Annotated in this window: 50 protein-coding genes and 1 pseudogene; 16 read left to right on the top strand and 35 right to left on the bottom strand. The window is 74.2% G+C overall.

Annotated elements, in window-relative coordinates:
* Window positions 1-243: 243 nt before the first annotated feature.
* The gene (locus ACFWXO_RS22690) at window positions 244-1,761 is read right to left on the bottom strand and encodes a M1 family metallopeptidase (protein WP_380525564.1); all 1,518 of its coding nucleotides are present in this window, start codon (window positions 1,759-1,761) and stop codon (window positions 244-246) included.
* Between the two features lie 359 nt (window positions 1,762-2,120).
* Between ACFWXO_RS22690 and ACFWXO_RS22685 the strand changes: the two genes are divergently transcribed.
* A complete protein-coding gene (locus tag ACFWXO_RS22685; protein ID WP_380525563.1) occupies window positions 2,121-3,026 on the top strand; it encodes a carbohydrate kinase in 906 nt (301 codons plus the stop codon).
* 36 nt (window positions 3,027-3,062) lie between these two features.
* On the opposite strand, the gene ACFWXO_RS22680 is transcribed toward ACFWXO_RS22685, so the two are convergent.
* Entirely contained in the window at window positions 3,063-3,584 is a 522-nt protein-coding gene (locus ACFWXO_RS22680) for a GNAT family N-acetyltransferase (RefSeq protein WP_380525562.1), read from the bottom strand.
* Window positions 3,585-3,765: 181 nt separating this feature from the next.
* Here ACFWXO_RS22680 and ACFWXO_RS22675 point away from each other — a divergent pair, with 181 nt between their 5' ends.
* A complete protein-coding gene (locus ACFWXO_RS22675; protein ID WP_380525561.1) occupies window positions 3,766-4,767 on the top strand; it encodes a polysaccharide deacetylase family protein in 1,002 nt (333 codons plus the stop codon).
* A gap of 25 nt (window positions 4,768-4,792) precedes the next feature.
* On the opposite strand, the gene ACFWXO_RS22670 is transcribed toward ACFWXO_RS22675, so the two are convergent.
* The 5 genes from ACFWXO_RS22670 to ACFWXO_RS22650 all read right to left on the bottom strand — a co-directional run bounded on the left by ACFWXO_RS22670 (window position 4,793) and on the right by ACFWXO_RS22650 (window position 8,814).
* Entirely contained in the window at window positions 4,793-5,224 is a 432-nt protein-coding gene (locus ACFWXO_RS22670) for a YchJ family protein (protein ID WP_380525560.1), read from the bottom strand.
* Window positions 5,225-5,301: 77 nt separating this feature from the next.
* A complete protein-coding gene (locus ACFWXO_RS22665; RefSeq protein WP_380525559.1) occupies window positions 5,302-5,955 on the bottom strand; it encodes an NADPH-dependent F420 reductase in 654 nt (217 codons plus the stop codon).
* Window positions 5,956-6,199: 244 nt separating this feature from the next.
* On the bottom strand, window positions 6,200-6,550 hold the full coding sequence (locus ACFWXO_RS22660; RefSeq protein WP_380525558.1) for a hypothetical protein: 351 nt from the start codon (window positions 6,548-6,550) through the stop codon (window positions 6,200-6,202).
* A gap of 71 nt (window positions 6,551-6,621) precedes the next feature.
* Window positions 6,622-8,172, bottom strand: coding sequence for an FAD-dependent monooxygenase (locus ACFWXO_RS22655; protein ID WP_380525557.1), 1,551 nt, complete (start codon window positions 8,170-8,172; stop codon window positions 6,622-6,624).
* A 27-nt stretch (window positions 8,173-8,199) separates the two neighbouring features.
* On the bottom strand, window positions 8,200-8,814 hold the full coding sequence (locus ACFWXO_RS22650; RefSeq protein WP_380525556.1) for a TetR family transcriptional regulator: 615 nt from the start codon (window positions 8,812-8,814) through the stop codon (window positions 8,200-8,202).
* Window positions 8,815-9,017: 203 nt separating this feature from the next.
* Here ACFWXO_RS22650 and ACFWXO_RS22645 point away from each other — a divergent pair, with 203 nt between their 5' ends.
* Complete coding sequence (locus ACFWXO_RS22645; RefSeq protein ID WP_380525555.1) at window positions 9,018-9,416, top strand: hypothetical protein; 399 nt, start codon at window positions 9,018-9,020, stop codon at window positions 9,414-9,416.
* Between the two features lie 103 nt (window positions 9,417-9,519).
* On the opposite strand, the gene ACFWXO_RS22640 is transcribed toward ACFWXO_RS22645, so the two are convergent.
* Window positions 9,520-11,142, bottom strand: coding sequence for a cytochrome bc complex cytochrome b subunit (locus ACFWXO_RS22640; protein ID WP_380525576.1), 1,623 nt, complete (start codon window positions 11,140-11,142; stop codon window positions 9,520-9,522).
* A gap of 411 nt (window positions 11,143-11,553) precedes the next feature.
* On the opposite strand from ACFWXO_RS22640, the gene ACFWXO_RS22635 reads away from it, so the two are divergent.
* From ACFWXO_RS22635 to efeB, 3 genes are all read left to right on the top strand, one after another.
* Window positions 11,554-11,880, top strand: coding sequence for a hypothetical protein (locus ACFWXO_RS22635; protein ID WP_380525554.1), 327 nt, complete (start codon window positions 11,554-11,556; stop codon window positions 11,878-11,880).
* Window positions 11,881-12,130: 250 nt separating this feature from the next.
* On the top strand, window positions 12,131-14,188 hold the full coding sequence (efeU, locus tag ACFWXO_RS22630) for an iron uptake transporter permease EfeU (RefSeq protein ID WP_380525553.1): 2,058 nt from the start codon (window positions 12,131-12,133) through the stop codon (window positions 14,186-14,188).
* A complete protein-coding gene (gene efeB, locus ACFWXO_RS22625) occupies window positions 14,188-15,534 on the top strand; it encodes an iron uptake transporter deferrochelatase/peroxidase subunit (protein ID WP_380525552.1) in 1,347 nt (448 codons plus the stop codon). The genes efeU and efeB overlap by 1 nt, the downstream gene beginning before the upstream one ends.
* 108 nt (window positions 15,535-15,642) lie before the next feature.
* On the opposite strand, the gene ACFWXO_RS22620 is transcribed toward efeB, so the two are convergent.
* Window positions 15,643-17,028, bottom strand: coding sequence for an ATP-binding protein (locus ACFWXO_RS22620; RefSeq protein ID WP_380525551.1), 1,386 nt, complete (start codon window positions 17,026-17,028; stop codon window positions 15,643-15,645).
* A complete protein-coding gene (locus ACFWXO_RS22615) occupies window positions 17,025-17,708 on the bottom strand; it encodes a response regulator transcription factor (protein ID WP_380525550.1) in 684 nt (227 codons plus the stop codon). Before ACFWXO_RS22615 ends, ACFWXO_RS22620 begins: the two co-directional genes overlap by 4 nt.
* A gap of 165 nt (window positions 17,709-17,873) precedes the next feature.
* Between ACFWXO_RS22615 and ACFWXO_RS22610 the strand changes: the two genes are divergently transcribed.
* Window positions 17,874-19,442: a glutamate synthase subunit beta gene (locus ACFWXO_RS22610; RefSeq protein ID WP_380525549.1), complete on the top strand. Its 1,569-nt coding sequence runs from the start codon at window positions 17,874-17,876 to the stop codon at window positions 19,440-19,442.
* 30 nt (window positions 19,443-19,472) lie between these two features.
* Here the strand turns inward: ACFWXO_RS22610 and ACFWXO_RS22605 are convergent, their stop codons facing one another.
* The gene (locus tag ACFWXO_RS22605; RefSeq protein WP_380525548.1) at window positions 19,473-20,048 is read right to left on the bottom strand and encodes a hypothetical protein; all 576 of its coding nucleotides are present in this window, start codon (window positions 20,046-20,048) and stop codon (window positions 19,473-19,475) included.
* 191 nt (window positions 20,049-20,239) lie between these two features.
* A complete protein-coding gene (locus ACFWXO_RS22600; RefSeq protein WP_380525547.1) occupies window positions 20,240-21,517 on the bottom strand; it encodes an MFS transporter in 1,278 nt (425 codons plus the stop codon).
* A gap of 159 nt (window positions 21,518-21,676) precedes the next feature.
* Here ACFWXO_RS22600 and ACFWXO_RS22595 point away from each other — a divergent pair, with 159 nt between their 5' ends.
* The 3 genes from ACFWXO_RS22595 (at window position 21,677) to ACFWXO_RS22585 (ending at window position 23,309) form a co-directional block, all read left to right on the top strand.
* Window positions 21,677-22,339, top strand: a complete 663-nt coding sequence (locus tag ACFWXO_RS22595) for a TetR/AcrR family transcriptional regulator C-terminal domain-containing protein (RefSeq protein WP_380525546.1) — start codon at window positions 21,677-21,679, stop codon at window positions 22,337-22,339.
* A gap of 5 nt (window positions 22,340-22,344) precedes the next feature.
* Window positions 22,345-22,857, top strand: coding sequence for an isochorismatase family protein (locus tag ACFWXO_RS22590; protein ID WP_380525545.1), 513 nt, complete (start codon window positions 22,345-22,347; stop codon window positions 22,855-22,857).
* Window positions 22,858-22,970: 113 nt separating this feature from the next.
* Entirely contained in the window at window positions 22,971-23,309 is a 339-nt protein-coding gene (locus tag ACFWXO_RS22585; RefSeq protein WP_380525544.1) for a hypothetical protein, read from the top strand.
* Between the two features lie 19 nt (window positions 23,310-23,328).
* On the opposite strand, the gene murQ is transcribed toward ACFWXO_RS22585, so the two are convergent.
* The 7 genes from murQ to ACFWXO_RS22550 all read right to left on the bottom strand — a co-directional run bounded on the left by murQ (window position 23,329) and on the right by ACFWXO_RS22550 (window position 30,540).
* Complete coding sequence (gene murQ / locus ACFWXO_RS22580; RefSeq protein WP_380525543.1) at window positions 23,329-24,279, bottom strand: N-acetylmuramic acid 6-phosphate etherase; 951 nt, start codon at window positions 24,277-24,279, stop codon at window positions 23,329-23,331.
* A 118-nt stretch (window positions 24,280-24,397) separates the two neighbouring features.
* The gene (locus ACFWXO_RS22575) at window positions 24,398-25,078 is read right to left on the bottom strand and encodes a DUF6445 family protein (protein WP_380402349.1); all 681 of its coding nucleotides are present in this window, start codon (window positions 25,076-25,078) and stop codon (window positions 24,398-24,400) included.
* Between the two features lie 127 nt (window positions 25,079-25,205).
* Window positions 25,206-26,216, bottom strand: coding sequence for a hypothetical protein (locus ACFWXO_RS22570; protein WP_380525542.1), 1,011 nt, complete (start codon window positions 26,214-26,216; stop codon window positions 25,206-25,208).
* Complete coding sequence (locus tag ACFWXO_RS22565; RefSeq protein WP_380525541.1) at window positions 26,213-27,157, bottom strand: ABC transporter ATP-binding protein; 945 nt, start codon at window positions 27,155-27,157, stop codon at window positions 26,213-26,215. Before ACFWXO_RS22565 ends, ACFWXO_RS22570 begins: the two co-directional genes overlap by 4 nt.
* Before the next feature lie 177 nt (window positions 27,158-27,334).
* Window positions 27,335-27,742, bottom strand: coding sequence for a GntR family transcriptional regulator (locus ACFWXO_RS22560; protein ID WP_380402340.1), 408 nt, complete (start codon window positions 27,740-27,742; stop codon window positions 27,335-27,337).
* A 116-nt stretch (window positions 27,743-27,858) separates the two neighbouring features.
* A complete protein-coding gene (locus ACFWXO_RS22555; protein ID WP_380525540.1) occupies window positions 27,859-28,854 on the bottom strand; it encodes a phosphotransferase family protein in 996 nt (331 codons plus the stop codon).
* Window positions 28,855-28,980: 126 nt separating this feature from the next.
* Window positions 28,981-30,540, bottom strand: coding sequence for a DUF2079 domain-containing protein (locus ACFWXO_RS22550; RefSeq protein ID WP_380525539.1), 1,560 nt, complete (start codon window positions 30,538-30,540; stop codon window positions 28,981-28,983).
* 408 nt (window positions 30,541-30,948) lie between these two features.
* Between ACFWXO_RS22550 and ACFWXO_RS22545 the strand changes: the two genes are divergently transcribed.
* Window positions 30,949-31,398 carry a hypothetical protein gene (locus ACFWXO_RS22545; RefSeq protein WP_380525575.1) on the top strand — a complete coding sequence of 150 codons (450 nt, stop codon included), beginning with the start codon at window positions 30,949-30,951 and terminating at the stop codon, window positions 31,396-31,398.
* A gap of 247 nt (window positions 31,399-31,645) precedes the next feature.
* Here the strand turns inward: ACFWXO_RS22545 and ACFWXO_RS22540 are convergent, their stop codons facing one another.
* On the bottom strand, window positions 31,646-32,512 hold the full coding sequence (locus ACFWXO_RS22540) for an AraC family transcriptional regulator (RefSeq protein ID WP_380525538.1): 867 nt from the start codon (window positions 32,510-32,512) through the stop codon (window positions 31,646-31,648).
* 108 nt (window positions 32,513-32,620) lie between these two features.
* Here ACFWXO_RS22540 and ACFWXO_RS22535 point away from each other — a divergent pair, with 108 nt between their 5' ends.
* On the top strand, window positions 32,621-33,409 hold the full coding sequence (locus ACFWXO_RS22535; RefSeq protein ID WP_380525537.1) for an alpha/beta fold hydrolase: 789 nt from the start codon (window positions 32,621-32,623) through the stop codon (window positions 33,407-33,409).
* A 15-nt stretch (window positions 33,410-33,424) separates the two neighbouring features.
* Here ACFWXO_RS22535 and ACFWXO_RS22530 read toward each other — a convergent pair whose 3' ends face one another.
* The 4 genes from ACFWXO_RS22530 to ACFWXO_RS22515 form a co-directional block, all read right to left on the bottom strand.
* The gene (locus ACFWXO_RS22530) at window positions 33,425-33,871 is read right to left on the bottom strand and encodes a nitroreductase family deazaflavin-dependent oxidoreductase (protein WP_380525536.1); all 447 of its coding nucleotides are present in this window, start codon (window positions 33,869-33,871) and stop codon (window positions 33,425-33,427) included.
* Window positions 33,872-33,957: 86 nt separating this feature from the next.
* The gene (locus tag ACFWXO_RS22525; RefSeq protein WP_380525535.1) at window positions 33,958-34,980 is read right to left on the bottom strand and encodes a hypothetical protein; all 1,023 of its coding nucleotides are present in this window, start codon (window positions 34,978-34,980) and stop codon (window positions 33,958-33,960) included.
* A gap of 164 nt (window positions 34,981-35,144) precedes the next feature.
* Window positions 35,145-35,834 (bottom strand): TetR/AcrR family transcriptional regulator, encoded by a 690-nt coding sequence (locus ACFWXO_RS22520; RefSeq protein WP_380525534.1) that lies wholly within the window; start codon window positions 35,832-35,834, stop codon window positions 35,145-35,147.
* A 70-nt stretch (window positions 35,835-35,904) separates the two neighbouring features.
* The gene (locus ACFWXO_RS22515; RefSeq protein WP_380525533.1) at window positions 35,905-36,114 is read right to left on the bottom strand and encodes a hypothetical protein; all 210 of its coding nucleotides are present in this window, start codon (window positions 36,112-36,114) and stop codon (window positions 35,905-35,907) included.
* On the opposite strand from ACFWXO_RS22515, the pseudogene ACFWXO_RS22510 reads away from it, so the two are divergent.
* The 3 genes and pseudogenes from ACFWXO_RS22510 to mca all read left to right on the top strand — a co-directional run.
* Window positions 36,041-36,553: pseudogene (locus tag ACFWXO_RS22510) on the top strand (MFS transporter); the annotation flags it as partial. The gene ACFWXO_RS22515 and the pseudogene ACFWXO_RS22510 overlap by 74 nt on opposite strands.
* A 133-nt stretch (window positions 36,554-36,686) precedes the next feature.
* Complete coding sequence (locus ACFWXO_RS22505; protein WP_380525532.1) at window positions 36,687-37,376, top strand: MFS transporter; 690 nt, start codon at window positions 36,687-36,689, stop codon at window positions 37,374-37,376.
* Between the two features lie 50 nt (window positions 37,377-37,426).
* Window positions 37,427-38,377: a mycothiol conjugate amidase Mca gene (gene mca / locus ACFWXO_RS22500; RefSeq protein WP_380525574.1), complete on the top strand. Its 951-nt coding sequence runs from the start codon at window positions 37,427-37,429 to the stop codon at window positions 38,375-38,377.
* 20 nt (window positions 38,378-38,397) lie between these two features.
* Here the strand turns inward: mca and ACFWXO_RS22495 are convergent, their stop codons facing one another.
* The 4 genes from ACFWXO_RS22495 to ACFWXO_RS22480 all read right to left on the bottom strand — a co-directional run bounded on the left by ACFWXO_RS22495 (window position 38,398) and on the right by ACFWXO_RS22480 (window position 41,822).
* Entirely contained in the window at window positions 38,398-39,396 is a 999-nt protein-coding gene (locus ACFWXO_RS22495; protein WP_380525531.1) for a YdcF family protein, read from the bottom strand.
* 35 nt (window positions 39,397-39,431) lie between these two features.
* Window positions 39,432-40,394, bottom strand: a complete 963-nt coding sequence (pip, locus tag ACFWXO_RS22490; RefSeq protein ID WP_380525530.1) for a prolyl aminopeptidase — start codon at window positions 40,392-40,394, stop codon at window positions 39,432-39,434.
* Window positions 40,395-40,554: 160 nt separating this feature from the next.
* Window positions 40,555-41,052 carry a hypothetical protein gene (locus ACFWXO_RS22485; RefSeq protein ID WP_380525529.1) on the bottom strand — a complete coding sequence of 166 codons (498 nt, stop codon included), beginning with the start codon at window positions 41,050-41,052 and terminating at the stop codon, window positions 40,555-40,557.
* Window positions 41,053-41,123: 71 nt separating this feature from the next.
* Complete coding sequence (locus ACFWXO_RS22480) at window positions 41,124-41,822, bottom strand: TetR/AcrR family transcriptional regulator (protein ID WP_380525528.1); 699 nt, start codon at window positions 41,820-41,822, stop codon at window positions 41,124-41,126.
* 125 nt (window positions 41,823-41,947) lie between these two features.
* Between ACFWXO_RS22480 and ACFWXO_RS22475 the strand changes: the two genes are divergently transcribed.
* Window positions 41,948-43,510: an MFS transporter gene (locus ACFWXO_RS22475; protein ID WP_380525527.1), complete on the top strand. Its 1,563-nt coding sequence runs from the start codon at window positions 41,948-41,950 to the stop codon at window positions 43,508-43,510.
* A gap of 114 nt (window positions 43,511-43,624) precedes the next feature.
* Here the strand turns inward: ACFWXO_RS22475 and ACFWXO_RS22470 are convergent, their stop codons facing one another.
* The 7 genes from ACFWXO_RS22470 to ACFWXO_RS22440 all read right to left on the bottom strand — a co-directional run bounded on the left by ACFWXO_RS22470 (window position 43,625) and on the right by ACFWXO_RS22440 (window position 54,366).
* The gene (locus tag ACFWXO_RS22470) at window positions 43,625-44,530 is read right to left on the bottom strand and encodes a lysophospholipid acyltransferase family protein (protein ID WP_380525526.1); all 906 of its coding nucleotides are present in this window, start codon (window positions 44,528-44,530) and stop codon (window positions 43,625-43,627) included.
* Entirely contained in the window at window positions 44,527-45,363 is an 837-nt protein-coding gene (locus tag ACFWXO_RS22465; RefSeq protein ID WP_380525525.1) for a GNAT family N-acetyltransferase, read from the bottom strand. Before ACFWXO_RS22465 ends, ACFWXO_RS22470 begins: the two co-directional genes overlap by 4 nt.
* 327 nt (window positions 45,364-45,690) lie before the next feature.
* A complete protein-coding gene (locus tag ACFWXO_RS22460) occupies window positions 45,691-47,085 on the bottom strand; it encodes a serine hydrolase domain-containing protein (RefSeq protein ID WP_380525524.1) in 1,395 nt (464 codons plus the stop codon).
* A gap of 123 nt (window positions 47,086-47,208) precedes the next feature.
* Window positions 47,209-48,534, bottom strand: a complete 1,326-nt coding sequence (locus ACFWXO_RS22455; protein WP_380525523.1) for a M1 family metallopeptidase — start codon at window positions 48,532-48,534, stop codon at window positions 47,209-47,211.
* 98 nt (window positions 48,535-48,632) lie between these two features.
* Window positions 48,633-52,619 carry a Pls/PosA family non-ribosomal peptide synthetase gene (locus tag ACFWXO_RS22450; protein WP_380525522.1) on the bottom strand — a complete coding sequence of 1,329 codons (3,987 nt, stop codon included), beginning with the start codon at window positions 52,617-52,619 and terminating at the stop codon, window positions 48,633-48,635.
* A gap of 368 nt (window positions 52,620-52,987) precedes the next feature.
* The gene (locus tag ACFWXO_RS22445; RefSeq protein WP_380525521.1) at window positions 52,988-53,854 is read right to left on the bottom strand and encodes an NmrA family NAD(P)-binding protein; all 867 of its coding nucleotides are present in this window, start codon (window positions 53,852-53,854) and stop codon (window positions 52,988-52,990) included.
* Window positions 53,851-54,366, bottom strand: coding sequence for a hypothetical protein (locus tag ACFWXO_RS22440; protein ID WP_380525520.1), 516 nt, complete (start codon window positions 54,364-54,366; stop codon window positions 53,851-53,853). The genes ACFWXO_RS22445 and ACFWXO_RS22440 overlap by 4 nt, the downstream gene beginning before the upstream one ends.
* Window positions 54,367-54,566 lie beyond the last annotated feature (200 nt).

Raw genomic sequence — 54,566 nt, 5'->3', positions numbered from 1 at the left:
TTTGCTCGCCCCGCCCCCCACCGAGATCTACACTTGGATTGTCGTCGGCTGCGTCAGAGGTGTATAAGCGACAGGGGCTAGGCCGGGCGGCAGGCGGGCCGTGGGGACCACCATGGCCCGTCCGTTCCCGGACGGCCAGGGGCGCACGGGGGCGCCCGGGCGTGCACGGTGGCGCGCCCGGGCGGGCGAACGGCGACGGAGCGTCCGAAAGCTCCGCAAGCCGCTCGGACGCCGCGAAGCGGGTCAGACCGTTCCCGAGTGCTCCGTCAGCCGTGGCGACCCGGCGGGGCGGGCGCCGGCGGGGTCCGGTGCGGTGGTCGCGGGCGCCACCGTCCAGTCCGGGTGGCCGGGCATCGGCGGGGTGCGCCGCCCGTACAGCCAATCGTCCAGGAAGCCGGTGAGGTCCTGCCCGGAGACCTCGGAGGCGGTGCGGACGTAGTCCCGGGTGGTGGCGGTGCCGTGGCGGTGCTCGCGCAGGAAGGTCCGCTCGATCCGGTCGAAGGCGGCGGCGCCGACCTTCTCCCGGAGGGCGAACAGCACCAGGGCGCCGCCGGTGTAGCGCTGGTCGTCGAAGAGCGTGTCGGCGGTGGGCGAGGCGACCGGGCCGGAGTCGTGCCGCCACTGGTCGCCGAGGCCGTACACCCGGCGCATCCGGGCGGTCAGGGTGGTGTCGCCCCAGGCGTCGGGCCAGCCGCGCTCGTAGCGGTAGGCGAGGCCGTAGTAGTCGGCGTGGCCCTCGTTGAGCCACAGGTCGGCCCAGGTGGCGGGGGTGACGCTGTCGCCGAACCAGGAGTGCACCAGCTCGTGCATCATGTGCGAGCCGATCGCCGGTTCGGCCTGGCGCAGGAAGCCCGGCTTGTAGAGGGTGAGGGTCTGGGTCTCCAGTCCGGTGAAGCCGAAGGCCGCCGGGTCGTCGCTGTCGACCGGCAGGATGCCGTAGGACTCGAACGGGAACGGTCCCAAGTGCTGCTCTGCCCAGCGGAGTTGGTCGGCGGTGAGGTCCAGGGCCGGGGCCAGCTCGGCGACCCGGGCGGTCGGTACGACGTCGCGCAGCGGCAGCCCGTGCGGGCCGGGGCGCTCGCGGACGGTGTAGTCGCCGACGGACACCTGGACGAGTTCGGTGGCCATCGGCTCGCGGGAGACGTACCGCCGGGTGGTGCGGCCGTCGCCGAGCGGCACGGTCTGCGCCAGCTCCCCGTTGGCGACGCCCAGCAGGGGATCCGGCGCGGTCACCGCGATGGTGAAGCGGGCCTTGTCGCTCGGGTGGTCGTTGCACGGGAAGACGGTGTGGGCACTGGCGGGCTGCCCGGCCACCGCGAAGCCGTTCGCGGTCGGCACCCAGCCGGTGTGCGGCAGGGCGGCGCGGGGGTCGGCGGTGTACTCGACGGTCAGCCGCGCGGTGCTGCCCCGGCGCAGCGGTTCCCCGGGGGTGACGGTCAGCTTCTCGTCGTGGACGGCGAACCGGGCCGCCCGCCCGTCGACCCGGACGGCGTGCACGTCCAGCCCGAGCGCGTCCAGCGACAGGGCGGCCGTGGTCCGGGTGGTCCGGGCGGTGATCACCGCGGTTCCGTCCACGGTCCGGGTGTCGGCCCGGTACTCGAAGGACAGGTCGTAGGCGAGCGCCCGGTACCCGGGGTTGCCGAGCGAGGGGAAGACCGGATCGCCCGGACCGTCCACGGCGGCGGCCGGCGGGGCGCTCGCGGACAGCAGCACCGCGCCGAGGGCGAGTGCCAGGGCGGAGGCGGCACGGGTCCTGGGCAAGGGGGATCACCACACTTCGGACGGGGCGGACGTGCGATGCGTGCGCGGCGCACCGGGCACGGACCCTACTGGACCGTCAGCCCCGCCGGGCGGGGACCGGCCGAGTCCCGCCGGATCCCGCCGGATCCGGCCACAACGGTGCCGACACGCGGGCGTCCCCCGGACGGACCACGGTGCTGGCGGCGCCCCCGGGCCGGGGCTAGCGTTCGTAGTGCTTCGTCCCCTGACGGACGGGGCCACGGCCGTCGGAGAACCTGGCCAGGTCCGGCGGCCGTACTCCTGTGCCCGGACGCCTTCCCGGACGCACCGCGTAGGGTGGCCCCCGGACGACGCCCGCGTACCGGATGCCAGGAGCCGCCGTGACCAGCCCCGCTTCACACCTTCTGGTGATCGGTGAGTGCGTCGCCGACATCGTCCGGACGGACGGCGCCCCCGACCGGGTCCACCCCGGCGGCAGCCCCGCGAACGTCGCGTACGGCCTGGCCCGGCTGGGCCGCCCGGCGGTGCTGCTCACCGAGCTGGGGCCGGACGCCGACGGGCGGCTGATCCGCCGCCACCTGGAGTCGGCCGGGGTGGTGGTCCGGGCGGCCGAGGTGGCCCGCACGCCCTCGGCGGTGGTGCGGCTGGACGGGCAGGGGCGGGCCGGGTACACCTTCGACATCGGCTGGACGCTGGCGCCGACCGAACTCCCCACCGCCCCCGCCGGGATCCACCTCGGCTCGATCGGCGCGGTCACCGAACCGGGCGCCGCCTCGGTGCTCGCCCTGGTGGAACGGTGGCGCGACCGGGCGCCGGTCAGTTACGACCCGAACGTGCGCCCCGCGCTGATGGGCGACCGGGCGGCGGCGGTGCGCCGGGTCGAGCGCTGCGTGGCGCTGAGCGGCCTGGTGAAGGCGAGCGACGAGGACCTCGCCTGGCTCTACCCGGGCGAGCCCGTGGAGGCGGTCGCCGAGCGCTGGCTCGCCCTGGGGCCCGACACGGTCGCGGTGACCCTCGGGGCGGAGGGCGCCCTGGCGCTCACCGCGGCGGGCCGCCGGGAGCGGGTGGCGGCCGTCCCGGTCGCGGTCGCGGACACCGTCGGCGCCGGTGACTCCTTCATGGCGGCCCTTCTGCACGCCCGCGCGGCCGGCACGGATCTGGCCGACTGCCTCGCCGAGGCCGTCACCGCCGCCGCGCTGACCGTCTCCCGCCCCGGCGCCAACCCGCCCTCGGCCGCCGAGCTGGCCGCGGCCCTGGCGGGCCGCCGGGCGGCCGGGGCGCGGTAGGGCGGGGCAGGGGCGCGGCAGGGCCGGTGCCGGTGGTCAACTCCCGTGGCGGCCCGGCTCGGTGAGGTCCTTGCCGTACCAGACCTCGGAGTACGGGCCGGTGTCGCCGTACGCCGGGATCTCCCGGTAGCCGTTGCGCAGGTAGAGGGCGCGGGCCTCGACCAGGTCGAGGCGGGTGTCCAGGACGATCCGCTCGGCGCCCATGGTGCGGGCAGCCCGGTCGACGGCGGCGAGCAGCTGGGCGCCGCCGCCGGTGCCGCGCAGGCCGGGGCGGACGAAGACCCGGGTGAGTTCGACGCTGGTGGCGTCGTGGCGGCGCAGGCCGGCGCAGGACTGGGGCGCGCCGTCGTAGCGGCCGAGCAGGAAGAGGCCGGTGGGGGCGGCCAGGTCGCCGCTGGGGGAGCCGGCGAGGCCGGACTCCAGTTCCTCCGGGGTGCCCTCGCGGCCCAGGTGCAGGCGGTAGTAGCGGTTGGCCACGTCGTAGTAGTACTCGCGCAGCAGGTCGGTGGCCTCGGGGGCGGTCACGTCGGCGGTGGTGACGGTCCAGCGGTCGGTCATGCGCGCATGATCCGTTTCCGGGTGCCGCGGGCGCAAAGGGTTTTCGTACCGGTTGTGGGGGATTCGGCAAAGGATCGGCAGGGCGGGCGGCGTGCCGTTGCCCCGGGCGGGTGACGGAGGGTTGGCGGGGGCGCCCGGCGGGGGAGCAGTAGCAGCTATGAACGGACCATCAGTTTGTCGCATGAGTGGGGATCTGAGGAAAGGTCAGAAGCGGAGCGGCGCACGCACCGGACTGCTGGCCGCCGTCTGCCTCACCGCCGTGGTCACCGGCTGCGCCGGTCCCGCCGCCCAGCCCAAGCCCGCCCCGGCCGCCGGGGCGCCCGCCGCCGGAGCCGCGGCAGCGCCCGCCGCCGGAGCCGACGCCGCCCCGACGAGCCCCGGGGCGGCCCAACCCGCTCCGCCGCTGCTCCCAGGCCTGGCCCGGGAGCAGGAGGAGACCAGCAGCGAGGCGGCCGCCCGCCAGGCCGACGTGGCCCGCACCGCCCTGGAGACCGCCCAGCGCTGGGGCCTGGACCACCCGCCGTTGAAGGCCCCGGCCCGCCCCGCCGCCAAGGCCACCCTCACCCCGGTGCAGGGCGTCAAACTGAAGGACGGCCGCCCGCCCGTGGTGTTCCGGGTGCCGACCGAGGACAAGGTGGTCTTCCTGACCATCGACGACGGCTTCGAGAAGGACCCGGAGTTCTCCCGGATGGCGGCGGAACTGGGGATCCCGCTCAGCGCCTTCCTCTCCGACTACCTCGTCCGCGACAACTACGGCTACTTCCGGGACCTGCACAAGCAGGGCGTGGAGATCAACAACCACACGATCAACCACCGCAACCTCAAGGTCCTCGACTACGAGACCCAGCGCCGGGAGATCTGCGACCAGCAGGACCAGCTGGAGCAGCAGATCGGCGTGCGCCCCCGGCTGTTCCGCCCCCCGTACGGCGAGTACAACGACGACACCCTGCGCGCCGCGGCCTCCTGCGGGGTGCAGGCCGTCCCGCTGTGGAACGAGGAGGCCTTCCCGGACCACATGGAGTGGCGCTACGACGACCGGAAGCTCCACCCGGGCGACATCATCCTCACCCACTTCCGCGGCACCTCCGACTGGAAGGCCACCATGCCGGACCTGCTGCGCAAGGTGCTCAACGAGGTCACCGCGGCCGGCTACTCGCTGGGCCGCCTGGACGACTACCTGTAGGGCGGCGGCCCCGGCCGGCGGGTCCTCAGCCGAGCGAGAGGGCGTCGAGGTACACCCAGGCGCCCTCGTACCGGACGAAGCGGCTGTGCTCGCTGAGCACGCCCTGCTCGCCGCCCTCCGTCCAGTGCGCGCGGAAGGCGACCGTGCCCTCGGCGTGGAAGGCGCCGCCCTCGCTGGTGGAGAGCACCTCCAGCCCGGTCCAGCGCAGGGCCGGGTCGAAGTCGACCTCGTCGGGCCGGGTGTCCGGGTGCCAGGTGCGCAGCAGGTAGGCCTCGTCCTGGGCGGCGAAGGCGCTGAACCGGGAGCGCATCAGCGACTCGGCGGTGGTGGCCTTCGCCTGGCCGCGGTGCAGCCGGCCGCAGCAGTCGCCGTAGGCGGCGGGCAGGCCGCACGGGCACGGGGAGGACGGCAGCAGCCGGGGAGCGGCGGGGCGGGGCGCGGAACGACGTCGGGACATGCCGACCATTGTCCCCCACGGCCGGTCGGCGACCGCCGGGCCCGCCCCACCACCGGGGGAGGGGCGGGCCCGGAGGGCTACGCGGGCCGCCGGAACGAGTAGTTGAACGAGGCGTCGCCGAAGTGGCCCATCATCCGGAGCCAGAACGGCATCATCATCTCGGTCGCCCGGGCGCCGGTGATGTCCCCGAGGTCGACGATCCACTCGGCCGGCCAGCCGAACTCGCCCAGCAGGGCGACCGCCTCGGCCTTGGCGACGGCGTCGTTCCCGGCGATGAACAGGTTGTGCTCGCCGGCCAGTCTGCCCGGTGCGACCATCAGCTCGCAGTTCAGCGTGTTGAGGGCCTTCACCACCCGGGCCTCGGGGAACTCGCGCTGGATCTGCTCGCCGATGCTGTCGGTGTTGACCGGGGCGAGGGTGACGCCCTCGGGGCCGAACACCAGCGGGTTGGACACGTCGATCAGCAGCTTCCCGGCGAGGCGCTCCGCCCCGGCCGCGCGCAGCGCCGCCAGCGAGACCGTCCCGCCGGTGGCGTTCAGCACCACCTCTCCGAAGGCCGCTGCCTCGGCGAAGGTCCCGCAGCTGCCCGCGGGGCCGGCCTTTCCGGCCCAGGCCAGCCCGTGCTCGTTGTCCTTGGTCCGGGAGCCCAGGGCCACCTGGTGGCCGAGCGAGACCAGCTTGTCCGCGAGGGTCTGCCCGACCACGCCGGTGCCGATGATTCCGATGCGCATGGTTCCCCGTTCGTCCGGTTCCCTCCGCCCGTCGAAGGGCGGCCGCGACGACCTTAAGGCCTGTCTCTTGGATTTTGTCGGATCAGGCCGCGGCGTCGGGGTGCGTGCATCGCAAGGCGGAGGAGGGAGCCACTGCGGAGCATTGGTGACCGACGACAACGCGGCGAGGTGCGTGCCCCGGCGTCGCGGACCCGGCAAGGATCCAAGAGACAGGCCTCAGTTGACCTGGGGGCGGGCGCCGGGGTCACGCGCCGGGGCCGATGCTCAGGATGGCGAAGAACTCGACCGCGAGTGCGGCCGGCGGGACCAGGGAGACGGCCACCCGGGCCGGTCGGAACAGCCGGGCCGCGGGCCATTGGAGGACGACCGCGATCACCGCCGCGACCACGGCGGCCGAGGCGACCGCCAGGTGCGGCACGGCGGGGCACGGGCCCGTGGACGTACAGGGGTCGGTGGCCATTTCGCCGAGGCCCCGGAGCATGACCGCGGGCGGCAGCAGTGCCAGGGTCAGCGCCGTCGAGATCGACGGGGCCCGCCACCAGCGGTCCGGTGCGGTCCTGGTCGGGGCGGCTGCGGTGGGCAGGGATTCGCTCATGTGCCCAGTCTTCCGGCGGCTCCCGCCGCCCCGGCAGGGGTGGAGTACTCAGTCCGCCCGGGTGCCGGTACTCAGATCCGCGGTGCGCCGAACCAGCCGCGCAGCGCCCGGTCCAGTCCCGCCCGGTCGGCGTCGCCGGGGGCGCAGGCCCAGGCGACGTAGCCGTCCGGGCGCAGCAGCAGGGCTCCGGCGGGCGGTGGTGCCTGGGGGCAGTCGGCGGCGAGGACGTCGACCCGGTCCTTCCAGCCGGCCGCCCGGTCGGCGAGGCCGAGCGCGCCGCCGGTCAGGTCGAGCAGCAACGGCCTTCCGCTGTGGGTGAGTTCGGCCAGGCGGGTGCTCCCGGTCGGGGTGTCGAGGGTGAGTTCCGGGGCGAAGCCCCCGGCGAGCGGGTGCGGGCAGTCGGTGTCGTAGCGGACGTCGCTGCCCGCCATCAGGGCGGCTATCCGGGCGAGGTTGTCCTGGTGGGCGATCAGCTCGCCGACCAGGGCGCGCAGCGCGGTGATCCCGGGGCCGGGGGCCATCAGGGCCATCTGGGCCTGGGAGTGCATGAAGACCCGCTCGCCGACCGGCCGGCGTTCGTCCTGGTAGCTGTCCAGCAGGCCGGGCGGGGCCCAGCCCCGGAGTTCGGCGGCGAGCTTCCAGCCCAGGTTGGCGGCGTCCTGGAGGCCGAGGTTGAGGCCGGGGCCGCCGGTCGCGGCGTGGACGTGCGCGGCGTCGCCGACCAGCAGGACGCGGCCCTCGCGGTACCGCTCGGCGAGCCGGGTGTTGTGGCCGACGGTGCGGCGCGGGGTGAACGGTCCCGCCGTCCGGGCCGGGGCGAGCGGCAGGTCGGCGCCGGTGACCCGGCGGATGCTGGCGCGCAGCTCGTCCAGGGTGAGCGGGCCGGCCTCGTCGACGGGCGGGCCGCCCCACTCCATGGTGGCGATCATGGCGGCGTCCGGGCCGAACGGGGAGATGACGAACACGCCGTGCTCGGTGCGGGTGTGGGTCCACGGCCCGAACGGGGTCGGGCAGCCGGGCAGCAGGAGCTTGCCGTCGTCGGTGGTGCGCAGGCCCTCGGGCGGCAGCACGTGGGCGATCCGGGAGACCGGGTCGGGCGAGGTGACGCCGGGGAAGCCGATGCCGGCGCGCTTGCGGACGGTGCTGCGGCCGCCGTCCGCGCCGACCAGGTAGCGGGTGCGCAACTGCCGTGCGCCGTCCGGGCCGTGGAGGTCCACGGTGACCCCGTCACGGTCCTGGGTGAAGCCGGTGACCTCGCACCGGCGCAGGACCGTGACGCCCAGCGCGAGGGCGTGTTCCTCCAGGACGGCCTCGATCCGGTGCTGCGGGATCGGCAGGGCGTGCAGCGGATTGCCGTCGAGCCGGTGCAGTTCCAGCGGGAAGGCCCCGAAGACGAACCGGGGTACGGGCCGCGGCGCACCCGCGGCGCCGCTGAGCGCCCGGTGGAGGCCGCGGTGGTCGAGCAGCCGGAGCACCTGCCCGACCAGTCCGTTGGCCTTCTGCTCGCCGGAGCGCTCGGGCAGCCGGTCCAGGACCACCGGCCGGACGCCTGCCAGGGTCAGTTCGCAGGCCAGGAACAGCCCGACCGGGCCGGCGCCGACGATGACGACCTCGTTGGTCATGTCAATTCCCCCAGGGGCGTGGTGGGTTCACCGGGCGGACGGATCGGGCAGCCCGGCCGCGAGCTGGCGCAGCGCCTCGGCGAACAGCGGCTTGAAGGGCACCGCCGGGTCGGCGACCAGGTAGTGCTCGTTGGTGACCTGCAGCGCGGAGAGCGCGGCCGCGGCCACCAGCTTCGGGTAGAGGTCCCGGTCCGGATCGGTGCCGGTGCGGGCGGCGATCGCGGCGGTGAGCCCGGCCCTGGTCTGCGCGCCGCCGCGGAACAGCTCGGCCTGGAGCGAGGGTTCGCGCAGGAGCCGTCGCACGGCGGCGACCCAGCCGGGGGCGGGTTCCTCCTCGGCGCCGTCGAAGGGTTCGACCAGGGCCTGGGACAGCGCCTCCCACAGCGGCTCCTCCGCCGGGCGGGTGGCCAGGGCCTCGGCGGCCCGCATGATCCGGTTGCGGTGCCGGAAGACGATCGCCTCGGCCTTGCTGGAGAAGTAGTTGTTGTAGGTGCGCGGGGACACCCCGGCCGCGGCCGCGATGTCCTCGACCCGGACGTTCTCCAGTCCCCGTTCCACCGCCAGGCTGAGCGCCGCCCAGCTGAGCGCCTCCCGCGTCGCGGCCTTCTTCCGTTCCCGCAGTCCGGGCTCTCCGTCCGTCATGGCACCACTGTCCCGCCAAAGGTGCGTGGTACGCAATAGTGCGTGCCACGCAAGTTTTCTCGGGCCCCCGGGGTCGTGGCGAGCCGCCCGCCACCTGCGGTTCGTCGCTGGTAGTAGTTGCGTGGTTGCGGAGCGACTCGGCGCCGGAGCCCGTCCGCGCAGGAATTCCGGCGGGACGACCCGACAGGACGTGAGGAGCGGTCATGAGCGGCAGACGGCGTCCACCGCGGGCGCGGACCCCGCGCCAGGGCGGGGCGGCCGGCGGCGGCCGGAGGAACTCCCGGGTGGGGATCGCCCGCATCGAGGGCTTCCTGGCCTGGGAGGCCGAGGTCGCGGCGGCCGAACGCGACGCCCGCGCCTTCGCCGCGCAGTTCCCCTGGCTGCCGGAGGCCGAACGGGAGGACCTGGAGCGGGCCTACGCCGCCGACCGCCTGCGCTACGCCGAGGAGGTCGTCGACCGCGCCGTCGACCGCTGCCGCCGGCTGGCCGCCCGCTACCGCGCGGAGTGCCGCCGGATCTGCACCCGCTGGGCGACGCTCTGCCTCTCCGTCACCCTGGCGGCGGCGCTGTTCGCCGTCGTCCCGGCCGCCCTGCGGGGCTGAACCGCCGGCCCGCCCGGGCGACTGCGCGGGGGGAGTCCGGCGACACCGAGGGCCCGCCGCACCGTTTCCGGTGCAGCGGGCCCTGGTCGTGCCGGGGGCGCCGTCAGTGGTGGCCGTGGCCGCTGGTGATCTCCTCGTGCTCCTCGACGGTGGGCTTGGCGATCTGGCTGCCCTCGCCGTAGAAGCCGCGGGACAGCTTGGCCCGGGTGCGGGTCCACAGGCCGGCCCGGCGGGCCACGCCGTTCTCGTCCACCTCGGGCGCCGGCTCGACCGGCTCGGGCTGCTCGTGCGAGGTGAGGGTGTACAGCCGGCCCTGCGGCAGCGGCGCGTGCACCTCGACGAACTCGCCGTGCTGCAGCCGGTTGATCACGCCGGTCTCCCGGCCGTGCAGCACCTTCTCCTTGTCCCGCCGCTGCAGGCCCAGGCACCAGCGCTTGGTGATCACGAACAGCGCCACCGGCAGGGCGAAGAAGCCGATCCGCACGGCGTAGGTGATCGCGTTGATCGACAGGTGGAAGTGGGTCGCCAGCAGGTCGTTGCCGCCGCCGGCCAGCAGGATCAGGTAGAGGCCCATCCAGGCCACGCCGAACGCGGTGCGGACCGGGTGGTTGCGCGGGCGGTCGGCGATGTGGTGCTCGCCGCGGTCCCCGGTGACCCAGGCCTCCAGGAACGGCCAGCACCAGATGGCCAGCAGCACGGTCGGGAAGACCATCAGCGGGATGAACACCCCGAGGTTCAGGGTGTGGCCGCCCCAGACGCTGATCTCCCAGCCCGGCATCACCCGGATCAGGCCCTCGGAGAAGCCCATGTACCAGTCCGGCTGGGCGTCGGTGGACACCTGGTCGGGCCGGTACGGGCCGTACGCCCAGATCGGGTTGATCGTGGCGATCGCCGACATGAACGAGATCACGCCGAAGACCAGGAAGAAGAAGCCGCCCGCCTTGCCCATGTAGACCGGCATCAGCGGCATGCCGACCACGTTCTCGTTGGTCCGGCCGGGCCCGGCGAACTGGGTGTGCTTGTGGTAGAAGACCAGGATCAGGTGCGCCGCGAGCAGGCCCACCATGATGCCCGGGATGAGCAGGATGTGGACGGTGAACAGCCGCGGGATGATGTCGGTGCCCGGGAACTCGCCGCCGTAAATGAAGAACTGCAGGTAGGTGCCGACGATCGGGACGGCCAGGACCGCGCCCTCCATGAAGCGGATGCCCGTGCCGGAGAGCAGGTCGTCCGGCAGCGAGTAGCCCATGAAGCCGTCGAACATGCCGAGGAACAGCAGCAGCGCGCCGAAGATCCAGTTGATCTCGCGGGGCTTGCGGAAGGCGCCGGTGAAGAACACCCGCAGCATGTGGGTCAGCATCGAGGCGATGAAGACGACGGCCGCCCAGTGGTGGATCTGGCGCATCAGCAGGCCGCCGCGGACCTCGAAGCTGATGTTGACGGTGGAGGCGTAGGCCTCGGACATCCGGATGCCCTTGAGCGGGACGTAGGAGCCGTCGTAGACGACCTCGCCCATGCTCGGGTTGAAGAAGAGGGTCAGCCAGACGCCGGTCAGGATGATGATGACGAAGGTGTAGAGCGCGATCTCGCCCAGCATGAAGGACCAGTGGTCCGGGAAGATCTTGCGCAGGTTGGCCTTGGCGAGGGAGTAGATGCCGAGTCGGCCGTCGGTCCAGTCGGCGAGGGCTTCGGCCTTGTTGGCCGGTTTGGCGCGGGTGCTGGTCACCGGTCCCGGCTGCGACTGCTGGTCGGTTCTCACGACGGGCTCCCCGGCGTTCTCGGCGTGCCGGCGTGGAGGCCCGTCGGCGAGGACGCCGGCCGGCGAGGTGTTGTGATCATGGGACCTCTCGATACGGGTCCGCCGGGCGGACCGGCGCGCGGACCTGGGCGGTTCACTGGACCCGTTGCTCAGGGTGATGGAGCGCTTACTCTGTCATGCTGTCGGCAGGGGGCCGACTGTGCACGTCCATCGGGCCGTCCGGCCGCTCGTGTCGGGCCGGACGGGGGTTCCTGACGCCCGATCGGGCTGGCCGCCGGTCGGGGCCGGGCGGGGGAGATGCTGCGCCCGGGTGCAGCTGAACCGTTTCGGCGCGTGCCGCGTCCGGGCGCCGCGCGGGGCCGGGCCTACGCTGCGCCAATGGTGGATCACCGTGAACTCCTCGCGTCCGTCACCGAGGCCCTGTCCCGCGCCGGGTTCGACACCGCACCGGGCACCTCGCCGCTGTCGATCGACCGTCACCCCGAGGGGGTGGCGGTCGGCTGGTCCCCGGGGGCGGAGGCGGACGGTCCGCCCTCCGGGTCGGCGCGGGCGGCGCTGAGCGGGGCGGCCGCGCTCGTCCTGCGGGAGCGGGGCTTCCTGGTCACCGGGACGGAGGAGGGGGAGCTGCTGGTGCGCTGCGCCGAACCGGTGACGGTCCCTCCGGAGCCCGGGCCCGAGGCGGCACCCGAGCAGTGGTGGGGGTGAACCGGCCCGCCCCTCGGCGGCCCCGATGGCTCCGACCTGCGGAGTTGCCCGGCGCATGGGTGTTCTCATACCGAACCCTTACCTGAACGGGGGGTGCAGTTGACCGCCGTCCCTCTAAGGTTTGCCTAAGCTAAGCGCAACGCCCTGGACCACGGTGTCCGGGGCGTTCGCCGTGCCGTGCCGCCGCTGCCGCGGCGGTGCGCTCAAGAACAGGTACGACCCGGGGCGGCCCGGGGGAGGAGCCCGCTGCATGTGGGATGAGGCGTTTCCCAGCTTTCTGATCGGGCTGCGCGAGGGACTCGAAGCGGGCCTGATCGTCTCGATCCTGGTCGCCACGCTGGTGAGGGCGGGTCAGAAGGGCCGGCTCCCCCAGGTCTGGACGGGCGTCGCGGCGGCTGTCGCACTCAGCCTCAGCTTCGGCGCGGTGCTCACCTTCACCGCCGCCAACCTCTCCGGCCACGCCCAGGAGGCGTTCGGCGGGGTGCTGAGCCTGATCGCGGTCGGCTTCGTCACCGCGATGGTGTTCTGGATGCGCCGCTCCGCGCGCACCCTCTCCGCCGACATCAAGGAGAAGGTCCAGGCCTCGCTGGCCATGGGCGCGGGCGCGCTGGTGCTCACCAGCTTCCTCGCCGTCGCCCGGGAGGGCCTGGAGACCTCGCTCTTCCTGTGGACCAACGCGCGCACCGCCGGGGAGTCCACCGGGCCGATCATCGGCGCCGCCGTCGGCCTGCTGCTCTCCGTCGCGCTCTGCTGGGGCCTGTACCGCCGGGCCCTCAAGATGAACCTCACCAAGTTCTTCACCCTCACCGGCGCCGGCCTGATCGTGGTCGCCGCGGGCGTGCTCGGCTACGGCCTGCGCGACCTCCAGGAGTCCGGTCTGGTCGGCGGCGGCAGCACGTACGCCTTCGACCTGAGCGGGCACCTGGACGCCTCGTCCTGGTACGCCACGCTGGTCCAGGGCACCCTCAACCTGACCGTCACCATGACGGTCCTCCAGGTCGTCGGCTACATCGCCTACCTGAGCATCGTGATGACCCTGTTCATCGAGGGCGTGCGCGGCGGCACGGCGGCTCCGGCCGCGGCCCCCGCCGCCCCCGCCGCTGCTGCGGCGGGCAAGCCGGACGCGGAGCAGGCCGAGCCGGTGCGCACCGGGCGGCCGCGCTGGGTGCTGCCGACCGCGCTGGTCGCCGTACCGGTCGTGGTGGCCGGCGCCGTGATCGCCGTCAGCGACGGCAAGCAGGACAGCTCGGCCACCGTCGCGGTCTCCGAGAAGGAGTGCGGCAAGGGCTTCGGCACCCCCCAGCCGGGCCAGCAGGTGTTCCAGATGCACAACAGCGGCGACAAGGTCTCCGAGGTCTACCTGGTCAATCCGGGCACCGGCGCGGTCTACGGCGAGATCGAGGGCCTGGCCCCCGGCACCACCCGGGCGCTGACCGCCACCATCGGCTCCGGCGACTACGCCTGGCGCTGCGTGCCCACCGGCGGCACCACCGCAACCTCCGCCACCGTGCACGTCTCCGGCGGTGCCGAGGTCAAGGCCGTCAAGCCGGTCTCCGAGGACGACCTCAAGGCCCCGCTGGACAGCTACAAGGACTACGTCACCAAGGGCCTCGCGACCCTGATGACGCAGACCCAGAAGATCCAGACCGACGTGCACGGCGGCGACCTCAACGCCGCCAAGGCCGACTGGCTCACCGCCCACCTCCAGTACGCCTCGCTCGGCGCCGCCTACGGCACCTTCGCCGACCTCGACAAGAAGATCGACGGCCGCGCCGACGGCTACGCCGACAAGGCCCAGGACCCGGGCTTCACCGGCTTCCTGCGCCTGGAGTACGGCCTCTGGCACGGCCAGTCCGCCGCCGACCTGACGCCGGTCGCCGACGAGCTCGCCCAGAACGTCGCCAAGCTGGTGCACGACTTCCCCACCCAGGACTTCGACCCGGGCGACCTCCCGCTGCGCGCCCACGAGATCCTGGAGAACACCCTCCAGTTCGAGCTGACCGGCGACACCGACATGGGCAGCGGCACCAACCTCGCCACCACCCAGGCCAACCTGGCCGGCACCCAGGAGCTGCTGACCCTGCTCCAGCCGCTGCTCGACGAGCGCGACCCGCAGGTGCTGGTCCGGGTCAACGCCGGGATGAAGCGGGTCGGGGACCTCGTCGCCGCGGCGCACACCGCCGACGGCTGGATCCCGCTCGACAAGCTGCCCGACGGCACCCGCCGCCAGCTGAACGGCGCCACCGGCCAGCTGCTCGAAGACCTCTCGCCCGTCCCCGCCCTGCTCGAGATCCGGAAGGCCGCCTGATGACCGACCACACCGCAGCCGCCGGCTCCTGCCCGTTCCCGCACGCCGCTGCCGCCGTCTCCGCCGCACCGGCCGCCGAGTCGGTCGCCGACCAGGGCGGCTGCCCGGCCGGTCCGGCCCGGCGCAGCTTCGTCCGGGCCGCGCTCGGCGCGGGCGCCGGGGCCGCCGTACTGGCCGGCGGGGCGTTCACCCTCGGGGCCGAACCGGCCGCCGCCGGGGACACCCACCAGCCCGCGAACGGGGCCGTCCCGTTCCACGGCGCCCACCAGGCCGGCGTCGTCACCCCGGCCCCCGGCTTCGCCGCCTTCGTCTCCTGCCAGGTCATCGCCCAGGACCGCAAGGGCCTGGAGGACCTGTTCAGGACCCTGACCGAGCGGATCCGCCTGCTCACCGCCGGCGGCACCCCGCCCGACCTCGGCGTCGGCGCCCCGCCCTCGGACAGCGGCATCCTCGGCCCCACCGTGCCCACCGACAACCTCACCGTCACGGTCGGCGTCGGTGCCTCGCTGTTCGACGACCGCTACGGGCTCGCCAAGGCCAAGCCCGTCAAGCTGACGCCGATGAAGACCTTCCCCAACGACAACCTCCAGCCCGGCGAACTGCACGGCGACCTCTCGCTGCAGATCTGCGCCGACCAGCAGGACACGGTGCTGCACGCACTGCGCGACATCACCCGCCACACCCGCGGGGCGATGCAGATCCTCTGGCGGATCGACGGCTTCAAGAGCGCCTCCCGCCCGGACGGCGCCCCGCGCAACCTGCTCGGCTTCAAGGACGGCATCGCCAACCCGGACACCACCTCGGCCCGCGAGAGCGACCGGCTGATCTGGGTCACCGACGGTGCCGGCGAGCCCGCCTGGGCGACCGGCGGCAGCTACCAGGTGGTCCGGATCATCCGGATGCTGATCGAGTTCTGGGACCGGGTCAAGCTCAGCGAGCAGGAGAAGATGTTCGGCCGCCGCCGCGACACCGGCGCGCCGCTGGACGGGCACCAGGAGAACGACGCGCCGGACTACGGCAAGGACCCGGACGGCAAGGCGATCCCGCTCAACGCGCACATCCGGCTGGCCAACCCGCGCACCGCCGACACCGACAACTCGCGCATCCTGCGCCGCGGCTTCAACTACGACCGGGGCGTGGACAAGGCGGGCAACCTGGACATGGGCCTGGTGTTCTGCTGCTACCAGCAGGACGTGGTGCGGCAGTTCGAGGCCACCCAGACCCGGCTGATCGACGAGCCGCTGGTGGACTACATCTCGCCGACCGGTGGCGGGTACTTCTTCGTCCTGCCGGGCGTGAAGGACGACGCCGACTGGCTCGGGCGGGGACTGCTCGCCGCGGTCTGAGAGCCGACCCGTCCTCCGAACGGGCCCGGTGCGCCTGGTGCGCGCCGGGCCCGTTCGGCGTGCCGAGGCCGAGGGGGCTGAGCTGTGCCCGGGGGTGCTCGGGGGTGCTCAGCCGCCCAGGGTGAAGCCGATCACCGCGCCGCCGCCGGACCGGTTGGCGGCGTAGGCGGTGCCGCCGTGCGAGCGGGCCACCTCGGCGACGATGGCCAGGCCCAGGCCCGAGCCGGGCAGGCTGCGGGCCGCGGTGGCCCGGTAGAAGCGGTCGAAGACCCGGTCGAGGTCGGTCGCGTCGATGCCCGGACCGCGGTCCCGGACCTCGACCCGGAGGCCGTGCGCCACCAGCTCGATCGGGGACGTCCCCGCCGGGTCGAACTTGGCCGCGTTGTCCAGCAGGTTGCCCACCGCGCGGGCCAGCGCGTCCGGGTGGGCGATGACGACGGTGTCGTCCGTGACCACGGTGATCTCCCGGTCGCTGCGCCGGCGGGCCTGGGCGGCGGCCGAGCGGACCACCTCCGCCAGCACCACCTCGACCGGGTCCTCGTCGGCCTTGCGGTCCGCCGCCAGCGCCACCAGCTCCTCCACCAGCTGGGTCAGCTCCCGGGCCTCCTCGGCCAGGTCGGCGAGCAGCGCGGTGCGCTCGGCGGGCGGCAGCCGGTCGATGCTGGGCAGCACCGAGAGGTTGGTGCGCAGGCTGGTCAGCGGGGTGCGCAGCTCGTGCCCGGCGTCCTGGACCAGCCGGCGCTGGTTCTCCTTGGCGGTGGCGAGGCGCACCAGCATCCGGTCGAAGGCGCGGCCGAGCCGGCCCACCTCGTCCCGGCCGGAGGCGGGCACCGGGACGTCCAGGCGGCCGCTGGCGGCGACCCGTTCGGCCGCGTCGGTGAGCCGGACCAGCCGGCCGGTGATCCGCCCGGCGACCAGCCAGCCGGATCCGCCCGCCACCAGTACGACGACGGCCACCACGGCCGCCATCTGGTGCCGCAGCACCTCCAACAGCTCCTCGATGTCGTCGAGTTGCAGCACGACCTGGACGGCGCCCCGGCCGCCGCCGAGCGAGACCACGCCCACCCGGCAGGTCCGGCCGCCGACCCGGCGCACGTCGATCACCGTGCGGGCGGGTGCGTCGGCGCGGGCGAGTTCGCGGTCGGTCGCGGTGGTCGGCAGGTCGAGGTGCGCGGTGCCCGGGAGGATCGCCCCGTGCGAGTCGAGGGCCTGGGCGGTCACCCTGATCGGGTGCAGCAGCTGCTCGCTCAGCCCGCTCGGGCTGTTGAAGTCCCCCGGGAACAGCTTCTGGCGGTCCACCTGGCCGCTGACCGCGTGGACGGCCGAGTTGAAGTCGTCCGACTCGTCGTCGCGGATCAGCGCGGCCGCCGCGTGGTAGCCGAGCGTGCCGATCACCACCGCGACCAGGGCCGCCATCACCGCGAAGGCGAGCGAGAGGGTGGTGCGCAGGCCGGGGCGCGGCAGCCGGGTGCGGCGGGCCGACGGGCCGGTCACGGCTCGCGCAGCGTGTAGCCGACGCCGCGGACGGTGTGGATCAGCGGGGTGAGGCCGGGGCGGTCGAGCTTGCGGCGCAGGTAGCCGATGAAGACCGCGAGGTTCTTCGAGCCCGGGCCGAAGTCGTAGCCCCAGATCCGCTCGTACAGGGTGGTCTGGTCGAGGACGGCGCCGGCGTTCCGGGCGAGCAGCTCCAGCAGGTCGAACTCGGTGCGGGAGAGCTCCAGTTCGGCGCCGCCGCGCCAGGCCCGGCGGGCCGGCGGCTCGACCCGCAGGTCGGCGACGGTCAGGACGTCCTCGGGGGTGTCGGCGGGCGGGTTGCGGCGCAGCAGGGCGCGCAGCCGGGCGAACAGCTCGTCCACGTCGAAGGGCTTGACCAGGTAGTCGTCGGCCCCGGCGTCCAGCCCGGCGATCCGGTCCGGGACCTCGACCCGGGCGGTGAGCATCAGCACCGGGGTGCGGTCGCCGGCCGCGCGCAGCCGGCGGCAGACCTCCAGGCCGTCCGGCGCGGGCATCATCACGTCGAGCACCAGGACGTCCGGCCGCTGCTCGGCGAGGACGGCCAGGGTCTGGGTGCCGTCCGCGGCTATCCGCACCCGGTAGCCCTCCAGCGTGAGGGCGCGGGTGAGCGAGTCGCGGATGGCGCGGTCGTCCTCGGCGATCAGCACGGTGTGGCTCATGCGGGAGATTCTCCCTGGCGTGCTCACGGCAGTGGAGAGCGGGGGGCACGGATTCCCGGCCGGCACGGGTGTCGCGCGCCGCTTCGTGGGCGTACGGTGGCCACACGGTGGCGTGCCGCCGGGTGGGCCGCCGGACCCATTCGGTACGCCCCGCCGGAGGCCTCGATGGCAGAGCGGATGGCCTTCCTCACCACCCCGCGCGCGGAGCGGGCGCGCCGGGACGCCCGGGAGCGGCTGGGGGACCGGCGGGAGGTGTACCGGCCGGGGGCACTGCTGCCGCTGGTGGGCGGACAGGCGGAGCGCTGCATGGACTGCGGGCTGCCGTTCTGCCACGCGGCCTGTCCGCTGGGGAACCTGGTGCCGGAGTGGAACCGGCTGGTCGCGGACGCGGATTGGCGGGCCGCGGCCGCCCGGCTACTGGCGACGAACAACTTCCCGGAGTTCACCGGGCGGCTCTGCCCGGCCCCGTGCGAGAGCGCCTGCGTGCTGGCGATCGACGGGGACGCGGTGACGATCAAGAACGTGGAACTGGCGATCGCCGACCGGGCCTGGGCCGAGGGCTGGGACGCGGCGCAGCCGCCCGAGCGGCCGGAACCGGGCGGGCGGGTGGCGGTGATCGGCTCCGGGCCGGCCGGGCTGGCCGCCGCCCAGCAGCTGACCCGGGCCGGCCACGCCACCACCGTCTACGAACGGGCCGACCGGGCGGGCGGGCTGCTGCGCTACGGGATCCCGCCGTTCCGGCTGGAGAAGCACCGGCTGGAACGGCGGCTGGCGCAGCTGCGTGCCGAGGGCACCGAGTTCCGCACCGGGGTGTGGGCCGGGCGGGACGTCACCGGGGAGCAGCTGCGGGCCGGGTACGACGCGGTGGTGGTCGCGGTGGGGGCCGGTGCCTGGCGGGTGCCGGCCGTGCCCGGGTGCGAGCTGGCCGGAGTGCACCCGGCGATGGAGTACCTGACCTGGGCGAACCGGGTGGACGAGGGGGACCGGGCGGTCTCGCCGCTGTCCGCGCGGGGGCGGCGGGTGGTCGTCGTCGGCGGCGGGGACACCGCCTCCGACTGCCTGGGGACGGCGCTGCGCGAGGGTGCGGCCTCGGTGACCCAGCTGGACATCAACCCGTGTCCGCCGGAGCGGCGCGGGCCGGGGCAGCCCTGGCCGGTCCACCCCAAGGTGTACCGGGAGACCACCTCGCACGAGGAGTTGGCGGGGCGGGCGGGGGCGTCGTCGCTGTCGCTGTCGTCGTCGGGTGAGGAGGGGGCGTCGTCGGGCGAGGAGCGGGCGTCGTCGGGGGAGGAGGGCCGGTCGTCCGCGGCCGGCGGGCGGGTGTTCGCGGCGGTCACGGTCGGGTTCGAGCCGGGGCCGGACGGGCGGCTGGCGGCCGTCCGCTACGCCGAGGCGGAGCCGGGCGACCGCGGCCCCCGGGCGGGCACCGAACGGGTGCTCCCGGCGCAGCTGGCGCTGCTCGCGCTGGGCTTCGTCGGGCCGGAGCCGGACCAGCCGCTGTACGCCCAACTCGGGCTGGGCATCGGGCCGGAGGGGACGCTGGAGCGGGACGACGGGTTCGGCACCGCCGCCGACGGGGTGTTCGTCGCGGGGGACGCCGGGCGGGGCCAGTCGCTGATCGTCTGGGCGATCGCGGAGGGCCGGGCGGCGGCCGCGGCGGTGGACCGCTACCTGCGCGGGCGGACCGAACTCCCGTCCCCGGTAAGGGCGTCGGCACGGGCCCTCACGCTGTGAGACGCGGGGCCCGCGCCGGACGGCCGGGCGTCAGCCCAGGCCGAGGACGGACAGCGCGGTGGTCCAGTTGGTGGCGATGGCCTGCTGGGCGGGCACCAGGGCGACCTGGTGGTTGCAGACCGCGCGGTAGAGCTTGTACTCCACGGTGTCCTTGTCGGTGGAGGTCAGGCCGCTGGAGTCGGTGGCGTAGTGGGGCTCCGGCCAGAGGTTGTTCGGGTCGGTGGGGTGGCCGCCGAGGGACAGCGGGATGAAGTGGTCCTCCTCGTAGTCGGCCGTGCTGGTGTCCTCGTAGCCGTACTGGGCGATCTGCTGGACCTTCAAGCGGTTGGTGTAGCTGGTGGAGGGGCGGATCGAGGTGCTGTAGCCCGGGACGCAGATGGTGGAGTCGATGGTGTCCTGGGTGACGTCCGGGTTGGTGGCGCCCGGGGTGCAGGCGGGGTCGGGCAGCGGGAGGTAGGCCTGCGAACAGGTGGCGTCGAGGGCGGCGCGGGCGTGCGCGGCGGAGGTGGAGGCGGGGGCGGCGTGCGCGGTGCCGGCGGTCGCGAGGGCGGCCGCGGCGAGCACCGCGGTGGCGACAGCGGGGGCGAGTCGGTGGGCACGAAGCATGGGGGAGCTCCCTGTCACGGGCCCGGCACGGGCTGCCGGGCGGTGTGTGTCCATGTCAGCAGTGGCGGATCTATGCGGGTAGACAGGGGATGGTGAATTGTTGACAAAGCGTCAGTCAATGCGGGCGGGGCAAGAGTTCGCTTGACGTGGACCTGGTGGAGTCGGCGGGCGGGCCGGCGTGCCCGGCACCCTCACGGCGCGGGGCGGGCCCCGGCCTCCGCCGTGGCAGGCGTGCGCTGGTCGTAGCGCCAGAGCGCCGGAAGCGCCGCGGCGAGCAGGGCGCTGCTGCCCAGGCAGAGCAGGCCGCCGGTGCCCAGCGCGGCCCGGATGCCCTGCCGGGCGGCGAGGCCGCCGGCCCGCAGGTCGCCGAGGGCCGGTCCGGCGGAGCCGATCAGCAGCTCCAGGCCGGCGGCGCGGCCGCGCAGCTCGTCCGGGATGGACCGGTTCCACAGGGCGCTGCGGAAGGTGTCGCCGATCCAGTGGGCGGCGCCCGCGACGGCCAGGCAGAGCAGCACGGCCCACAGGCCCGGGGCGACGGCGGCCGCGGCGGTGGCCGCGCCCACCAGGGCGGCGGAGAGCAGGACCGGCCGTCCGTACCGGTGCACCCGTTCCGTCCACCCGCCGGTGGTGGCGGCGAGCAGGCTCCCGGCGGCGGACGCCGAGTAGAGCAGGCCCAGCGCCCAGGTCGCGTCCAGCTCCCCGGCGAGGAAGGGGAACAGGGCGGTGGGCAGGGCGAACACGGTGGCGGCCAGGTCGGCCAGGTAGGTGCCCAGCAGGTCGGGCCGGCGGGCCGCGTACCGGACGCCCTCGGTGAGGTCGCGCAGCGGCGGCGCCTCGGCGTCCCGCTCCGAGGGGACGGGCCGCACCCGGGCGAGCAGGGCGATGGACAGCAGGAAGGTGGCCAGGTCGACCAAGTACGCGGCCGGGGCCCCGCTGGTCGCGATCAGCACTCCCGCGGCGGCCGGCGCGGCCACGCCGCCGATGCTCCAGCGCAGCGAGAGCAGCGCCCCGGCCGCCACCAGCTGCTCCGGCGGGACCAGCCGCGGGACCATCGCCTGCACCGAGGGCTGCTGGATGCCCTGGACGGCCGCCGCCAGGCCGGCGGCCAGGTAGAGCGGCCAGACGGCGGGTGCCCCGAGCAGCGCGTTGGCCAGTAGCAGGGTGCTCAGGACGGCCAGGGCGACTTCGCAGGCCAGGGCGACGCTGCGGCGGTCGGCGCGGTCGGCGAGCACGCCTCCGTAGAGGCCGAACAGGACGGTGGGCACGAGTTCGACCGCTCCGACGGCTCCGACGGCGAGCGGTGAGCCGGTGAGGTCGGCGATCTGGAGCGGGATCGCGGTCATGGTGAAGACCGAGCCGAGCAGGGTGACCGTGCCGGAGGTCCAGGTGAGGCGGAAGTCCCGGGAGGTGCGCCAGGGGGTGGTGTCGGGGAGCAGTCGGGACCGTCGGCGGTCCGTTCCTGGGGTCATGCGGGGTCCTTGGGTGTCGGGTGGGTGGGTGTCGCGGCAGTGGTCGTCGTAGCAGTGGTTGTCGTGGCGGGCATTGCCTCCTTATCGCTGATAAAGTCCGGGTCGGAACTTAGCGGCGATAAGGTGGCCCCGCAAGCGGATTACCGGGAGGCCGATCGGATGGCGCTGCAACGCGACGAAGTGGTGCGCACCGCGCTGCGCGTGCTCAACGAGGAGGGCATCGACGGGCTCAGTACCCGCCGGCTCGCCCGCGAGCTGGGCGTGCAGTCACCGGCGCTGTACTGGCACTTCAAGAACAAGCGGGAACTGCTCGACCTGATGGCCGAGGCGATGCTCGCCGAGGCCCTCCCGCCCGACCGCGAGCCGGACCCGGAGCACTGGCCCGACTGGATCACCGCCGACGCCCGGGCCAAGCGCAACGCCCTGCTGGCCTACCGTGACGGCGCCCGGGTGCACGCCGGCACCCTGCCGACCGAGGACGAACTCCCCGCCGTTGAGGCCCAGTTGAGCGCGCTGTGCCGGGCCGGGCTGCGCCCGCGCACCGCACTGCGACTGCTGCTGACCGTCGACCGCTACATCATGGGCTGGGTCACCGAGGAACAGGCCTGGCGACAGGACGCCGCGCAGCGCACCCGGCCGCCGTTCCCCGACGAGGCGCTGCGCGAGCTGCCGCTGCTGAGCGAGGCCGCCGACGTGCTGCGGATGACCGACCACGACGCCGACTTCGACTACGGGCTGCGGGTGCTGGTGGAGGGGTTCCGGGCGGAGATCGCCCGGGAGGCGGCGGAGGGTTCGGGTGCCGTGGGCGATGGGCTAGCGTGAGCGCCATGACCACCCTTGATCCCCGCAGCACGGCCCTGGTCCTGATCGACCTGATGGACCGGATCGTCGCCAACCAGCTCGCGCCGCACTCCGGTCCGGAGGTCGTGGCGGCCTCGCTGCGCCTCGCCGAGGACTTCCGTGCGGCCGGCGCCCCGGTCGTCGCGGTGCGGGTCGAGCGGCCGGGCGTCGCCGAACAGCCGCCCGGCAGCGGGCTGGTGGCCGAGGTCGAGGCGGCGGCCGACGAGGTCGTGGTGAAGCGCACCATCGGCGCCTTCCAGGGCACCGGACTGCACGAACTGCTCCGGGCCCGGGGAGTGGAGACGCTCGTCCTCGCCGGGATCGCGACCAACCTCGGCGTGGAGTCGACCGCCCGCGCGGCCGCCGACCACGGCTACCGGCTGGTGTTCGTCGAGGACGCGATGGCCGGGCTGACGGAGGCGGAGCACCGGGCCTCGGTGGAGCTGGACTTCCCGCGCCTGGGAGAGGTCGTGGCGGCCGCGGACCTGCGGCTGGGGTAGTGCGGATTCGGGTTCCCGGCCCGGTTCCTGTGCTGATCGGGGGGTGAGCGGTGGAGGGTACCCACCGGTTGTCGCGCCAGACCGCTCGATGGTCGCGCTACGCCCAGGTGACCGTGCACGTCGCTGTGGCCGCCGGACCGGCGGTGCGGGTCGTCGCCGAGGTGTCCGGCGGGCGCGGAGCGTCCTTCGGGATCGCGGTGGGCGCCGGCTGCGCGGAGGCGGAACGGTTCCGGGAGGAGGCGCGGGACGGCGCCCGGTACGCGCTGATGCGGCTGCCCGAGGAGGCCCGTGGCGTCCTCGTCTCGGTCGTGGAGATCGTCACGGCCCCGGCGGACACCGGCCCCGGTGACGTGAAGTTCGCCGCCGCACACGCCGTCTGGCGGGCCCTCGGCCGGGAGCCGGACCGGTGGCCGTGGACCGGCGAGGACGGGGACCCCGTGTTCCCCGCGTGAGGTGGTCGTGGCCGCCCGGTCAGACCCTGCCGGGTTCCAGCGGGTCCGGGCCGGGCAACGGGCGCTGGCGGCGGGCGAGTTCGAGGGCGTCGCGGAGCCGTCCGGCCGAGGCCGTGAGGAGCCGGGCGGCGGTGGGTGCGTCCACGTCGGCGAGCAGCAGCAGGACGGCGTCCTTCGTCCGGCCGTCGGTGGCGGTGAGGGCGCGGTCGACCGTCGGGGCGTCGGCACCGGTGGCCTCCGCGACGATCCGGCGGGCGCGCTCGCGGAGTTTGACGTTGGTGGCCCGCAGATCGACCATCAGGTTTCCGTACGTCCGGCCGAGGCGGATCATCACCGACGTGGACAGCATGTTGAGCACCAGCTTCTGCGCGGTGCCCGCCTTCAACCGGGTGGAGCCGGCCAGCACCTCGGGGCCGACCTCCACCTCGATCCCCAGCTCCGCCGCCGCCACCAGCGCCGAGCCGCGGTTGCAGGCCAGCCCGACGGTCAGCGCCCCGGCCGCCCGGGCGGCGCCCACGGCGGCGAGCGCGTACGGGGTGCGGCCCGAGGCGGAGACGCCCACCAGGGTGTCGTCCGGGGTCAGGGCGAGCGCCGCCACGTCGGCCTCGGCGAGGTCGGTGCGGTCCTCGGCGCCCTCGGCGGCCTCCGTCACGGCGCTCCGGCCGCCCGCGATCAGGCCCACCACCAGCCCGGGGTCGGTGCCGAAGGTCGGCGGGCACTCGGCGGCGTCCAGCACCCCGAGCCGCCCGGCCGTGCCCGCACCGGCGTAGACCAGCCGCCCGCCGCGCGCCATCCTCGCCGCCGCGGCGTCGACCACGGCGGCGATCCGCGCCAGCTGCCCGGCGACGGTCACGGGGACGGCGCGGTCCTCGGCGTTCATCAGGCGGAGCAGGTCGGCGGTGGGCAGCCGGTCGATGGCGGCCCAGTCGGGGCGGACCGTCTCGGTGGGGGGTACGGCGTCGGGGTTCATGCGGGGAGCGTCCCCGGGCGGGCGCCGCTCGAACCGGTCCGCGGGGTCCCGGCCCGGCGTGGTCAGCCGGTCGGGCCAGCCATCAGGCCATCCGTCGGGCCAGCCATCAGGCCATCCGTCAGGCCATCCAGAAGAACACGGCGGTCATCCGGCGGTCCGCCAGCTCCGCGCCGTAGTACTCGGTGGCGCTGTGGATCAGGTTGGCGTGGTAGAGGAGGAGTTGGTTGTAGCGGTTGGGGACCCGGACGTCCTCGGTGAAGTGGTCGGCGGGGACGTGCCGGGTGCCGAGCGCCTCGACCAGGTTGTTGTGCGGGGCGTTGACCAGGTTGCCCCCGAGGCGGCCGCCGGGGAACTGCTGGCGGTAGAAGCTGGTGCCGGCGTCCTTGGGGGCGCCGGGGCTCAGGTAGAGCACGGCGGCGTAGCGGCAGAGCGCGCGGGAGTCGGTGTGCGGGCGGGACTCCGACTCCCCGGCGCCGACGACCTGGACGCAGTTGTGGTTGAGCGTGCCGCCGCCGGGGGTGCTCTGCACCCAGAGCCGGGAGGCGCCGGTGGCCTTGCGGACCTGGGCCTCGACCCGGGCCAGCTCGTCCGGTTCCAGGCCGGGCATGGTGCGCAGGCCGGGCCAGGTCTCGGGGCGGTACGGGTAGCCCTCGGTCCAGTCGCCGCGGGCCAGGACGCGCTCGCGGACGGCGTCCGGGTCGGGCAGGACGTTGTCCAGGACCCAGTAGTCCCGGCCGCGGGTGGGCTTGCGGTAGGGGAGGACCGGCAGGGCGGTCGGCCTGATGGGCTGTGAGGGCATGGGCCGACCATAGGGGCGCCGGTCGTCAACTATCTGCCGTGAACAGGTCAACCTTTCGTCAAGTGCGCCGCAGGTGGGGAGGGGGGGTGATGCCCGGCCCCGGGGCTGTAGGAGAGCGGCGGGAGGGCTACCGGCGGACGAGGCGGAAGGCGGCCGCCAGGGCGAGGGCGGTGAGCACCAACAGGATTCCGGCCTCGACGAGTTGGACCGGGACGAGGTGGGAGGAGGGGTGGTAGCTCAGCCAGGTGCCGGTGGCCCCGTCGCACCGGTGCGTCTCGATGCACGCGACGGAGTCGACCCGGCTGCCGTCGGGCAGGACGGTCTTCGTGTCGACCAGCCACGCGTTGGTGGGCTGCATGGCCCGGAGGGGGGCCACGACGTCGACGGTGGGGTAGAAGGACGGGCGCGCCCAGCGGACCAGGCCGTGGGTCACCGCTACCAGGGCGCCGGTGAGGAACATCGCGGGCAGCGTCCGGCGCAGCACCTGGCCGACCAGGACGCCCAGGGCCAGCGCGAACAGGGACCAGGCGACCGGCGCGATGCCGAGGGCCGGGTAGGTGAAGAACTGGAACGGAGGGTCGAAGGCCACCGGACCGTGCACGATGTCCGTCCACCACACCCAGGTCATCAGCGAGGCGAGCACGCCGGTGACGGCCAGCACCGCGAGTCCCGGCACCGCGAGGCGGGCGGCCAGCCAGCGCACGGGACCGACGGACTGGGCACGGATCAGGCGGATCGTGCCGCGCTCGTGCTCCTGGGCCAGCAGCGGAGCGCCGACGAACACGCCGATCAACAGCGGGACGGCGGTGACCACCGGCTGGAGCACGGAGACGAACCAGAAGTTCGGTCGGTTGATCGGCGAGAGGAGGATCCAGCACTTGTTGCTGTCCCAGCTCTCGGGGCTGTAGCAGCCCGTCCGCCGCAGCGCGCCCGTGATGTGCTGGGCGACGACGTGGATCCACAGGAGGTCGGCCGCCAGCAGGACCAGCAGTGCCGCCAGGACCCAGAGCAGAAGCCGATTCTGACGCCACGTCAGCCAGAGCAAGCCGCGCAGTCGGGGGGTTCCGGACCGGTCCGGGGTGGCGGACCCGGGGGCGGGAGCGGGCTTCGCGGGGTCGGTCAGGACGTCCGTGCTCATGCTGCCTTCTCGTCGTTCGCCGGGGCGGTGCCGGTGGTGTCCGGGGCGGGCTCGGCAGGTGCGGGCCTGGTCGGGGTCGGTTCGGCCGGGGCGCGGAGGTAGCCGAGCAGCAGCTCGTCCAGGCTGGGCCGTTCGGTCTCCCAGGGACCGTCCAGCGGCTCGCCGGTGCGCACCAGTGCGGTCAGCCGGCGGCCGGCGGACCGCTGCTCGACCACCAGACCGGGCGGGAGGTCGGCGCCCCCGGCGGGGCCGGTGAGCAGCTGGTGCCCCGCGAGGATGTCGTCCAGGTCGCCGGAGAGCCGGATCCGTCCGCGCTGGACCAGCAGCAGGTGGTCGATCACGCCGTCCAGCTCCGGGAGGATGCGCGAGGACACCACGATGGTCGTGCCGCGCTCGGCGGCGGCCGACATCAGGGTGCCCATGAGCTGGTGCCGGGCGAGCGGGTCGAGGTCGGCCATCGGCTCGTCGAGCAGCAGCAGGTCGGGGCGCTTGCCGAGGGCGAGCGCCAGCGAGACCCGGGTGCGCTGCCCGCCGGACAGCGAGCCGATCCGGGCCCTGAGGCGCAACTCGCCCTGGTCGACGATCTGTTCGACGGTCTCCTCGTCCCAGACCGGATTGAGCTCGCGGCCCATCCGGAGGGTCTCGGCCACGGTGAGTCCCGGGTAGAGCGGCTTGTCCTGTGCCACGTAGGCGACCCGGGCGCGTTCCTCGCGGGTGTCGGCGGTCGTGCCGAACACTCGCAACTCACCCTCGGTGGGAGTGAGTTGGCGGGCGGCGAGGGAGAGCAGGGTGCTCTTGCCCGCGCCGTTGGGGCCGACCACCCCGCAGATCCGTCCGGTCGGGACGGTGAAGTCGCAGGCGTTCAGGGCCCATTCGCCCCGGTACCGCCTGCCCAGTCCGACGGCCTCCAACGCCGGAGTCACGGTTGTCGGGTCGTTCACCCGGTCCCCCCACTGTTCTCGGTTCGGTGCTGCCGGGCGGCCCGGCGTACGGCTGTGGTGTGTGGCTGTTCGGTGCGGCCGGCCGGCCGGCCGGCCGCCCGTTTCCGGTGCCCGTTTCCGGTGTCCGGTTCGGGCGTGCATGTCGGGCGTGCGGTCCGGCGTGGGTTCCGGCGTGGGTCAGTTCGGTGGCGTCGGCGGAACCCCGGCGTCGAAGCGTTGCTCCAGCGCGGATGCCATCAGTGCGGCGATGTCCTCGCGTTCCAGCCCGGCCTCGCGGGCCCGGTCCACCCAGCCGACGAGGTCCGCGCGCAGCGGTCCGTCCGCCGCCGCCTCCGGCCGGGCGAGCGAACGCCGGACGAAGGTGCCGAGCCCCGGGCGGGGCTCGACCAGTCCCTCGCGTTCGAGTTCGCGGTAGGCCTTGAGCACGGTGTTGGGGTTGATGGCGGTCAGTTCGACCACCTCGCGGGCGGTCGGCAGCTTGTCCCCGGGCTCCAGCATCCCCAGTCGCAGGGCCTGCTTGGTCTGCTGCACGATCTGCTGGTACGTGGAGACCCCGCTGCGCCGATCGATGCGGTACTCGATCACACCCGTTGCGGCCTTTCACTAGTTCAATAGTGGAATGGTGGACCACGGTGGCCCGCGGGTCAAGCCGGGGCGGGGGTACGTCCGTGCGGGACCGTCGGGCCCCGGACCGCCTCGGCTCAGCCCAACGCGGCCATCAGGGCGGTGACGTAGGCGTCCAGCCGTTCCTCCACGGCTCGCGTCGTCAGTTCCGCCCTCCCCGCATCCCGCCATGCCCGCGCCACCGGCCGCACTTCCTCCGAGCAGGCGAGGGGGTCCCGTACCTGCCAGTACAGTCGTTCGCTCGCGGCCGCGGCCAGCACCCCGCCGGCCTCCTCGTACGCCTCGGTGAACCGCCGCCCCCAGGCCGGGCCGTGCAGCAGCGCGAGATTGGTGGAGCAGTGCGCCACATCGAGGTCCGCCGGACCCCAGGAGGCGGCGGCCCAGTCGACGACGCCGGTGATCCGCGTACCCGCTGTGCTTGCGGGCGGCGCGTCGACGGGTGCGTTGGACGGGGTGTCGGACGGCACGTGGAACAGCACGTTGCCGGGTTGGAAGTCCCGGTGCAGGAACCGCCCTTCGTAGCGCGGCGCGGGCCTGCGGATCACGTCGATCGCCGGGGCCCATGCCGCCGCGTCGGCGCCCTTCGGCACCACGACGGTGTCGGCGGTCGTCAACGCCTCGTAATCCCGGGGCCGCTCGGCGGGTCGCACGGCGTGGATCGCCACGAGCTGCCGGGCCAGCAGCGGGACGCGCGTCTCCAGCCCCTCGCCCTCAAGGACCGTTCGGCCCGCCAGATGTGTCATGAGGAGCGACGGGTACTCGCAGTGCGCGGCGGTCGGATCGACCGCGACCAGCCCGGGAGCCGTCACACCGGTCCCCGCCAGCAGTGTCAGGGCGCCGGACTCCCTGCGCAGCCAGTCCTCGGCGCGCTCCACGGAGAACGGGTCGACGAACGACCGCAGCACCAGATCGCGGGTGCCCCCGTCCCGGGTGGCGACGGTCAGCCTCCGGACGTCGGCGGTGATGCCGCCGTGCAGCACTTCGGTACCGACGATCCGTTCGCCCGCCGCCAGTTGCCGGTGAACCCAGGCGAGTGTCAACGGGCTGACAGCTTGGACGTCATGGTGGTTCATCACGGGTCCACCTCATCATCCGTACGGTAGCGGGCAAGGGCTTTCAGCGGCATGACGGCACCTTTCCATGGACCATCGTGATGCTGACCGACCGACCGACCCGCGGGCGAGCGGGCGGCGGGTCGATCAGGGGTGTTTGAGGAGCAGCAGGCCGTCCCGGTCGATCAGTCGGTGGTAGCCCTGGCTCTGGTAGGCGGCCAGCATGCGGGCGGTGGCGCACGGGGACTGCACGCTCGGATCGCGCAGGTCGACGGCCACCCAGTCCGGGCCGGGGCCGACCGGGTCCTGGCACACCAGGGTGACCTCCGCCCGGCCGGTGAGCTGGGCGGCGAGCCGGTTGGAGGCGGCGACGGTGGTGTCGTCGGGTATCAGGCGGAGCATCGCCCGGGTCTCGGTGAGCCGGGGTGAGGTGCTCCAGGCCTCGGGCATCACCACCTCGTGCAGCGGGTAGAGCGGCAGCGTCACGACCGTCACCAGGGCGGTCACGGCGAGGGCGCGCCGGACCCGGCGGGGGGTGGCGGGTGCCGGGCCCGTGGCGGTGGCGGTGTCGGTTTCGGTGGCACGGGCATTGGCGCGGGCGCGCTGGACGGCGTCGACCAGGGCGGCGAACGCGATCGGCATCAGTACCGCGCTGTAGTGGTAACTGACGCCCCAGTAGTGCGGGTTGGTCGAGAGCAGCCGCCAGGCCAGGGTGGGTGCGCAGAGCAGGGCGAGCGGTGAGCGCAGGCCGAGGAAGCCGGTGGTGGCGGCCAGCAGGAACAGCAGCAGCCACTTGATCGGCGGCCAGCAGAGGCGGAGCGGGAGCGTCCAGAGCGGGGCCGCCTGCCCGCCGCCGGCGTCCAGTTGCTGCCAGTAGTCGAAGCCCCCGTTGGGGTTGAACGCGGGCAGGACGACGAGCAGGGTGAGCGCGGTCGCGGCGACACCGATGAGGGCGAGGGCGAATCCGGGCAGCGGAGTGCGTCGGTCCTGCCGGGCCTGGTGGGCGATCAGCAGGCCGACGGCGGCCACCGTCAGCCCCAGGTCCTCCTTCACCAGCAGCAGCGGCAGTGACCAGAGTGCGGCGGCGCGTGGTCGGCGCCGGCCGAGCGCGGTGGCGGCGAAGGCGAGCAGCGGGACGGCGAACGCGATCTCGTGGAAGTCGTCCGCCGCGGCCCGGACGATCCCCCAGGAGGCCCCGGTGGCGCAGCCGACCAGCAGCGCCACCCGAGGCCCGGCCACCTGGTGCGCCCAGCGGGTGAGCGGGACGACGGCCAGCGCCATCAGCAGGGCCTGGGCGACCACCAGGGTGAGCGGGCTCGGGAACCCGCGGTAGGCGGGGGCGAGGACGGCGAGCAGCGGGTGGAAGTGATCGCCCAGGAGGTCGTAGCCGGGCGCTTTGAGCGGCACGATCGGCGCCCGGCCGTCGGCGTACGCCCGGACGGCCTGCTCGAAGATCCCCAGGTCGTAGGCCTTGGTGAGGCCTCGCCGGTGGCGGTTGACGCCGACGCAGGTGTAGAGCGTGGCGAAGACGGCGGCCAGGCCCCAGGCCAGGACGGCGGGGTGGTGGGGGAGCCGGACAACGTGCAGGAGGCGGGTGGGGCGAAGGCGTTGGCGCGGGCGGGGCGGGCTCTGCAGGCCCGGTGGGCTCGATGGGCTCGATGGGCTCGATGGGCTCGATGGGTCGAGCGGGGCGAAGGCGACGGGCATCGAGAAAGTACCCTTTCACTATTCGATTAGTGAAAGGGTGGTGGAAGGGCGCGCAGGCGTCAACTCCCGGTCCGGCAGCGCCGACCGGGCCTTCGTGCTGCCCGGAGGCGCCCGGCGGAGGCGCCCGGCGGGGGTGTCAGGCGGTCGGCGGCGGGAGGAGTCGGTCCAGGCGCAGGGCTGAGGAACCTGGGGCCCGGGGGTCGGGAGGGGGCCTTGGGAGAGCTGGAACGGGCCTACCGGCACTGCCGGTTGGGGAGTTCGGGCGGGCGAGGCGACTGTTACATGACAGTGACGTTCCGCACACAACCGGTGGCGCCGGGTGGGACGTCCTCCTTGATGACAGCACCCGATCGCACCGACCGTGCTTCGGGTCGAACGACCACCTCCCCTGAAAGGGGTCCACCAGTGATCGTCTCCAAGCGGAACTCCCTGCGCCTGGCCGCCGTCGTCACCCTGGGCGCGCTGCTCGTCGGAACGGCGGGCACCGCCATGGCGGCCACGCCGGCCCTCCCCGCGACCGCGACCGCGGTTGTCGTCTCCACCTCCGCCTCCGACGCCGCGCCGGCGTCCGCCGCCGTGTCCGCGTCCGCCTCCATCACCGCCAAGTCGTCGGTCAGTTCGGTGAACGCCTGGGAGCTGTTCCGGGTCACCGGTACCACCAGCGGCCTCAAGGCCGGCAGCACGGTCACTCTCCAGCAGAAGCAGCACGGCAAGTGGGTCTCCCTGCCCGCCTCCGTGCAGACCAACCGCAACGGCGCCTACTCGCTCGGCGTCAAGCTCGGCATCAAGGGCCTGAACGAGCTGCGCATCGTCAGTGGGAACACCGCCTCGCCCGTGTTCACCGTGACCGTGCGCTGACCATCACTGCCCAACCTGCCCTGCCGGAGGCCGTGTTGACGGACCGGTCCTTCGGCTCCGAGTCGGCCGGTTCTGCGGTGGCAGGTGTGAGTGGGTGACGCGCGGGGCGGGGGCAGCCCGCCCGTACGGCGCGTTGTCGGCGGCCCGTTGCGTGCAACTTCCTTGCACGCGGCGGGCCGTCGTCATGCATCGATCCGATGGTTCGTCAATTTGTCGTGTGGAGCGGTGGGCCCGACCTCGGCTCGAGTCAGTGACCGGACCGGTAGCGGCCCGGGGTCGTGCCGACGAGGTCGGTGAACGCGGCGATGAAGCCGCTCGGGTTGGCCCAGCCGCAGGCATGGGCGGTGTGGGTGATGTCGTGGCCCTCGGCGAGGAGGACGAGCGCGTGGTGCACGCGCAACTGCGTCCGCCACTCGTAGAAGGTCATGCCGAGTTCGTCGCGCAGCAGCCGGCTCAGGGTGCGGGAGCTGGCGCCGACCTGTCGGCCGAGCCCGGCCAGCGTGGTGGCATCGGCGGGCGTTCCGGACAGGATCCGCTCGACCGCCCGCAGTCGGTCGTCGCGCGGGTGCGGCAGATGCAGTGGTTCTTCGTCCGCCTCGCGCAGTTCCTCGACCAGGACCCGCAGCAGGCGCTGACGCGCGGCGCGTCCGTAACCGGGCACCGCGCCGCCCTCGATGCCGCCCTCTTCGTCCTTGCCGTTGTCCCCGGCTTGGCCTCCGCTGTGGCCCCCGCTTCGGCTTCCGTCACCGCGTGGGCCGGTCAGGGCGAGCAGGACCTCCCGCGCCAGACCCGAGACGCAGAACACCGCCGGACGCCCCGGCACCAGCCGGGCCAGGGAGGGCGGCAGGAAGACGATCCGCATGTCCGTGTCCCCGTGGGCGCGGTGGCGGTGGGCGAATCCGGCCGGCGTCCAGGCGACCCGGTTGGCCGGGACGATCGACGTCCCGCTCTCGGTGTGCAGCACCAGCACGCCGCTGGCCGCGTACACCAGGTGCCCGCGCGCGTGCACCCGTTCCTCGCTGCTACCCCCGGAGGACCACAGGTGACGCCCGCCGGAGGGCCAGGTCAGGGACGTGGCGCCGGCTTCCGGGCGGGCTTGGCGGGGACCAGGCATCGATTGGCACTCTACCGGTAGCACGCCATGACGCGCCGCGACCAGACTTCTGGTCGTGAGCGGTGGCCTCCGGCGCCACGGCCGAGCAGTGTGAGAAGGAGAAGTCCCATGGCGACGTTCGTTCTGGTCCCCGGTGGTTGGCACGGCGCCTGGGCGTTCGAGGCGGTGGTTCCGCTGCTGGAGCGGGCCGGTCACGCCGTCCACGCCCTGACCCTGACCGGCCTGCACCCCCACGACGATCCCGCCGCGATCGCCGCCGCCAACCTGGACACCCATGCCGCCGACGTGCTCCGCCTGCTGGAGCGGGCCGACCTGGAGGACGTCACGCTGGTCGGTCACAGCTACGGCGGAATGGTGATCACGGCTGCCGCTGACCGCGCCGACGGCCGGGTCTCCCGCCTGGTGTACCTGGACGCCTGCGTGCCGCGCGACGGCGACTCCTGCTGGTCCCTCATGAACGAGGGCTACCGGCAGTCGTTCGTCGCCGGTGCCGCCGTCACCGGCTACGCCGTCCGCCCCCCGTGGCGGCCGGACGGCGACCCGCGCCGCCGCCCGCACCCGCTCGCCGCCTTCCTGCAGACGGTCCACCTGACGGGCGCCCACGCGGCCGTCCCCCGCCGCGAGTTCGTCTACTGCTCGGCATGGGAGGACCGTACGCCCTTCGCCGGGCAGCGCAGCCGGCTGCTCGCCGACCCGGGCTGGACCGTCCACGACCTGCCGACCGGCCACAACGCGATGCGCGAGGCCCCGGGGGCGGTCGCCGCGCTCCTGCTCGACGGCGCGGACGCACCCGCCGGGCCGGACGCACCCGCCGGGCCGGACGCACCCGCCGGGCCGGGCGGGCTCGGCGAAGGCACCGTCCCGGCCCCGGTCCGGATGGCGCGGTCGGGCGTGTGACGCGGCCTCGGCGGTCTAGTCCTGTGCGGGTTCCAGTACGAAGACGGGGATCTCGCGGTCGGTCTTCTCCTGGTACTCGGCGTACGGCGGGTACGCGGCGACCGCGCGTTCCCACCACTCGGCCTTCTCGACTCCCGTGACCTCACGGGCCGTCATGTCCTGCCGCACGGCACCGTCCTGGAGCTCCACGTGCGGGTCCGAGGTGACGTTGAAGTACCAGACCGGGTGGTGCGGGGAGCCGCCCTTCGAGGCCACGGCCGCGTACCGGCCCTCGTGTTCCACGCGCATCAGGGGGGTCTTGCGGATCTTGCCGCTCTTCGCGCCGCGCGTCGTGAGGATGATGACGGGCAGGCCCGTCTCCCAGAGCGTCGTCCCCTGTGTGCCGCCCGAACTCTCGTACAACTCGACCTGATCGCGTACCCACTGTGCTGGACTCGGCTCGTACTCGCCCTCAAGAGGCATCGCATTCACCCCATCGTCACGTCGCTGAATGTGGTCGGCGAAGCATATCGGGTGCCGTCCGGCCGGTGGCCGCACTCGTGCGGGTGTCAGGCCGAGGGTCGCTGCAGCCAGTCCGCTTCGACGGTCCAAAACATCTGGCGTGCACCGAGGTAGTCGTGTGCGAAGTCCGTGAACCGTTCGCGGGTGTACGGCTTTCCGGTCCTGGGGTCCTTGGCGTTGATGTCGGGTTCCTGGACGGCCATCGCGACGAGGGGGAGGGAGTTCCGGTATTCGTGGAGGAACTTGTAGGAGTTCTCCATCTGGTACGGCCGGTCCGGCAGGGTGTCCGGGCCGCCGATGCCGATCCTCTTCTCCCTGGCGAGGTCGAACATCTCCTTCATGCGCTTGTGGTCGTCGTCGTCCGGAAGGAAGTTGACGTACTGGATGAACTGCGTCCTGGTGAAGACCTTCCTGCCGTAGCGCATGTTGTCGATCTCGGCATCGATGTAGGACGCCGAGGTGTAGCCGGTCCGGTCGTTCTCGGTGTCCACCTCGACGGCGGTCTCCGGAAGGTTCACCCCGGCGAGCCTGCCGTCGAACTTCTCCGCCATCGCCTTGAGCATGGCCTGGAAGTCCGCTCGCACCTCCGTGTTCCACTGTGCGGCCATGGCCCCGTGGGTGGTCGGGTTGTCGGGGTTCTCGTCGACCGTCGGGGTGACGCCGCCCTCGTCCTTCACGTACTGGGGGAGGTTGGCGTCCTGCACGGCCACGTCGAAGAACCGGTCCTGGATCTGGACGAACAACTTCTTGTGGCGTTGCTGGAGGTAGTCCAGCGCGCTCTCCAGTCGTGACCACTTGTACTCCCCCTTCCTTCCCTCCAGGGCCTTCCAGGGGGCTACCACCTGGACGCCGCCGATGTCCGCACGGTCGATCAGGGCCTTGACCTTCGGGTCCGCGCCGGACGTGGCGTCTTCGAAGGCGCCGAGCGACATGTACAGGTTGTCCGTCACCTTGCCGTGGTCGTGGCTGTGGGGCGCGGTGCTGGCGGCGGTGGTGGCGGCCTTGCCGGGGCCGGGAGCTGTGGAGCCCTCGCCGGGGGCGGCCGCCCCGACGGTGGCCGTCAGGGTCACGGCCGTGAGGACAACGGCTCCGAATGCACTGTGTGGCGTCGTCATGAACGCGACGCTAGGCGGACGTTCTAAGGGAAGGATAAGAGCGTCCGTCATCTCCGCTGCCGGTGCTCAGCGCTGCCGGGGCCGATGACCCGTCGCAGCTCTGGCCGTCCTCTCCCGGCTCACCCCCGCTTCTCCGCGGCGCTCCCGCCGACCTGGCCCTCCCGCGTCTCGCGGACGGCGTACGAGCCGAGGGTGCCCTCCAGTCGGTCAAAGGCCCGGACGGCCGAGGGGCGGACGGCGGCGGCGATGGCGGCGTGGTCCTCGCCGGCCAGTGTGCGGCGGAAGACCTCGGCGAGCACGGCCCGGTCGACGGCGGCGAGCAGGGCGGCGGCGACCCGGCTCTCGAAGTCGACGGGTATGGCGTGCACGGCCTCGGCGAGCGCCTCGGCGAGTGCGGTCTCGCTCAGTTCGTGCAGTTCGCGCAGTCGTGCGCCGAGGGCGGGGCTCTCAGCGACGGTCCGGGCGAAGTCCGGGCCGGAGAAGCCGAGTCGGGGGTCGTGGCGGTCGAGCCCGGCCAGGCAGTCGCGGCGCAGCGCGGCGAGGGCGGACTCGCCGGGAGCTCGCTCGGCGACGGTCCGGGCGAGCCGGCCGGCGAGCTCCTCGTGCATGTCGAAGAAGAGGTCCTCCTTGCGCGGGAAGTGGTTGGTGACGGTCATCTTGGCGACCCCGGCCGCGGTCGCCACCTCGGCGATGGTCGTGCGGTCGAAGCCGCGCTCGATGAAGAGCCTGGTCGCGGCGTGCGAGATCGCCTCGCGGGTGCGGCGCTTGTTGAGCTCGCGGAGGTTCGGGGCGGCCCCGGTGTCGGTCATGGCGGTGAGCCTAGCGCAGTTCGCTGGGTCCGTCACAGTAATTAGGCTTGACCTAATGGATGGGTCCGTCCTAAGTTCTTCCTCGGGCGGCCGGAGCGGCTGCCGAGGAACGAGCCTGGGGAGGGCGCATGACCGTCTCGGTCGCGAGGAAGAGCGGGTTGGGGGCGGCCCGGTCGACGAGGCCGGAGCCGTTGCCGCCGGGCCTGATGAGGACGGGGGTGGTGCTCGCGCTGGGCCCGGTCCTGGCCCTGCTGGACACCACGATCGTGAACGTCGGCATCGATGCCGTCACCCGTGAGCTGCACAGCTCCGTGGCGGCGGTGCAGTGGGTGGCGACGGGCTACCTGCTGGCGATATCGCTGACCATGCCGCTCTCGGGCTGGGCCGCCGGCCGGTTCGGCGCCCGCCGGGCCTGGCTGGCCTCGGTGGTGCTGTTCGTGCTCGGGTCCGCACTGTGCGGCCTCGCCTGGTCGACGGGCAGCCTGATCGCCTTCCGGGTGCTGCAGGGCGTCGGCGGCGGGATGATCCAGCCGCTCGGGCAGGCGATCATGGTGCAGGCGGCCGGGCCCTCCCGGATCGGCCGGGTGATGGGCACGCTGCTGCTTCCGATCAGTCTTGCTCCCGTCCTGGGGCCGATCCTCGGCGGGCTGGTGCTGGAGCACCTGGACTGGCGCTGGATGTTCCTGCTCAACGTGCCGGTCGGGCTGGTGACGGTGCTGCTGGCGGCCCGCTGGCTCCCGGCCGCGGAGCGGTCCGAACTCCCGGCGCCCAGGCTGGACGTGACGGGCCTGGCGCTGCTGTCGCCCGGTCTGGCCGCCCTGGTCTACGGGCTCGCCACGATCGGCGGGGGCGGTGCTGCTGGTGGCCTACGGGTGGCACGCGCTGCGGGTCGGGCGCGGTGCGGGCCGGGCCCCGCTGATCGACCTGCGGCTGTTCGCCCGGCGGGGCTTCGCGGTGGCGACGGCGAACAGCTTCCTGCAAGGGGCCGTGCTGTACAGCTCGATGTTCCTGGTGCCGCTCTACTACCAGCAGGTGGAGCACACCGGCGCCGTCGCGGCCGGGCTGCTGCTCGCGCCGCAGGCGCTCGGCACGGCGGTCACCTCGCTGCTCTCCGGCCGAATAGCCGACCGGGTCGCGCCGCGCCCGCTGATCCTGCTCGGCATCGGCTGCTCGCTGCTCGGCACCCTCGCCTTCACCCAGCTGGGGCGTGGCTCCGGCCCGGCGGACTGGCTGGTCGTCGGCTCGCTGGCGCTGCGCGGGGTGGGCATGGGCATCACCGTGATCCCCGGCATGGCGGCGGTGTACGGGAGCGTCGACAAGGCCCAGGTGCCCGCTGCCGCCGGCGCGGTGAACGTGCTCAACCGGCTCGGCGGAGCGCTCGGTACGGCGGTGCTGACGCTGGTTCTCCAGCGCGCACAGGCGGGGCAGCCGGGCCTTCCCGGCGCGGCCTTCGGCACGACCTTCTGGTGGGTGCTGGCCCTGTCCGCGCTCTCGATCGCGCCGGCCCTGCTCTACCCGGGCGCCGCCCGCAGGGCGGCCTGACCGAAGATCATTCCGCAGTTCCCTTCCGAACCACGACCTTGGAGGTACCCGTGTTCACCAAGCACCCCGGCGGCCTGCGTCTGCTCACCGTGCACGCCCACCCCGACGACGAGTCCAGCAAGGGGGCGGCCACCCTCGCCCGGTACGCCGCGGAGGGCGTGGACGTCCTGGTCGCCACCTTCACCGGAGGCGAGCGCGGGTCGGTGCTCAATCCGGAGCTGGACCGCCCGGAGGTCCGCGCCGACCTCACCCGGATCCGGCGCGAGGAGATGGCGGCCGCGCGCGACATCCTCGGCGTGCGGCAGCGGTTCCTCGGCTTCGTCGACTCCGGGATGCCGGGCCCGGACGAACCGCTGCCGGAGGGCTGCTTCGCCGCCCAGCCGGTGGAGGTCGCGGCGGCGCCGCTGGTCGGGCTGATCCGGGAGTTCCGTCCGCACGTCCTGATCACCTACGACGAGACCGGCGGGTACCCGCACCCGGACCACGTGATGACCCACCGGGCCGCCGTGGAGGCCTTCGAGGCCGCCGCCGATCCGAAGTGCCACCCGGAGGCCGGCGAACCCTGGCAGACGGCGAAGCTCTACTACCACCTGGCGCTCTCCCGGCCCTGGTTCCAGACGATCCACGACGCCATGACGGAGCGTGGCATCCCCTCGGCGATGGGCGAACTGCTCGCCGGGTGGCCCGATACCCCGCCCGCCCTCGCGACCACCACCCGGATCGCCTGTGCCGAGCAGTTCGCCGTCCGGGACGCGGCGATGCTGGCGCACGCCACCCAGGTCCAGCCCGGGGTGGCCTTCATGGCCCACTCGCGGGACGTCGAACGCGAGGTCTGGCCGACCGAGGACTACCACCTGGCGCGCAGCTTCGCGGCCGGTCCCGAAGGTGCCGTCGGGGTGGGCGGGGCCGGCCAGGCAGGCGCCGAGGGCGGGACGGGTGCGGTCGAGACCGACCTGTTCGCCGGGTTGTGGGTCGGTCGGAACGACGGGGAGGGGGAGTAGGGAAGCCGGGCAAGGGCCGCTCAGAGCGCGGCCAGCACCCCGCAGAGCGCGAGGAGGCCGCAGATGCCGAAGTTGACCAGCTTGTGCGAGAGGAAGACCGCCGCGAACTCGCGGATGGTCGCGCTCGGCCAGTAGTACCGGGCGGTGGGCGAGCCGAAGACGTGCCCGTTCACGCCGGTCCTGCGGGCGGTCAACGCGGCCCGGAAGGCGTGGAAGTTGTTGGTCACCACGACGCAGCGGTAGTCGGGCTTGGCCTGCTCCATGATGGCCCGGCTGAACAGCAGGTTCTCCTCGGTGGTGCGCGAGCGGTCCTCCCGCTCGATGTGCTCGGCGGGGAAGCCGCGTTCGACCAGGTAGTCGGCCATGGCGTGGGACTCCGGCAGTTTCTCGTCCGGGCCCTGGCCACCGGAGGTGATCAGCACCGGCGGGTTGCCGCGCGCTGCCTGGGCCTCGTACACCTCGCGGCCCCGGTTGAGCCGGCTGGCGAGCAGCGGCGGCACGCGTTCGCCGCCGATCAGCCCGGAGCCGAGGACGACCACGAAGTCGACGTCCCGGCGGGGCCGGTGGCGGCCGTACAGGAAGGCGTAGCCGACGAAGCAGACGAAGAGGAAGGAGATGTAGCCGACCACCAGGACGGCGGTCCCCGCCAGGATCGCGAGCCGCGGTGAGAGGGTGACGATGGCGGCGCCCAGCAGCGCGATCACGGCGATGATGCCGAGCCCGGCCAGCAGGGACAGCAGGTTGGCCGGACGGGTGCCCTCCTTGCGGATCATCGTCACGCCGTTGGAGAGCAGGAACCAGACCAGGGCCACCGTTCCGACGGTGGGCAGCAGGACGATCGCCACGGCCGCGAGCTCCGCCACCAGTGTGGGTGCTTTGCGGAGTTCGGCCAGCAGGGCGAGCGAGAGGAGCGAGACGGCGATGCCGAGCAGCACGGCGTTGCTGAACTGGCGTCGGTCGCGCAGTACCCCGATTCCGAACAGGAGGAAGAACAGCGCGGCTGGAGCGTAGGCGAGCATGGTTCGTATCGTAGGGGGAGGGTTGGAGAGGTGGATCAGGCGAAGCGGTCGACCGCCGCGCGGAGGGCCTCGGCCATCTTCGGACTGCCGGTGTGTCCGGCCTCGTCGATCACCGTCAGCTTCGCCTCCGGCCAGGCCTCGGCCAGGTGCCAGGCGGTGTCGAGAGGGCCGCCGAGGTCGAGCCGTCCGTGGATCAGTTCGCCCGGGATCCCGGCCAGCCGGCCGGCGTCGCGCAGCAGTTGGTCGTCCGGGAGGAAGGCCCGGTGCGAGAAGTAGTGCGCCGCGATCCGGGTGAAGGCCATCAGGGCGTCGGAGGGGCGGTCCGAGTAGGCGTTCGGCTTGCCGAGCACCTCGTGCGAGATCACCGCGTCCTCCCAGGCGGCCCAGGCGCGGGCGGCGGCCCGACGGGTGCCCTCCTCCGGGCTGTTGAGCAGTCGGCTGTAGGCGGAGAGGAGGTCGAACACGTCGCCGTCCCGGTCGGCGGCGGGCAGGAAGTCGCGGAACTCCGCCCACGGGCCCGGCAGGAAGCGGCCGACGCCCTGGTACAGCCACTCGGTCTCGGCCGGGCGGGTCGTGGTCACCCCGCAGAGCACGATCGCGGAGACCCGCTCCGGGTGGGCCTGCGCGTACGCCAGGATCAGGGTGGAGCCCCAGGAGCCGCCGTACAGGAGCCACTTGTCGATGCCCAGGTGCTCGCGCAGCTGCTCCAGGTCGGCGACCAGGTGGGCGGTGGTGTTGTGCTCCAGCCCGGTCGACGGGTCGGCGGCGTGCGGCAGGCTGCGTCCGCAGCCGCGCTGGTCGTACTGGACGACGCGGTAGCGCTGCGGGTCGAAGTACCGTCGGCTGCCCGGGCTGTGGCCCGACCCTGGCCCACCGTGCACCACCACGGCGGGCTTCCCGCCCGGGGCGCCGGAGGTGTTCCAGTGGATCCGCTGCCCGTCGCCGACGTCCAACAGGCCCTGTGCGTGGGGTTCGTCGTGCTGGTACGGCTCGGACACCGGGGACTCCTCCGTGGACGTTCGGACGGGGCGCCGGGCGAGCCTACCCGCTGTCGGGCGGGGCGGAGTCCGAAATTCGGAGCCCGGGATTCGGAACCCGGTACTCGGGGCCCGGTATCCGGCGTCCGGTGTTCAGCGTCTGGAATCCAGCGTCCGGCGTTCAGAGTCCGATGTTCAGTCCGAAGGCGGTGTCGAAGGAGGCGTAGCCGACGCAGAGGATCAGCCAGAGGCCGAGCGCGCCCGCGATCCCGGCGGTGATCCGGCCGAACCGGGTGCGCTGCTCCTTCGGCCGGCGCCGGTGGCGGATGCCGTGGACGAGACCGTACAGGCCCGCCGCGGCGAGTGCGTAGGCGGCGGCCGGGCTGGTCCGGTGGAGCGTCTGGGCGAGGAAGAACGCGCCCGCCAGGGAACCCGTGGTGAGTGCGAGGAGCAGCACGCCGCCGACGGTTTCGAGGACGAACTCGCCGAGGCAGCCGGCCGAGTCGCGGGCCAGGCCGGTCGCGAGGCCGGTGGCCAGCCCGACCTGACCGCCGGGGACGGGGGTCGGGTCCCCGGGCTGGTGCCCGCCCGGCTCCGCGCCCAGCTCCACGCCCGCCGCCGCGCCAGGCTCCGCGCCCGACTCCGCCCTCGGCTCCTGTGCTGCCCGCTCCCCGGTCATGCCCCGCCCGCTCCTTTGCCCACCCTTTACCCGGTGGGTAGCGTAGCGGATCCCCGTGGCGGCGCCGCAGGTCAGCGGTGGTCCGGCGGCAGCAGGGCGGCCAGTCCGTCGAGGATGCGCTCGACGCAGAACTCGAACCGGACGTCGAGGTTCGGCTCGGTGAGGTCGGTGGCGAGTGCGACCAGGTTGGGGAAGTCCTCGACGGGCAGTGCGCGGAAGCGTTCCCGGACCTCGGTGACGACGTCCAGCCGGCTGGCGCCCTGGGCCTCGGCGGCCGACAGCGGCGACTGCTCCTGGAGGACGAAGCCCTGGACGAAGGAGCTCAGCAGGTAGGTGGTCAGGGCGGCGTGGGTGTCGGAGAACCCGGCCTCGCGCAGGCGGTCCAGCTGGTCGTCCAGCAGGCCGAGCATGTGCGGTCCCGGTGCGAGGCGTCCGGCCATGACCTTGGCGGCGTCGCGGTTCTCGTGCAGCAGCCGACGGTAGTTCCAACAGTAGCCGCGCATCTGGACCCGCCAGCCGCCTTCGCGGGGCGGAGGCTCGGCCGAGGCGATGATCGCGTCGTTGAGCAGGTCGAGCAGCTCGTCCTTGTTGCGGACGTGCCAGTACAGCGAGGCGGCCTTGACGCCGACCTCGGCGGCGACCTTGCGCATGGACAGTCCGGCCAGGCCGTCCCGTTCCAGCACGCGGAGCGCCGCCTGGGCGAGGGCTTCCCTGGTCAGGGCGGGGGGCGTGGCGTGGTGCGCCGGTGTGGCGCTGTCGTTCTCCGGCACGGCTGTGCGGACACCTCCGGGTGCGGCTGCGGAATCCCGTTTGCAATCTAACACCGTTAGGGGCACTCTGTGGGCACCGGACTCGCCCCTAACGGTGTTAGGGGCTCAGGCGTGGGAGGGAACCCATGGAAGGAACGAGCGCCCGCCGCAAGCGGCTCGCGCTACTGACGCTCTGCGTGGCCATGTTCATGGCCATGCTGGACAACGTCGTCGTCAACGTCGCCCTGCCCCGCATCGGGCAGGACCTGGACGCCGGGATCAGCGGCCTCCAGTGGGTCGCCGAGGGCTACAGCCTGGTCTATGCCGCCCTCGTGCTGACCGGCGGCGCCGTGGGCGACCGCTACGGCCGCACCCGGATGTTCGTGCTGGGGCTGGGCCTGTTCACGGCGGGCTCCGCGCTGGCCGCGCTCGCCGGGACGATCGAGGTGCTGGTCGGCGGCCGGATGGTCCAGGGCGTGGGCGCCGCGCTGCTCACCCCGGGCAGCCTCACCCTGCTGGGCCACGTGTTCACCGACGAGCGCGAGCGCACCAGGGCCATCGGCCTCTGGTCGGGGGTGTCCGCACTGGGCCTGTCGATCGGCCCGGTGATCGGCGGCCCCATGGTCGAACACCTCGGCTGGGCCAGCGTGTTCTGGATCAACGTGCCGATCGGCGTGGTCGGCGTGGTGCTCGCCGCCAAGGTCCTCCCGGGCATCCCGCCACGGGCCCGGCGGATCGACTTCGGGGGCTTCGCGCTCTCCGCGGCGGGCCTCGGGCTGCTGGTGTACGCCCTGATCGAGGGGCCGTCACGGGGTTGGAGCGACTCCCTCGTGGTCGGCTGCGGTGCCGCCGCGCTCGCCCTGCTGGTCGCCTTCCTGCTGCTCGAACTGCGCCTGGCCGAGCCGATGCTGGAGCTGCGGCTGTTCCGGGACAGTGCGCTGAACGGAGCGCTGCTGAGCGGCTTCATGGTCAGCTTCGGGATGTTCGGGGCGCTGTTCTTCCTGCCGCTGATGATGCAGGGCGTGCTCGGCTGGTCCCCCTCCGGCGCGGCCTACGGCGGGCTGCCGATGACCGCCATGCTGGTGGTGGCGGGCCCGCTGTCCGGCCGGCTGGCGGCCCGGTACGGCCCCCGGCTGCCGATGGTGCTCGGGCTCGCGCTCTGCGCGGTCGGCCTCGGCGGGCTGTCGCTGTACGGCGACCACGCCCACTACGTCGAGTACCTCTGGACTCTGTTCACGCTGGGCTTCGGGATGGGCCTGACCTTCACCCCGATCTCGATCGCGGTGCTCCGGCGGGTCGCTCCGGCCCGGACCGGGATGGCCTCGGCGACCGTCAACACCCTGCGTGAACTCGGCGGCGTGCTCGGGATCGCGGTGCTCGGCGCCGTCCTGACCAACCGGATGACGGACGAGCTGACCTCGGCCCTGCACCGGCTCGGTGTCCCGCCGGGGGCGGTGGGGCCGATCGCGGACGCGCCCACCGGTGCCGCGCACGGCGGTGGCGGCCCGGCCGGAGCGCTGCCCGCGCCGGTCCAGCAGGCGGTGGACGGCGCCTTCGTCGACGGCATCCACCTCGCACTGCGCTGCGGATCGGCCGCACTGGCCGTCACCGCCGTGCTGGTCGCGGTGCTGCTGGGCCGGGCCCGCCCGATCGCCCAGGCCGACCCCGGCGCAGCGCAGGCTGAGGAGCTGGCCGGGGCGAACCGGTAGCCCCGGTCGGCCGGGGCCCCGGTCGAGCAGCGCCTCGGTCGAGCAGCGCCCTGGTCGAGCGGTGTCCCGGTCGGGTGCTGCCGGACAGTTCTGACGCGCCCGGGCCCCACCGGTTCAGCGGATCCCCTCCACCGCGGCCTGGGCCGCCCGGGCCAGCTCCCGCCGGGCCCCTGCCCGGGTGGGCTGCGGTCCGGGCGGCGGGATCGGCGGCAGGAAGGTGACCTCGGCGACCAGCCCGCGCACCGCGACCACCCGGGCGAGCGAGGTGAGCAGCCCGTCGTCGCCGATGAAGGCGGGCGCGCTGGTCGGCCGCCCGTCCGCGAGCCGGTAGCGGATCGTCACCGGCTGGACGAAGGCGCCGGCCTCCACCGCGGCCTGGAACAGCGCGGGCCGGAAGCGCCCGCTCTCCCGCCCGCACCAGGTCGACCCCTCCGGGAAGACGATCACCGGGTGTCCGGAGCGCAGCACCTCGGTCACCGCCGCCACGGTGTCCGGGAGCGTGCGCAGCCGGTCGCGGTCCAGGAACACGGTGCCGCCCCAGGCGACCAGGGGCCCGAGCACCGGCCACCGCCGGACCTCGGTCTTGGCCAGCGACCGCCCCGGTCGACCGGCCGCGAGCAGCGGGATGTCCAGCCAGGAGACGTGGTTGGCGACCACCAGCGCCCCGTCGGCGCCGACCGCCCGGCCGTCCCGGCTCCGGGCGGAGCCGCTCCGGAGGAAGCCGTCCGCCCCGGTCCGCCCGTCCGTCCCGGTCCGCCCGGCTGCCCCGGGCGCCCGGGCCGTGCCGAGGTGCACGGTCACCCCGAGGGAGCGCAGCACCACCCGCGCCCAGAGCCGGATCATCCGGTCCCGGGCGCCGTACGGCAGCAGCCGCACCGGCAGGGTGAGCAGCACGCCGACCGCCACCGCCACCAGGCAGGCGGTCAGCCGCAGCACGCGCCGGGGGTGCGAGACCTCCGGTGCGCGCTCGCCCAGGCAGGTCTCCGGCCGGCAGGGCGCGGTCGGCAGCCAGACGCTCATGACGACCTGCCCGGGGCGGTCGTTCCGGACAGGAAGTGCCGCAGGTAGCGCGGGTCGGTGCGCTCCAGCGACAGCAGGACGTACAGGTCGGCGCAGTCGAAGTCCGGGTCGTGGGCGGGCTCGCCGCAGACCCAGGCGCCGAGCCGCAGGTAGCCGCGGAGCAGGGCGGGCAGGGCGCCGCGCTCGGCGCGCGGCACGCCGGTGGCGTCCCAGCGGCGGTGCGGGGTGACCCGGTACTCCGCCGGGGCCAGGTACTTGGCGCTGACGGTGTCCCAGACCCGGGCCGCGGTGGCGCCGCCGTCCGCCAGGTCGATGGAGCAGCAGCCGCCGACCCAGGTGTTGCCGGTGTCGGCGAGGTAGCGGGCGATGCCGCCCCACATCAGGTTGATGACGGCGCCGTTGCCCCGGTGCTCGGGGCTGATGCAGGAGCGGCCGAGCTCGACCAGGCCGGGCCGGACGGGGGCCAGCGCGGAGAGGTCGAACTCGCCGTCGGAGTACAGCCGTCCGGCCCGGCGGGCGGCTTCGGGGCGGAGCAGCCGGTAGGTGCCGACGACGGGCCCGTCCTCGCCCTCGCGGACCAGCAGGTGGTCGCAGTACTCGTCGAAGGGGTCGACGTCGAGTCCGGCGACGGGGCTGTGCAGGACGGCGCCGAGCTCGGCGGCGAAGACCTGGTGGCGCAGCCGCTGGGCGGCGCGCACGTCGTCCTCGTCGCGGGCGAGGGAGACGGTGTAGGCGGTCGGCGCCGGGGCCGGCCGGGTGCGGGGCGCGGGGACCGCCGTGGTGTCGTGGGTGGGGGCGACTGCGGACGGAGCGTACGTGGGGACGGTGGTCATGGCGGACCCTCCAGGGCAGCACGATCGGCGGTGCCGTGGATCGCCAGGGCACCGTCCCGGCCCGCTGGGGTCGTGCATCGGGCGCGGACCGGTCCCCGTATGTGTCTCCAAGCCGGTTGGCATTCACGTTGCGGGCCGGAGGAGCGCAGATGTGCACCTGTTGAATGGGACCACCCAGGGCGGGCCTTGGCCTGTCGGTCATCTGCCCGGCACCGGGCGGTCGTTCGTCCGGGGTGGACAACGGGGGCGCGCACCTGATGCGTACGCGCCCCCAGGGGCCGCCCCCAGCCGGTGCGCCGAGGGTCGGCCCCAGGGCCGCCCCGAGGGTCAGAAGGCCCGCCAGCCCGCCGGGTCGACGCCGCCCGGGACGGCGTCGGCCGGCCCGTACGGTTCGCGGGTGTAGACGAAGGAGCCGACGTCCAGGTGGCTGACGGTGCCGTCGGGGTGCCGGACCACCCGCAGGGTCTCGCCCGCGTAGTAGCGGTCGAGGCCCAGCCAGGTGCCGTCCGGCTGCGGCCGGAAGCGGGAGCCCCGGCCCGCGCCGGTCAGCGGGGTCAGTTCCAGGACGCCCTCGGCGCGCAGCCGCAGGGCGTTGGGCGCGGCGCCCCAGTACCAGGGCCCGGTGAGGGCCAGCAGCTCCTCGTCGACCTCGGGCAGCGGGCGCCAGGCCTCGGGCAGCCGGGGTTCGTGGGTGGCCGTGATGCCGATCAGCTCGGCGGTCAGCCGGCCGGTGCCGGCACCGGTGGCGTTGGACAGCGCGAAGGCGGCCAGGCCGTCCTCGGGGCTGATCCACAGGCAGGCCGTGAAGCCGGGCATCGAGCCGGTGTGCCCGTACAGCACCCGGCCCTCGTGGCGGGACAGTTGCACGCCGAGGCCGTAGGCGGAGGTCCACTCGGCGTCCTCCGGGCCGACTTCGGGGCGGCGCATCTCGGCGAGGGTGTCGGCCTTGAGCACCTCGTCGTCGCCGGCCGCGAGGAAGGCGGCCCAGCGGGCCAGGTCGGCACCGGTGGACCAGAGTTGACCGGCCGGGGCCATCAGCCCGGTGTCGGTGAGGGGTTCGGGGAGCATGACGTCGGCCCACGGGTGGACGGCGAAGCCCCCGGCGTGCGGGTGCTCGGGCAGCAGGGTGGTGCGGTCCATGCCGAGCGGGTTCAGCACCTCGCGGCGCAGCACCTCGCCCCAGGGCTCGCCGCGCAGCCGCTCGACCAGGGCGCCGAGCAGCGCGTAGCCGGGGTTGGAGTAGTGGTGGCGGCGCCCGGCCGGGTGCTTGAGCGGGCCGGACTCCTCCAGCAGGCCGCCGAGTTCGGGCCGCAGGCCGCCGTCGGTCCGCTCCCACCACGGCCCGGGCGTCTCGGCGGCGAGCCCGCCGGAGTGGGCGAGCAACTGGGCGACGGTGAGGTCGTCGGCCGGGGTGCCGGGCAGGTGGCGGCCGAGCGGGTCGGCGAGGTCGAGCAGGCCCTCGTCGCGCAGCCGCAGCACCAGTACCGCGGCGAAGGTCTTGGTGAGCGAGCCGATCCGGTACTGGACGTCCAGGTCCGGTGCGTGCCCCTCGATCATGCTGCGGGCACCGGTCCACACCAGTCGGCCGTCCCGCACCACGCCCGCCACCATCGAGGGCGTGCGGCCCTCGGCCTGGGCGACGGCGGTGCGGTGCAGCAGGGCGCGGGCGGTGGTGGGCAACAGCGGGTCGGGCAGGTCGGGGAGATGATCACTGTTCGGCATGCCCGGACAGTAGCCCAGCCGGCCCGGGAACCCTGTTGAATATCCGCTCGGTCCGGCCCTACCCGCTCAGCCAGGCCTACCTGCTCGGCCCGGCCTACCCGCTCGGCCAGGCCGACTACCCGCTCAGCCCGGCAGCGGCGGCAGCTCCGGCCGCTCCAGCCACGCCTCGAACAGCGGGCCGAGCGGGGCCGTGGTGTACCGGGAGGCGTGCGCGAGGAGGTCGCCGGTGGTGACCACGCCGTGCCGGTTGACGCCGGCCCAGTCCCGCAGCATCGCGAAGAACGCGTCCTCGCCGAGTGCCCGCCGCAGCGCGTGCACCACCAGGCCGCCGCGCTGGTACAGCCGGTCGTCGAACATCAGCCGGCGGCCCGGGTCGCCGAGCCGGAGGTCCTGCGGCAGCCCGGCCAGCAGCCGGTGCGCGGCGGCGGCGTGCACGGCCGCGGCCGGGCCCCCGGCGTGCTCGGACCAGAGCCACTCCGCGTACTTGGCGAAGCCCTCGTTCAGCCAGATGTACCGCCAGTCGGCGATCGTGACGCTGTTGCCGAACCACTGGTGGGCCAGCTCGTGGGCGATCAGCCGCTCCCGCTCCCAGCCGCCGCCGAGGTGGTTGGTGCCGAAGGTGGCCACGCCCTGCGCCTCCACCGGGACGTCCAGTTCCTCGTCCGCGACCACCACCGCGTACTCGCCGAACGGGTACGGCCCGAAGACCTCGGCGAAGTGGGCCATCATCGCGGGCTGCCGGGCGAAGTCCCGGGTGAAGTCCCCGACCAGCCGTTCCGGCACGTACCCGGTCTGCGGCACCGACGGCCGGGCGGCCAGCGGCACCGCCCGGTAGTGCCCGATCGAGACCGTCACCAGGTACGGCGAGGTCGGCGCGCTCTGCTCGTACACCCAGGTGGTGCTGGACGCCCGGGTGGTCCGGGTGAGCAGCCGTCCGCCGCTCAGCACCGTGAACGGGGACGGCGTGGTGACCGCCACCTGGTACGTCGCCTTGTCCGCGGGCCGGTCGTTGCACGGGAACCAGGACGGCGCGCCGACCGGCTGGCTGGCCACCAGCGCACCCTCGGTCAGCTCCTCCCAGCCCAGGCCGCCCCACGGGCTGCGCACCGGGCGGGGGTTGCCGGTGTAGTGCACCTCGACGGTGAACGCCGCACCCGCCGTGAGCGCCTTCGCCGGGCGGATCCGCAGTTTGCCGCCGCGGTGGGTGTAGCGGGCGGCCTTTCCGTCCACCAGCACCCGGCCGATCCGGAACTCGGCCAGGTCGAGCGCGAACTCGGCCAGGGCCGCGTCCGCGACCGCGCTCAGCCGGGCCGAGGCGGCCAGCCGGTTGGGCCCGGGCCGGTAGTCCAGCGCGAGTTCGTAGCGGTGCACCCGGTAGCGGTGGTCGCCGCTGGCGGGGAAGTACGGGTCCGGACCGGCGGCGGTCGGCGGGGCGTGCTTGGGCTTCACGGGGGCGGGCGCTTCCTGCGGGCCGGGACGGGTGGGGGTGGTCGTACCAGCGGTCGTACCGGCGGTCGAACCAGCGGTCGAACCAGGGGGAGGGGTGGTCACGACGTGGTCTGCCACGCCTCGATGGGGTTGCCCAGCCACCGCGTGTCCGCGGGGACGGACTCGGCCCGCATCACCAGCGAGGCCGGGCCCAGCGTGCTGCGCTCGCCCACCGTGCTGCCGGGCAGCACGATCCCGCCCGGGCCCAGGGTGGCGCCCTCGCGGAGGACCACAGTATCCATCCGCATGATCCGGTCGTGGAAGAGGTGGGTCTGCACCACGCAGCCCCGGTTCACGCTGACCCCGTCGCCGAGGGTGACCAGGTCCGCCTCCGGCAGCCAGTAGCTCTCGCACCACACGCCGTGCCCGACCTTGGCGCCGAGCGCGCGCAGCCACAGGTTCAGCACCGGGGTGCCCGGCACCGCGCCGACCAGCCAGGGCACCGCCAGCACCTCGACGAAGGTGTCGGCGAGCTCGTTGCGCCACACGAAGCCGCTCCACAGCGGGTGCTCCACCGCCCGGAACCGGCCGACCAGCAGCCACTTCGCGGCCACCGCCACCAGGCAGGCCACCCCGCCCGCCGCCAGCAGCAGCAGGCCGGACAGCAGCGCCGCCGTCAGCGGGGAGCCGTCCGCCAGCCAGGACAGCGCCGCCACGGTCAGCAGGCCCAGCGCCCCCGAGGCGAGCACCGGCAGCAGCCGGGCCAGCTCGACCAGCCCGCGCGCCCAGCGCAGCCGGGCCGGCGGCTCGTAGGTCAGGCTCTGGTCCGCCCGGTCGGCCGCGCGCGGCAGCCGCACCGGCGGCATGCCCAGGTAGGAGCTGCCCTTCTTCGCCTTCGCCGGCGTCGCCGACAGCACGCCCACCAGGCCCCGCTTGGGCACCGAGCGGCCCGGCGCGGTCATCCCCGAGTTGCCGAGGAAGGCCCGGTCGCCGACCTTCGCCTCGCCCAGGCGCATCCAGCCGCCGCCCAGCTCGTACGGGGCGATCAGGGTGTCGTCGGCCAGGAACGCGCCGTCCCCGACCGTGGTCAGGCTGGGCAGCGCCAGCACCGTGGACACCTCGGCACCCCGGCCGACCCGCATCCCCAGCGCCCGCAGCCACAGCGGGGTGACCAGTCCGGCGTACAGCGGGAAGAGCACCTCGCGGGCCCGGTCCATCAGCTGGCTGACCGTCCACGCCTGCCAGCTGACCCGGCCGTGCAGCGGGTGCACCCCGGGCACCAGGCCGGTGCTCAGCACCCGGACCAGCACCACCAGCTGCGCCGCGTACAGCGCGCCGTACGCCAGGGTGGCGGGCAGCAGGCCGAGCAGGGCGCCGCCGAGCGCCGGGCCGAGGCCCGCGCCCTGCTCGACGAACCGGGAGAGCACGGCGAGGGCGGCCGCGGCGGGCAGGACCGGCAGCAGGCCGAGCAGGGCGTCGCCGGCGCCGTACAGCGCGGCCCAGACGGGCCGGCGCACGGGAGTCCCCGCCGGCCAGGACCACTCGGCCCGGCCCAGCTTGACGGCGGGCGCGCCGCCCCAGCGCTGGCCGGTCGGCACCTGGCCGGTGACGCTGGAACCGGGCAGCACCTGGGCGCGCTTGCCGACCCGGGCACCGGGCAGCAGCGTCGAACGGGTGCCGACCACCGCGTCGGCGCCGACCTTGATCTGGCCGACCTCCAGCCGGTCGCCGTCCAGCCAGTGACCGGACAGGTCGACCTCGGCCTCGACGGCGCAGCCCCGGCCCAGCTTGAGCATCCCGGTCACCGGCGGCAGCGAGTGGAGGTCCACCTCCTTCGCGACCTTGGCACCCAGCACCCGGGCGTAGGGGACCAGCCAGGCGCCGGACAGCGCGCTCGCGCCGCTCAGCTCGACGAGCCGCTCGGCCGCCCACAGCCGCAGGTGCACGGCGCCGCCGCGCGGGTAGCTGCCGGGACGCAGACCGCGCAGCAGCAGCCGGGCTCCGCCGGCCCCGATCGCCAGCCGGCCCGGCGAGCTGTACAGCAGCAGCGCGCCCGCACCGACCGCCCACCAGGAGGCGGTGGGCGCCCACGGGTAGTCGCCGACGTGCGCGAGCAGGTTCCCGGCGGCCAGCAGGGCGACCGTCCAGCGCAGGCCGACCACGGTGAACAGCGGGACCAGCAGGAGCAGCTGGAGCAGCTTGGCCCTGGTCGGCACCAGGGTGACGGTACGGGTCTCGCCGTCGGCGGTGGCCGTGCGCTCCAGGTGGCGGGCGAGCTTGCGCAGCGTCGGGTGCTGGTAGATGTCCAGCACCGCGGCGTTCGGGTAGCGGGTGCGCAGCAGGGTGGTCAGCCGGGCGGCGGCCAGGCTGCCGCCGCCGATGGCGAAGAAGTCGTCCCGGGCCCCGGCCACCTGCACGCCGAGGATCTCCGACCACTGCTCGGCCAGCCAGGCCTCGGTGCCGTACAGCCGCTCGCCCGGCCCGGCGGCCTCCAGCTCGGGCAGCGGCCAGGGCAGGGCGTTGCGGTCGACCTTGCCGGAGGTGCGGGTGGGCAGGGTCTCCACCGGGGCGAGCAGCGGCACCAGGGCGGCGGGCAGTTCGGCGCGCAGCCGCTCCACGGCCTGCTCGCGGTCGAAGCCGTCCTGGACCACCAGGTAGCCGACCAGCAGCTGGTTGCCGCCGCGCGCGGTCCGTACGGCCGCGGCCGCGCCGGCCACGCCGGGCAGCGCCTGCAGCGCGGCGTCCACCTCGCCGAGCTCGATCCGGCGCCCGCCGAGCTTGATCTGCTCGTCGGTGCGGCCGAGGAACAGCAGGCCGGCCGGGTCGGCCTGGACCAGGTCGCCGCTGCGGTAGGCGCGTTCCCAGCCCAGCGAGGGCAGCGGGGCGTACTTCTCGGCGTCCTTCTCCGGGTCGAGGTAGCGGGCCAGGCCGACCCCGCCGATCACCAGCTGCCCGGTGCCGCCGGGCGCGACCGGCTGCCCGGCCTCGTCGACCACGGCGAGGTCCCAGCCGTCCAGCGGCAGGCCGATCCGGACCGGGCCGTCACCGGTCAGCAGGGCGGCGCAGGCGACCACGGTGGCCTCGGTCGGGCCGTAGGTGTTCCACACCTCGCGGCCCTCGGTGACCAGGCGCTGCACCAGCTCGGGCGGGCAGGCCTCGCCGCCGAAGATCAGCAGCCGGACCTCGTTGAGCGCCTCCGCGGGCCACAGCGCCGCCAGGGTCGGGACGGTGGAGACCACGGTGATCTCCTGCTCGGCCAGCCACGGGCCCAGGTCGGCGCCGCTGCGCACCTGGGAGCGCGGGACGGGCACCAGGCAGGCGCCGTGCCGCCAGGCCAGCCACATCTCCTCGCAGGAGGCGTCGAAGGCGACCGACAGGCCGGCCATCACCCGGTCGCCGGGGCCGATCGGCTCCTCCTGGAGGAAGAGCGCAGCCTCGGCGTCGACGAAGGCGGCGGCGTTGCGGTGGGTGACCGCGACGCCCTTGGGCCTGCCGGTCGAGCCGGAGGTGAAGATGATCCAGGCGTCGTCGGCGGGGGAGGGGCGGCGCCCCGGGGCGGGCGGGCGCTCCGCGCTGCTGCTCAGGGCGCGCTCGGCGGTGCCGGTCAGGGCGCGCTCGGCGCCGAGCACGGCGGCGACGGCGGCCTCGCCGAAGACCAGCTGGGCGCGCTCGTCCGGGTCCTCGGCGTCCACCGGGACGTAGGCGGCGCCGGCCGCGAGCACGGCGAGGATCGAGACGTACAGGTCGTTGGTGCCGGAGGGCACCCGGACGCCGACCCGGTCGCCCGGGCCGATCCCGGCGGCGGCCAGGCGGCGGCGCAGCTGCTCCACCTCGGCGGCCAGGGCCCGGTAGCTGAGCACGGTGCGCCCGTCGTCGAGGGCCGGCTCGTCGGGGTGGGCGCGCACGGTGGCGTCCAGGACGTCGACCAGGGTGCGCGGGGCGGCGGCCGGGCGGCCGGGGAACAGGGCCCTGGGCGGCGCGGCGGGGGTCGGGGCGGAGTCCGTCCCCGGCTCCGTCCCCGGCCCCGTCCTGGGCCCTGGCGCGGGCTGCGGCGCGGGCCGCGGCGGCGTGGCGTTCTGCTTCGGGTGGCTCGGTTCAGCGGTCATGGCAGCCCGTGCGCTCCTCTGTCCTCGCCCCGTTCCTACCGATGTCCGGCCCCTGGGGCGGCGGGATCACCTGTTCGACGGGTGACCCCGCTCCGGGGCCGGAACGGACAACCCGACCGATGGTAGCCCCGGGGCGGCGAACCGGCAGTGGGCAGCAGAAGGGTCAACTTCGCCTTGAACGACCAAATCTGACGTTCCATCAGCTGACAACTGATGCCCGTTCGTGTCGATGTGACGATTCGTCAGTCGAATTGACGGATCGTCAGGTCGATTTTCCGATCGTGACCCATGCCACAGGAAATGCTGCTCCGTTCGGGTGGCGGGCCGGGCCCGGCGGGCCGGATCCGGCCCGCCAGGGGGTCGGACGGTCAGCGGAAGAGGTGCAGGTGCTCGCTGAGGAAGGCCGCCAGGCTGCGCGGGGAGCGTCCGGTCAGGCGGATGAAGGTGTCGTCCGGCACCTCCTTGCGGACCACCGCGAGCTGCTGGATCTCCACCACGTGGGCGGCCAGCCAGTCCGGCATCCCGGCCCGGCCGACCAGGTGGGCGTGCAGCTCGCCGGGCGCCAGGTCGAGGTAGCGGACCGGCCGGCCCAGCAGCTCGCCCAGCAGTGCGGCGAGTTCCGGGTAGCTGTAGGCGCGCCCGCCGGTGAGCGGGTAGCTGCCGCCGGCCAGCTCCGGGCGGGTCAGGACCTCCGCCGCGGCGTCGCCGATGTCCCGGACGTCCACGTAGTTGCACCGGGCCTGCCCCATCGCGCCGTGCAGCACCCCGCCGGCCGCCACGCCGGGTGCCAGCAGCAGCAGCTTCTGCAGGAAGGCGTACGGCCGCAGGACGGTCGTGGTGACGCGCAGCGACCGCAGGTGCTCCTCGACCAGGTGGTGGCCCCGGGAGACGGCGACCGGGGAGTCCGGTTCGGCGGCGGGGGCGGACACCTTGACGATGTGCTCCACGCCGCAGTCGACGGCCGCCTCGATCGCGGCCAGTTCGTACTGCACCTGGCGCGGGCCGTTGGCCATGGTGAGGAACAGCTGGTGCGCGCCCTGGAACGCCCGGCGCAGCGAGGCCGGGTCGGCGGCGTCGGCCGGGAGGGTGGTGGTCCGGGCGAGGGTGTGGTCGTCCAGCGTGGCGGCCAGCCGGGCGGGGTCGCGGCTGAGGGCGCGGGTCGGTGCGCCCAGGGCGGCCAGGCTGCGCAGGGTGGCACCGCCGGTGGCGCCTCCGGCGCCCATGATGACGATCATGATGTCTGCCTTTCGGGTCGGGGGGTGGTCGTGTTGCCGGAGAGTCGGTGCTGCGGTTCCCGGGTGGGCCGGCTGCCGCGCCAGCGCCAGGTGGTGATGGTCCCGGCGATCGCCGAGGAGACCGGCAGGTCGACCGGAAGCCGCCGCAGCCAGGGGCTGTCGGCGAGCGCCGGCAGGTGCGGGAGGTGCGGCAGGTGTGGGAGCCAGCGCGCGGCGGCCAGGCCGGCGGCGAGGCCGAGTGCGGCGGCGAACAGCCCGGAGGCGGCGGCCGCGAGTGCCCGGGGTGTCCGGGGTGGCGCGGGCCGGGCCGGACGGCGGCGGAGCGCGGCGCCGAGCGCGGCGGCCACCAGGGCGGAGGTGCCGCCGATGGTGGTGAAGGCGGCGACGACCAGCTGGGGCTGCCGGGTGACGGCCCCACCGATCGCGGCGCTGACGGCGGGCATCGCGTAGGAGGTCAGCACCTCCCGCCACAGGATGAAGGGCGGGGGTGCCCCGGGGGCCTTCTTGCTCACGGTTGCTCCTCGATGAATGTGGTGAGGTGCCTAAGTATTTGTACTTAGGTACCTAACTATTACGGTGAAGAGAAGGCGGGCCGCGCGGCGGCCCCCCACCGGCGCCGGTTGGGCGGGGCGGCACGCCACGGGGTGGGCGGGGATGTCCCCCACCGCCCCGGCCCGCAGGGCCCGGGCACGGGGCCGGCCCGCGACGCTGA

The organism is Kitasatospora sp. NPDC059088 (assembly GCF_042738155.1).
Taxonomy (GTDB): Bacteria; Actinomycetota; Actinomycetes; order Streptomycetales; family Streptomycetaceae; genus Kitasatospora.
Note: the sequence above shows the minus strand (reverse complement) of the source record. Positions and strands in the feature narration are given on the sequence as shown.

Bases quoted from the DNA above. Each gene is read 5' to 3' on its own strand.
- ACFWXO_RS22610 (WP_380525549.1), top strand. From the start codon at position 17,874: ATGGCAGAGCGGATGGCCTTCCTCACCACCCCGCGCGCGGAGCGGGCG.
- ACFWXO_RS22475 (WP_380525527.1), top strand. From the start codon at position 41,948: ATGGAAGGAACGAGCGCCCGCCGCAAGCGGCTCGCGCTACTGACGCTC.
- ACFWXO_RS22680 (WP_380525562.1), bottom strand. From the start codon at position 3,584: ATGACCGACCGCTGGACCGTCACCACCGCCGACGTGACCGCCCCCGAG.
- efeU (WP_380525553.1), top strand. From the start codon at position 12,131: ATGTGGGATGAGGCGTTTCCCAGCTTTCTGATCGGGCTGCGCGAGGGA.
- ACFWXO_RS22515 (WP_380525533.1), bottom strand. From the start codon at position 36,114: ATGCCGACGTTCACGATCGTGGTGTCCAGCAGGGCCAGGACCGGGCCC.
- ACFWXO_RS22645 (WP_380525555.1), top strand. From the start codon at position 9,018: ATGAGCGGCAGACGGCGTCCACCGCGGGCGCGGACCCCGCGCCAGGGC.
- ACFWXO_RS22495 (WP_380525531.1), bottom strand. From the start codon at position 39,396: ATGCTCGCCTACGCTCCAGCCGCGCTGTTCTTCCTCCTGTTCGGAATC.
- ACFWXO_RS22470 (WP_380525526.1), bottom strand. From the start codon at position 44,530: ATGAGCGTCTGGCTGCCGACCGCGCCCTGCCGGCCGGAGACCTGCCTG.
- ACFWXO_RS22665 (WP_380525559.1), bottom strand. From the start codon at position 5,955: ATGCGCATCGGAATCATCGGCACCGGCGTGGTCGGGCAGACCCTCGCG.
- murQ (WP_380525543.1), bottom strand. From the start codon at position 24,279: ATGAACCCCGACGCCGTACCCCCCACCGAGACGGTCCGCCCCGACTGG.
- ACFWXO_RS22555 (WP_380525540.1), bottom strand. From the start codon at position 28,854: ATGAACCACCATGACGTCCAAGCTGTCAGCCCGTTGACACTCGCCTGG.
- ACFWXO_RS22465 (WP_380525525.1), bottom strand. From the start codon at position 45,363: ATGACCACCGTCCCCACGTACGCTCCGTCCGCAGTCGCCCCCACCCAC.
- ACFWXO_RS22655 (WP_380525557.1), bottom strand. From the start codon at position 8,172: ATGACCAACGAGGTCGTCATCGTCGGCGCCGGCCCGGTCGGGCTGTTC.
- ACFWXO_RS22530 (WP_380525536.1), bottom strand. From the start codon at position 33,871: ATGCCTCTTGAGGGCGAGTACGAGCCGAGTCCAGCACAGTGGGTACGC.
- ACFWXO_RS22615 (WP_380525550.1), bottom strand. From the start codon at position 17,708: ATGAGCCACACCGTGCTGATCGCCGAGGACGACCGCGCCATCCGCGAC.
- ACFWXO_RS22540 (WP_380525538.1), bottom strand. From the start codon at position 32,512: ATGCCTGGTCCCCGCCAAGCCCGCCCGGAAGCCGGCGCCACGTCCCTG.
- ACFWXO_RS22635 (WP_380525554.1), top strand. From the start codon at position 11,554: ATGGTGGATCACCGTGAACTCCTCGCGTCCGTCACCGAGGCCCTGTCC.
- ACFWXO_RS22650 (WP_380525556.1), bottom strand. From the start codon at position 8,814: ATGACGGACGGAGAGCCCGGACTGCGGGAACGGAAGAAGGCCGCGACG.
- ACFWXO_RS22460 (WP_380525524.1), bottom strand. From the start codon at position 47,085: ATGCCGAACAGTGATCATCTCCCCGACCTGCCCGACCCGCTGTTGCCC.
- ACFWXO_RS22595 (WP_380525546.1), top strand. From the start codon at position 21,677: ATGGCGCTGCAACGCGACGAAGTGGTGCGCACCGCGCTGCGCGTGCTC.
- ACFWXO_RS22575 (WP_380402349.1), bottom strand. From the start codon at position 25,078: ATGCCCTCACAGCCCATCAGGCCGACCGCCCTGCCGGTCCTCCCCTAC.
- ACFWXO_RS22660 (WP_380525558.1), bottom strand. From the start codon at position 6,550: ATGAGCGAATCCCTGCCCACCGCAGCCGCCCCGACCAGGACCGCACCG.
- ACFWXO_RS22605 (WP_380525548.1), bottom strand. From the start codon at position 20,048: ATGCTTCGTGCCCACCGACTCGCCCCCGCTGTCGCCACCGCGGTGCTC.
- ACFWXO_RS22535 (WP_380525537.1), top strand. From the start codon at position 32,621: ATGGCGACGTTCGTTCTGGTCCCCGGTGGTTGGCACGGCGCCTGGGCG.
- ACFWXO_RS22520 (WP_380525534.1), bottom strand. From the start codon at position 35,834: ATGACCGACACCGGGGCCGCCCCGAACCTCCGCGAGCTCAACAAGCGC.
- ACFWXO_RS22670 (WP_380525560.1), bottom strand. From the start codon at position 5,224: ATGTCCCGACGTCGTTCCGCGCCCCGCCCCGCCGCTCCCCGGCTGCTG.
- ACFWXO_RS22485 (WP_380525529.1), bottom strand. From the start codon at position 41,052: ATGACCGGGGAGCGGGCAGCACAGGAGCCGAGGGCGGAGTCGGGCGCG.
- ACFWXO_RS22450 (WP_380525522.1), bottom strand. From the start codon at position 52,619: ATGACCGCTGAACCGAGCCACCCGAAGCAGAACGCCACGCCGCCGCGG.
- ACFWXO_RS22550 (WP_380525539.1), bottom strand. From the start codon at position 30,540: ATGCCCGTCGCCTTCGCCCCGCTCGACCCATCGAGCCCATCGAGCCCA.
- efeB (WP_380525552.1), top strand. From the start codon at position 14,188: ATGACCGACCACACCGCAGCCGCCGGCTCCTGCCCGTTCCCGCACGCC.
- ACFWXO_RS22445 (WP_380525521.1), bottom strand. From the start codon at position 53,854: ATGATCGTCATCATGGGCGCCGGAGGCGCCACCGGCGGTGCCACCCTG.
- ACFWXO_RS22590 (WP_380525545.1), top strand. From the start codon at position 22,345: ATGACCACCCTTGATCCCCGCAGCACGGCCCTGGTCCTGATCGACCTG.
- ACFWXO_RS22570 (WP_380525542.1), bottom strand. From the start codon at position 26,216: ATGAGCACGGACGTCCTGACCGACCCCGCGAAGCCCGCTCCCGCCCCC.
- ACFWXO_RS22675 (WP_380525561.1), top strand. From the start codon at position 3,766: ATGAGTGGGGATCTGAGGAAAGGTCAGAAGCGGAGCGGCGCACGCACC.
- ACFWXO_RS22600 (WP_380525547.1), bottom strand. From the start codon at position 21,517: ATGACCCCAGGAACGGACCGCCGACGGTCCCGACTGCTCCCCGACACC.